51 protein-coding genes, 3 pseudogenes and 2 riboswitches (2 of these 56 only partly in view) are annotated in these 57,671 nt (G+C 41.1%); of the genes and pseudogenes, 12 read left to right on the top strand and 42 right to left on the bottom strand.

The window, feature by feature from the left end; translation table 11 throughout:
* The 4 genes and pseudogenes from QUF73_20130 to QUF73_20115 all read right to left on the bottom strand — a co-directional run.
* A protein-coding gene (locus tag QUF73_20130; GenBank protein ID MDM5228438.1) for a DUF839 domain-containing protein crosses the window boundary here: on the bottom strand, positions 1–727 show its 5' portion. 707 nt of this gene lie to the left of the window's left edge; 727 of the gene's 1,434 nt are visible here — the first part of the coding sequence; its start codon is at positions 725–727; the stop codon falls past the left edge of the window.
* Positions 728–1,221: 494 nt separating this feature from the next.
* Positions 1,222–1,518, bottom strand: a complete 297-nt coding sequence (locus QUF73_20125; protein ID MDM5228437.1) for a YrrS family protein — start codon at positions 1,516–1,518, stop codon at positions 1,222–1,224.
* A 312-nt stretch (positions 1,519–1,830) separates the two neighbouring features.
* Positions 1,831–2,721, bottom strand: a pseudogene (locus QUF73_20120) (LCP family protein).
* A 69-nt stretch (positions 2,722–2,790) separates the two neighbouring features.
* A complete protein-coding gene (locus QUF73_20115) occupies positions 2,791–4,173 on the bottom strand; it encodes a glycosyltransferase family 2 protein (GenBank protein ID MDM5228436.1) in 1,383 nt (460 codons plus the stop codon).
* A gap of 1,469 nt (positions 4,174–5,642) precedes the next feature.
* Here QUF73_20115 and QUF73_20110 point away from each other — a divergent pair.
* The 3 genes from QUF73_20110 to QUF73_20100 all read left to right on the top strand — a co-directional run bounded on the left by QUF73_20110 (position 5,643) and on the right by QUF73_20100 (position 8,217).
* Entirely contained in the window at positions 5,643–5,822 is a 180-nt protein-coding gene (locus QUF73_20110) for a small acid-soluble spore protein H (protein ID MDM5228435.1), read from the top strand.
* Between the two features lie 151 nt (positions 5,823–5,973).
* Positions 5,974–6,088: riboswitch (TPP riboswitch) on the top strand.
* A gap of 152 nt (positions 6,089–6,240) precedes the next feature.
* Positions 6,241–8,025, top strand: a complete 1,785-nt coding sequence (gene thiC, locus QUF73_20105; GenBank protein ID MDM5228434.1) for a phosphomethylpyrimidine synthase ThiC — start codon at positions 6,241–6,243, stop codon at positions 8,023–8,025.
* 21 nt (positions 8,026–8,046) lie between these two features.
* Positions 8,047–8,217 carry a serine protease gene (locus QUF73_20100; protein ID MDM5228433.1) on the top strand — a complete coding sequence of 57 codons (171 nt, stop codon included), beginning with the start codon at positions 8,047–8,049 and terminating at the stop codon, positions 8,215–8,217.
* A 646-nt stretch (positions 8,218–8,863) separates the two neighbouring features.
* Here the strand turns inward: QUF73_20100 and QUF73_20095 are convergent.
* From QUF73_20095 to QUF73_20065, 7 genes are all read right to left on the bottom strand, one after another.
* Positions 8,864–10,057 (bottom strand): PDZ domain-containing protein, encoded by a 1,194-nt coding sequence (locus QUF73_20095; GenBank protein ID MDM5228432.1) that lies wholly within the window; start codon positions 10,055–10,057, stop codon positions 8,864–8,866.
* Between the two features lie 176 nt (positions 10,058–10,233).
* Positions 10,234–11,685, bottom strand: a complete 1,452-nt coding sequence (locus QUF73_20090) for a S41 family peptidase (protein MDM5228431.1) — start codon at positions 11,683–11,685, stop codon at positions 10,234–10,236.
* 266 nt (positions 11,686–11,951) lie between these two features.
* Positions 11,952–13,292, bottom strand: a complete 1,341-nt coding sequence (locus QUF73_20085) for a peptidoglycan DD-metalloendopeptidase family protein (protein MDM5228430.1) — start codon at positions 13,290–13,292, stop codon at positions 11,952–11,954.
* Between the two features lie 157 nt (positions 13,293–13,449).
* Entirely contained in the window at positions 13,450–14,343 is an 894-nt protein-coding gene (gene ftsX, locus QUF73_20080; protein ID MDM5228429.1) for a permease-like cell division protein FtsX, read from the bottom strand.
* Positions 14,333–15,019, bottom strand: coding sequence for a cell division ATP-binding protein FtsE (gene ftsE, locus QUF73_20075; GenBank protein MDM5228428.1), 687 nt, complete (start codon positions 15,017–15,019; stop codon positions 14,333–14,335). The genes ftsX and ftsE overlap by 11 nt, the downstream gene beginning before the upstream one ends.
* A gap of 377 nt (positions 15,020–15,396) precedes the next feature.
* Entirely contained in the window at positions 15,397–15,750 is a 354-nt protein-coding gene (locus tag QUF73_20070; protein MDM5228427.1) for a c-type cytochrome, read from the bottom strand.
* A gap of 52 nt (positions 15,751–15,802) precedes the next feature.
* On the bottom strand, positions 15,803–16,669 hold the full coding sequence (locus QUF73_20065; GenBank protein MDM5228426.1) for a YitT family protein: 867 nt from the start codon (positions 16,667–16,669) through the stop codon (positions 15,803–15,805).
* Positions 16,670–16,955: 286 nt separating this feature from the next.
* Here QUF73_20065 and QUF73_20060 point away from each other — a divergent pair, with 286 nt between their 5' ends.
* Complete coding sequence (locus tag QUF73_20060) at positions 16,956–17,285, top strand: hypothetical protein (protein ID MDM5228425.1); 330 nt, start codon at positions 16,956–16,958, stop codon at positions 17,283–17,285.
* A 93-nt stretch (positions 17,286–17,378) separates the two neighbouring features.
* Here QUF73_20060 and prfB read toward each other — a convergent pair.
* From prfB to QUF73_20030, 6 genes are all read right to left on the bottom strand, one after another.
* Positions 17,379–18,492 (bottom strand): peptide chain release factor 2 gene (gene prfB / locus QUF73_20055; protein ID MDM5228424.1). Its coding sequence is split into 2 segments (ribosomal slippage): positions 17,379–18,419 and positions 18,421–18,492, totalling 1,113 coding nucleotides; the frame shifts between segments, so codons are not numbered across the junction.
* Between the two features lie 128 nt (positions 18,493–18,620).
* Positions 18,621–21,134 carry a preprotein translocase subunit SecA gene (gene secA / locus QUF73_20050; GenBank protein MDM5228423.1) on the bottom strand — a complete coding sequence of 838 codons (2,514 nt, stop codon included), beginning with the start codon at positions 21,132–21,134 and terminating at the stop codon, positions 18,621–18,623.
* A 358-nt stretch (positions 21,135–21,492) separates the two neighbouring features.
* Entirely contained in the window at positions 21,493–22,548 is a 1,056-nt protein-coding gene (locus tag QUF73_20045; protein MDM5228422.1) for an SEC-C domain-containing protein, read from the bottom strand.
* Positions 22,549–22,748: 200 nt separating this feature from the next.
* Complete coding sequence (locus QUF73_20040; protein ID MDM5228421.1) at positions 22,749–23,279, bottom strand: chromate transporter; 531 nt, start codon at positions 23,277–23,279, stop codon at positions 22,749–22,751.
* The gene (locus tag QUF73_20035; GenBank protein ID MDM5228420.1) at positions 23,276–23,851 is read right to left on the bottom strand and encodes a chromate transporter; all 576 of its coding nucleotides are present in this window, start codon (positions 23,849–23,851) and stop codon (positions 23,276–23,278) included. Before QUF73_20035 ends, QUF73_20040 begins: the two co-directional genes overlap by 4 nt.
* 148 nt (positions 23,852–23,999) lie before the next feature.
* On the bottom strand, positions 24,000–25,610 hold the full coding sequence (locus QUF73_20030; GenBank protein MDM5228419.1) for a gamma-glutamyltransferase family protein: 1,611 nt from the start codon (positions 25,608–25,610) through the stop codon (positions 24,000–24,002).
* Positions 25,611–26,098: 488 nt separating this feature from the next.
* Here QUF73_20030 and QUF73_20025 point away from each other — a divergent pair, with 488 nt between their 5' ends.
* The 4 genes from QUF73_20025 to QUF73_20010 all read left to right on the top strand — a co-directional run bounded on the left by QUF73_20025 (position 26,099) and on the right by QUF73_20010 (position 29,784).
* Complete coding sequence (locus QUF73_20025; protein MDM5228418.1) at positions 26,099–26,488, top strand: sporulation protein; 390 nt, start codon at positions 26,099–26,101, stop codon at positions 26,486–26,488.
* Positions 26,489–26,723: 235 nt separating this feature from the next.
* A complete protein-coding gene (locus QUF73_20020) occupies positions 26,724–27,002 on the top strand; it encodes a DUF1232 domain-containing protein (GenBank protein ID MDM5228417.1) in 279 nt (92 codons plus the stop codon).
* 129 nt (positions 27,003–27,131) lie between these two features.
* Positions 27,132–28,109, top strand: coding sequence for a BMP family ABC transporter substrate-binding protein (locus tag QUF73_20015; GenBank protein MDM5228416.1), 978 nt, complete (start codon positions 27,132–27,134; stop codon positions 28,107–28,109).
* A gap of 13 nt (positions 28,110–28,122) precedes the next feature.
* Entirely contained in the window at positions 28,123–29,784 is a 1,662-nt protein-coding gene (locus tag QUF73_20010) for a methyl-accepting chemotaxis protein (GenBank protein MDM5228415.1), read from the top strand.
* Between the two features lie 59 nt (positions 29,785–29,843).
* Here QUF73_20010 and raiA read toward each other — a convergent pair whose 3' ends face one another.
* From raiA to QUF73_19895, 23 genes and pseudogenes are all read right to left on the bottom strand, one after another.
* Positions 29,844–30,401, bottom strand: a complete 558-nt coding sequence (raiA, locus tag QUF73_20005) for a ribosome-associated translation inhibitor RaiA (GenBank protein ID MDM5228414.1) — start codon at positions 30,399–30,401, stop codon at positions 29,844–29,846.
* A 229-nt stretch (positions 30,402–30,630) separates the two neighbouring features.
* A complete protein-coding gene (locus QUF73_20000) occupies positions 30,631–30,831 on the bottom strand; it encodes a YjfB family protein (GenBank protein ID MDM5228413.1) in 201 nt (66 codons plus the stop codon).
* 35 nt (positions 30,832–30,866) lie between these two features.
* A complete protein-coding gene (locus QUF73_19995) occupies positions 30,867–31,256 on the bottom strand; it encodes a hypothetical protein (protein MDM5228412.1) in 390 nt (129 codons plus the stop codon).
* A 7-nt stretch (positions 31,257–31,263) separates the two neighbouring features.
* Positions 31,264–31,608: a flagellar protein FliT gene (locus QUF73_19990; GenBank protein ID MDM5228411.1), complete on the bottom strand. Its 345-nt coding sequence runs from the start codon at positions 31,606–31,608 to the stop codon at positions 31,264–31,266.
* A complete protein-coding gene (fliS, locus tag QUF73_19985; GenBank protein MDM5228410.1) occupies positions 31,608–32,009 on the bottom strand; it encodes a flagellar export chaperone FliS in 402 nt (133 codons plus the stop codon). The genes QUF73_19990 and fliS overlap by 1 nt, the downstream gene beginning before the upstream one ends.
* Before the next feature lie 18 nt (positions 32,010–32,027).
* Positions 32,028–34,148, bottom strand: a complete 2,121-nt coding sequence (gene fliD, locus QUF73_19980) for a flagellar filament capping protein FliD (protein MDM5228409.1) — start codon at positions 34,146–34,148, stop codon at positions 32,028–32,030.
* A gap of 13 nt (positions 34,149–34,161) precedes the next feature.
* Positions 34,162–34,521 (bottom strand): flagellar protein FlaG, encoded by a 360-nt coding sequence (gene flaG / locus QUF73_19975; protein ID MDM5228408.1) that lies wholly within the window; start codon positions 34,519–34,521, stop codon positions 34,162–34,164.
* Between the two features lie 654 nt (positions 34,522–35,175).
* A pseudogene (locus tag QUF73_19970) lies at positions 35,176–35,620 on the bottom strand (flagellin).
* A gap of 368 nt (positions 35,621–35,988) precedes the next feature.
* Positions 35,989–36,894 carry a flagellin gene (locus QUF73_19965; protein MDM5228407.1) on the bottom strand — a complete coding sequence of 302 codons (906 nt, stop codon included), beginning with the start codon at positions 36,892–36,894 and terminating at the stop codon, positions 35,989–35,991.
* 136 nt (positions 36,895–37,030) lie between these two features.
* Positions 37,031–37,144: pseudogene (locus QUF73_19960) on the bottom strand (flagellin).
* Between the two features lie 345 nt (positions 37,145–37,489).
* The gene (locus QUF73_19955) at positions 37,490–38,593 is read right to left on the bottom strand and encodes a flagellin (GenBank protein ID MDM5228406.1); all 1,104 of its coding nucleotides are present in this window, start codon (positions 38,591–38,593) and stop codon (positions 37,490–37,492) included.
* 133 nt (positions 38,594–38,726) lie between these two features.
* Entirely contained in the window at positions 38,727–38,969 is a 243-nt protein-coding gene (gene csrA / locus QUF73_19950) for a carbon storage regulator CsrA (GenBank protein MDM5228405.1), read from the bottom strand.
* Positions 38,969–39,409 (bottom strand): flagellar assembly protein FliW, encoded by a 441-nt coding sequence (gene fliW, locus QUF73_19945; GenBank protein ID MDM5228404.1) that lies wholly within the window; start codon positions 39,407–39,409, stop codon positions 38,969–38,971. Before fliW ends, csrA begins: the two co-directional genes overlap by 1 nt.
* Before the next feature lie 15 nt (positions 39,410–39,424).
* Entirely contained in the window at positions 39,425–39,988 is a 564-nt protein-coding gene (locus tag QUF73_19940) for a DUF6470 family protein (protein ID MDM5228403.1), read from the bottom strand.
* A gap of 55 nt (positions 39,989–40,043) precedes the next feature.
* On the bottom strand, positions 40,044–40,904 hold the full coding sequence (flgL, locus tag QUF73_19935; protein MDM5228402.1) for a flagellar hook-associated protein FlgL: 861 nt from the start codon (positions 40,902–40,904) through the stop codon (positions 40,044–40,046).
* 13 nt (positions 40,905–40,917) lie between these two features.
* A complete protein-coding gene (flgK, locus tag QUF73_19930; protein ID MDM5228401.1) occupies positions 40,918–42,480 on the bottom strand; it encodes a flagellar hook-associated protein FlgK in 1,563 nt (520 codons plus the stop codon).
* Positions 42,481–42,498: 18 nt separating this feature from the next.
* Positions 42,499–42,978 (bottom strand): flagellar protein FlgN, encoded by a 480-nt coding sequence (locus QUF73_19925; GenBank protein MDM5228400.1) that lies wholly within the window; start codon positions 42,976–42,978, stop codon positions 42,499–42,501.
* Positions 42,979–42,993: 15 nt separating this feature from the next.
* Positions 42,994–43,260: a flagellar biosynthesis anti-sigma factor FlgM gene (flgM, locus tag QUF73_19920; protein MDM5228399.1), complete on the bottom strand. Its 267-nt coding sequence runs from the start codon at positions 43,258–43,260 to the stop codon at positions 42,994–42,996.
* Between the two features lie 143 nt (positions 43,261–43,403).
* The gene (locus QUF73_19915) at positions 43,404–43,835 is read right to left on the bottom strand and encodes a hypothetical protein (protein ID MDM5228398.1); all 432 of its coding nucleotides are present in this window, start codon (positions 43,833–43,835) and stop codon (positions 43,404–43,406) included.
* A 68-nt stretch (positions 43,836–43,903) separates the two neighbouring features.
* Positions 43,904–46,489, bottom strand: coding sequence for an EAL domain-containing protein (locus QUF73_19910; GenBank protein MDM5228397.1), 2,586 nt, complete (start codon positions 46,487–46,489; stop codon positions 43,904–43,906).
* A gap of 47 nt (positions 46,490–46,536) precedes the next feature.
* Positions 46,537–46,623, bottom strand: a riboswitch (cyclic di-GMP riboswitch).
* A 73-nt stretch (positions 46,624–46,696) separates the two neighbouring features.
* Positions 46,697–47,368 carry a ComF family protein gene (locus tag QUF73_19905; protein ID MDM5228396.1) on the bottom strand — a complete coding sequence of 224 codons (672 nt, stop codon included), beginning with the start codon at positions 47,366–47,368 and terminating at the stop codon, positions 46,697–46,699.
* Positions 47,369–47,372: 4 nt separating this feature from the next.
* Positions 47,373–48,860 (bottom strand): DEAD/DEAH box helicase, encoded by a 1,488-nt coding sequence (locus QUF73_19900; protein MDM5228395.1) that lies wholly within the window; start codon positions 48,858–48,860, stop codon positions 47,373–47,375.
* A gap of 223 nt (positions 48,861–49,083) precedes the next feature.
* On the bottom strand, positions 49,084–49,923 hold the full coding sequence (locus QUF73_19895; protein MDM5228394.1) for a DegV family protein: 840 nt from the start codon (positions 49,921–49,923) through the stop codon (positions 49,084–49,086).
* 222 nt (positions 49,924–50,145) lie between these two features.
* Between QUF73_19895 and QUF73_19890 the strand changes: the two genes are divergently transcribed.
* Positions 50,146–50,424 carry a hypothetical protein gene (locus QUF73_19890; GenBank protein MDM5228393.1) on the top strand — a complete coding sequence of 93 codons (279 nt, stop codon included), beginning with the start codon at positions 50,146–50,148 and terminating at the stop codon, positions 50,422–50,424.
* A gap of 299 nt (positions 50,425–50,723) precedes the next feature.
* On the opposite strand, the gene QUF73_19885 is transcribed toward QUF73_19890, so the two are convergent.
* Positions 50,724–51,404, bottom strand: coding sequence for a response regulator transcription factor (locus tag QUF73_19885; GenBank protein MDM5228392.1), 681 nt, complete (start codon positions 51,402–51,404; stop codon positions 50,724–50,726).
* A gap of 56 nt (positions 51,405–51,460) precedes the next feature.
* The gene (locus tag QUF73_19880) at positions 51,461–52,600 is read right to left on the bottom strand and encodes a sensor histidine kinase (protein MDM5228391.1); all 1,140 of its coding nucleotides are present in this window, start codon (positions 52,598–52,600) and stop codon (positions 51,461–51,463) included.
* Between the two features lie 417 nt (positions 52,601–53,017).
* Between QUF73_19880 and QUF73_19875 the strand changes: the two genes are divergently transcribed.
* From QUF73_19875 to QUF73_19865, 3 genes are all read left to right on the top strand, one after another.
* On the top strand, positions 53,018–53,650 hold the full coding sequence (locus QUF73_19875) for a YigZ family protein (GenBank protein ID MDM5228390.1): 633 nt from the start codon (positions 53,018–53,020) through the stop codon (positions 53,648–53,650).
* Between the two features lie 77 nt (positions 53,651–53,727).
* Positions 53,728–54,867, top strand: coding sequence for an LCP family protein (locus QUF73_19870; GenBank protein ID MDM5228389.1), 1,140 nt, complete (start codon positions 53,728–53,730; stop codon positions 54,865–54,867).
* 152 nt (positions 54,868–55,019) lie between these two features.
* Positions 55,020–57,671 carry the 5' portion of an SH3 domain-containing protein gene (locus QUF73_19865; protein ID MDM5228388.1) on the top strand. 204 nt of this gene lie beyond the right edge of the window, so 2,652 of the gene's 2,856 nt are visible here — the first part of the coding sequence; the start codon lies at positions 55,020–55,022; the stop codon falls past the right edge of the window.

Raw genomic sequence — 57,671 nt, 5'->3', positions numbered from 1 at the left:
GCTTTTGGCTTAAGTCATTTGGGATAAAACGGTATAGGTAGCTTGGGCTTGAATCTTCGGTTAAGTATACATATCCTGTTGCAGGGTCAATTGCACAGGCTTCATGTGCAAAACGGCCCATTTCCTTGATTGGAGTTTTGGACATTTCGTTCTCTGGCTGTGTCGGGTCCACTTCAAATACATATCCGTGTGTTGCGGAACGGTTTTCTTCACAAGTCAGCCAAGTGTCCCAAGGTGTCGCTCCACCAGCACAATTTCGAATGGTACCTGAAGAAGTTACGTATTCTTTCATAACTTCGCGATTTGGACCTACAACTAGAGCAGTTGTACCACCTTGAGCAGCCGCATCATAAGGATTGCTTCCAAATGCTGGACCTGCCCCTAACTCATGATTACGAACAAGAATGGTTGTATTATTTGATCCTTCAAAAGCCGCCATTCCATCAAATGCTCCTGGGATTTTTCGCCCATCAGTCATTAGGTCGCCTTCTTTGGATATAATTTTGTAGTGGAAGCCTTCTGGAAGATCTAAAATTCCATTCGGATCTGGAACTAGAGGACCATACCCGCCAAATCCGCTTGTTGGATTATCAGTAGCATCAGCTAAGGCTTTTGAACCGAGTGATAGTACCCCAGTGGATCCAAGAGTAAGGGCAAGTGTACTCATTCCTCCCGCTTTTATGAAATCTCTTCTGTTCATACCGTTTTTAGAATTTTGGCTAGTCATTAACTTCATCTCTCCTAAACTTTGCATTTTAAATCTATCAATAGATTAAATGGAAATTGTTAAGGTAGATTTTAAGTTTTGTAAAAATTCAGTATTAAATTATTTAGGACATTTGCAGAAATGGCTTCTCAGTTATTCAACTCCCCCTTATATACAGTATGATTTTCCACCGTATTCCAATCCTTCTTTCACTAACCTGCCCCGTTTATTAAAAAAGAAAAAGCCACCTGATTTGGCAGCTGATCTTGAATATAAGGACCCTTTAGTTGAGTGTAATCTTTCACATTCTCTGCAAAGGTTTTTAATATAAAGATAAATTTATCCCTTTTTTAAATAGTTTGGTTGTTTAATCCTTTAAGCTCTTCTTCAATTCTTACTGGGTCTATTCGTTCAAACAATGGTTCTACTTTTGACAAATGCTGCGATTTTACAACAAACGCTCTCATTCGTTTCTTTCGCTTTTCTCATTACCTTTACGCAAGGTCAATGTATTATTACTGTTTTTTATCATTTTCATAAAGTACTTCAACTTTGGTAGGTTTGTAACCTGCACCGTCCACCCATGAGACGTAGACTCGATAGTTATCGGTTTGTGCTTTATTAGTCACTGTAGCAATGACACTATTTGTGCCATTACCACCCACCCACCATAGGATCATATCATTTTTTGATAAGCCAGCCCCTTTTGAAATTGCTGTAGTCATTTCTTCCCAATCCTGTGATCCTTCATCAAAAGTCACTCTAGTATGGTTTTCCTGACTGGTAGGGACTGATGGCCAATTTTCAGTAATTACTTTATTAACATTTGACTTGTCGCTATTCTTGACGGTTTCTTCTTCTGAATATTTATCCCCATTTTCTTTTTGTTTATCTGACCCTTCTTTTTCTTTAGCGGAATCAACTGTTTTGTTATCCTCCGATTCCTTAGAGCTTTCTTCCTTTAATTCGTTTGTCCGCGTATCTTTTTGTTTAACCGGCTTTTCTTTTTCTTTAGTGGAATCATCTGGTCTATTTTCACCCGATTCCTTGGAGCCTTTTTCCTCTAACTCATTTGTCTCATTAACTTCTTGTGATGGCTCTTTACCAGGATCATTATTATAGACCTCCAGATGTTTTTTCAGGTTATCAGAAATTTCATGTAGTTTTTTCTTATCGGGCATATAATAGTAAGTACCCTTTATTGTTTTATCTGTTCCTTCAATTTTGTGCTGCTCTATGTTTTCTCGAGCACCCTTATAATTTGATTGAATTTTTAACATCTCATTTAAATTCATGTTTGTTTTTACATTATCTTTAAGAACTTTGACGATTTCGCCAAAGTTCGTGATAGAGGATAAACTTTCCCCTTTTTGCATTAAAGCTTCAATTACTTGGCGTTGGCGTTTTTGCCGGCCGAAATCTCCTCTTGGGTCTTCCTTTCTCATTCGGGCATATAATAAAGCTTCATTCCCATCCAATTTAAGCTGGCCTTTTGGAAAGTGCACATTCCCATAGGTAAAATCTAAATCATTATATACCTCTACCCCTCCGACTGCATCAACAATACCTTCAAAACCCTTCATATTAACTTTGACAAAATAATCAACGGGGACATCTAAGAGGTTTTCAACAGAATTAAGGGTCATCTCTGCCCCTCCTACTTGATAAGAACTGTTGATTTTGTTTAGACCTCCTTTTATGTTTGTATATGTATCACGGGGAATACTGACCATATGCATTGATTCGGAATGAGGATTAATGGTTAATAGAACCATTGTATCGGCTCGGCCGCCTATTTCACCTGGTCGAGAATCAAGTCCCATTAACAGGATGGTTATTGGATCACCATCCTTAAAGTTGATATTTTCCAGACGTCCTTCAAATTTTTCATTCCTGTCGACCTCTTCGTGAATACTTGCTCGAGTTGACGTAACAAACTGAAATGCAAAACTGACGACTCCTAAGATTAATACTGTAAAAGAGGTTAAAACTAATAGCAGAATTTTTTTACCCATTATCCAATCCTCCACAATAAAACCTAATCACCTTTTTTGCTGCAATTAGTTTTTAAAATTAGCCTGTGACTATGCGGCAGGTTTAGAGCCCTCCTGGTGATAATTTCGTCCTGTCCGAGTGACTTTGTTCCATTTTTTGTTGAAGAAATAAGAAATACTTCCATACATGACAAAACAAATCGTTACAAATCGATAAATAAAAATATCAAAAAGGATGGCAGAAAATATTCGGAAACCATCTCTTTTACGAAATGTAAACCCGTAAAATTTTCCTTGGCGGATCGCTACCAGGTCGTACAAAAACCCAACTAAAAAAACCCAAAACATATAGAAAAACATTAAATAGGTATTTTGAGGGTCTTTTATTATGTTTACAATCACTATCCCTGTCATTAAATAAGAAGCAAGGGTACCTACTAGAAACGACTCAAATATATAAAAAAAGGAAACAGGTCTAGTAAATAAAGTTTTTAAAAAGAAGGACCAGAAATGAATGATGCAATCTATATATGCTTTTTGCCATCGTAAACGTTGTTTGGTTAAATCCTTCCATGTTTCAGGTAATTCTGTATAGCCCACTGCATCTGATATAAAACTAATTCTCAAATTTTTATTTTTTGCTATAAGTCTATGAATACGCAGCGTGATATCAATATCTTCTCCTATGGTTTTCCGGTAACCGCCTACATCCAGAAGGGACTGTTTTCTGAAAATACCAAATGCTCCTGATATGACAGCTAAAGCTTTAAAGCGTACAAGAGATAATTTTGAAATATAGAATGCTTTTAGGAAATCCAAAACTTGAACTCGAATTATCATGTTTGTAAAACGCAGGGATAGTCGATTTTTATGTTCATTTATCCTTGTTTGCAAAACATGCACCATCCCGCCAGCAGCAACAACATTCCTATCTTTAAAGGTATCGTTAACAGCAAATAATGCATTATCTTCCAAAATAGTATCAGCATCTAGGGTGACAATAAGATCATGGTTTGAATAATCAATCCCTGCATTTAAAGCATCGGCTTTTCCGCCATTCATCTTATCTATGACATAGAAGTTAGGGTAGAGTTCAGATTGGTACAAGCCCTTAACTTTTTCATAAGATAGCTTACAGTTCTGAGACATGGAACATGCTTTCAATTGCAGCGATTTAGTCAAATAGTTCATTGTATCATCTGTAGAACCATCATTGATATAAATGACCTCCAATTGAGAATAAGGTAATAATCTCATACTCTTAATTGAAGTTTCCAGAATACCTGTTTCGTTGTAACATGGAATTATAATGCTTATTCCTTCTTCTTCTTCATTCCCGAGCATCCTTTTTTTCAGCTTGGGGTAACGATTGGACCTTTCTTCAGGTTCACGGAACCATGGTAAACAATGGTATAAATGTAACACCGAGAACGTAACACTTAAATAGAAAAAAACTGTGATTAATATATTCAAATAAAGACACTCCTTTACTAAATAAAAAACCTAACCGCATTCTTTAGCACTAAAATAAATTGACATAACGAAATTTTTAAAATGGGTGCTTATAAGGAGAATATAGTGGAAAGTATGTAAGGTACAAAAATATAAAAGTTCTTAGGTACCAAACTTTCGCACCTGAAAATGTTTATATTTGACCGTTGTAACACTCGGAGCCGGTGAAGTCACGAAGCCGCACAGATAGATAGATAGATAGATAGATAGATAGATAGATAGTTACTTTTAACATATCGCTTAATGCCAAGGGTGCTCCCCTCTTGTATCAGGTTTATTTTTATTCTCAGTTCATCTTTATCTAAAAGTGTTTAAACAGCAACAAACTCATAATCCTCTGTAGTAAGCCGTCACTGATTGGCGGAAGGCCATAACTGTTTCAAACTTCCTTGCTGCATGGCAGCTATGTTATGGGCAGATTCAGGATAATAGCAATCCTTTTACAAAAAAGAAAACGCCCTCCATATATGGAGGACGAAAAATCATCGTTAATGAAATGATAGCATACCATTCAGACATAACAACACTGTCTTAATCTCTATAAAATAACTTACTTTGTTTAGGGCAAACTATTTACCTTAGGGAATACTTTTCCTTTTTTGTCTTAACTCTAGGCATTTTAAAATATCACTATTTTACCTGTAAAAATAAATAATCCTTTAGAAACTTGTAAAAATTATGCAATATTTTTTTCAATGCAATCAATTAATAACTATAATAATGGACAGATTGCATTTTCCTGTAATACCCAAACGGAAACTGATATGAAAAAATAACATTCTATCAGTTATTAAACAACGAACAATAAGAAAAGAGTGTCTCTATTAGAGAAGAAGGGCTTAGGGCGAAGCTAAGAACTTTTATCCATATATGACAGCTAATATGAAAGAAAAGACCTACCTTTCTACTTTCAACGGCTTCCATTTTGGGGTGTATAGCTATAAAACGCAAAAAACTCATCAGAAATTAGCAAGTTTTTGCTTCTTTTTGAAAAAAGAAACTGACATCAAATGTAATTTTTCATAATCTTTCGGAATGGAACATTGTGATATGGGTAATTTTCCCTTTTCACAATTCCCCGGAATGACTTGAAAAAATCATCAATTTTTCCACTTTTATTCATAAACTTGCGGAAAAAAATATTTTCCCATTTTTAGTACACATTAAATTAAATGTAAAATATTTAAGACCATTTTCTTCTTGTTACACAATCGCGCCCGATTGCGGAATATTAAAAAATGTGAAGGAGATGCAAAAATGGCTCCTCAGTTCTTTTACTAAAGAACCCTTGCCTTATTTAAATCTATTGTTTAATAGTTATGGCGAAAATCAACTTGAACTTGGAAGCAAGCATTTTCAATTACAACAAGTATATCTAAGTTATTTGGAACAAATATTATAACTATTAAAGTCAAAAGGAGGTGGCTACAATGAACGTACAACGAGCACAAGAAATTGCTTCTTCGCCAATTATGGCTAATGTAACCTATAATGGAGAAGGCATTTACATTGAGAACGTGGATGAACAAAATGGAACAGCTACAATCCATTCCCTTGATGAACCAAATAATAAACAAAGTGTTTCTGTAACAAGCTTGAATGAACAGTAATTTATCAAGTAATTCCCCATAATAAACCTCCACCTTCGGGTGGTGGTTTCAGTCTACTCTAATGTGCATCTTTTCCCAGCCTCATCCCCTTAGCCTCTAAATTTTCCTTTTATTTTAAAGAAGTCTCATGTATACTAAAATCAAATTGAATAGAAATAACTAGGGGAGTCCAATAAGTTGGGCTGAGAAAGAAACACGTTGAAGTTTCTTGACTCTTGGGACCTGATCTGGTTCATACCAGCGTGGGGAAGTTAGAATAATTATTGTAGCAATACTACTTCTGCATACATATTAGCCGGGTCCAACCATTTATTGGATACCGGCTTTTTTATGTACTTCATAAGCTTTATAAGCTTTCCACTTGTTGTGTTCTATATCTTGTCCTTTATATTCAAAAAAGGAGAGATTTATTATGTCAATGTCAACAAATTCATCAAATGAACAAAGTATTTCCATCATGTCTAATTTTCCGGGAAGCAAAAAAGTATATGTAACGGGCTCTAGATCTGATATTAAAGTTCCAATGCGTGAAATCGAGTTGAGCCCGACAACTGGTACGTTTGGAGAGGCGGAAAATCCTCCCGTACGTGTGTATGACACTAGTGGACCTTATACAGACCCAGATTGTTCTGTTGATATTACAAAAGGTCTCCCTGCCCTCCGCAGTTCCTGGATTCAAGCACGTGGAGATGTTGAGGAATATGATGGTCGGGATATTAAGCCTGAGGATAATGGTTATAACGATGAAAACGATCCTCGTGCCAATCATAACGTGTTTCCAGGTTTAAAGCGGAAACCGTTACGAGCAAAAAAAGGGGAAAATGTCACACAACTTCATTATGCAAGAAAGGGAATTATCACGCCTGAAATGGAATTTATTGCAATTAGAGAAAATATGAAACCCGAATTCGTGCGTGATGAAGTTGCATCGGGTAGAGCGATTATTCCTTCTAATATCAACCATCCAGAAGCAGAGCCTATGATTATAGGCCGTAACTTTCACGTTAAAATTAATGCAAATATTGGAAACTCCGCTGTTTCATCTTCTATCGAAGAAGAGGTTGAAAAAATGACCTGGGCCACACGTTGGGGTGCTGATAATATTATGGATTTATCAACAGGGAAAAACATTCATACAACACGGGAATGGATTATTCGTAACTCATCGGTTCCTGTAGGCACTGTCCCAATTTATCAAGCACTTGAAAAAGTAAATGGAGTTGCTGAAGATCTTACCTGGGAGGTTTACCGAGATACCTTAATTGAACAAGCAGAGCAAGGTGTTGATTACTTCACAATTCATGCTGGAGTTCTTTTACGATATGTCCCGTTAACAGCAAAACGTTTAACAGGTATTGTATCCCGCGGCGGGTCTATTATGGCACAATGGTGTCTACACCACCATAAAGAAAGCTTTTTATATAGTCACTTTGAAGAAATTTGCGAAATTATGAAATCGTATGATATTGCATTTTCTTTAGGGGATGGTTTACGTCCTGGATCTATTGCAGATGCAAACGATGAAGCACAGTTTGCAGAGTTAGAAACTCTTGGGGAGTTAACAAAAATTGCTTGGGAGCATGATGTACAGGTCATGGTTGAAGGACCAGGACATGTACCAATGCACCTGATTAAAGAAAATATGGATAAACAACTAGAAGTGTGTCAAGAAGCACCATTTTATACACTTGGTCCTCTTACAACAGATATAGCTCCTGGTTATGATCACATTACATCTGCTATTGGAGCTGCAATGATTGGTTGGTATGGTACAGCCATGCTATGTTATGTGACACCAAAAGAACATTTAGGGTTACCGAATAAGGATGATGTTCGTGAAGGGGTTATAACTTATAAAATCGCAGCACATGCTGCTGATTTAGCAAAAGGACATCCTGGAGCACGAATAAGAGATGATGCCTTATCAAAAGCTCGTTTTGAATTCCGTTGGAGGGATCAGTTTAATTTATCTTTAGACCCTGAACGCGCAATAGAATATCATGATGAAGCTTTACCTGCGGAAGGTGCAAAAACGGCACACTTCTGTTCAATGTGTGGACCTAAATTTTGTAGTATGAGAATTTCTCAAGATATTCGTAATTATGCAAAAGAAAATAAACTTGATACGAAGGAAGCTATTGAAATTGGTATGAAGGCAAAGGCTGAAGAGTTTAAGCAATCTGGCGGTAACATATATCAGTAACATTCTTAGGGGGTTATTAGGGTGAAGGTAGATAAAATTGAAGAGGAGATTAATCAATTTAAAACTCACCTTGCTTTTTTGGAGAAACGTTTAAAAGAGATCCAGCAAAATTGTGATCATCATTTTTGTAAAGGAAATCAATATTATGAAAAATGTATCAAATGCAATAAAGTAAATGTTTTATATTATTAGTAATAAAAAGCCTCATAAGAGACAAAACTTAGAGATTCCTCAAGAAACCTTGCCTTAATTATTTAGTTGAGGCAAGGTTGTTTAACATTCTATATAAAAGACATTCTTATTGAATTAAGGGTACTTCGTTCAATAAAATTATTTTTACAAAGGAAACATTTATAATAACCCTTTTTCAATCTGATCCAATACAAAAAGAGAAACATCATCATCCATAAAAATTTAAGCTGATTCAAAAGGTCATTTTTATCTTTTATACAGAATTTTATACATCTCATACATTTCATACATCAACGTTTTCGGCTTCTTCAGAATCCTGTTAGCTACATAAAAAAGTGAGTTTTATGAAACCTCTTAATCAATATAATGGCCCGATAGTTGGAGATATCCATGTATTTTTTTATCATACCTATTTTCTATAGGTAATCTATTAATAAAATGATAAATATTTTCGTCATTTCTTGTTTTACTGAAGGAAAGTAACTTAACCATCACCCCCATATATAAAGATAGAGAAACGACTAAATCGTCTCTCTTAAAATTACTCAGTTAAACTTTATCTTCATATTATTTACCATTCCGAAGGATTATGAAAATTAATTCCAGAAGATTATGAATGTATTCCGGGAGATTTTGAAAATTCACATCAAACCGCTTCACTATCCCATTTCTTCTCTTCCTGCACAAACAGCAGCCCAAGTTCGTGATGATCCCCTTCATAAAGGGCACGCTGGACGAACCGGACTTGGCCGTTCACGTCAAAAACCTCGAGTTTGCAGTGAGCCCCGTTCTTTTGCAGCGCTTCATAGAAGCCTTTTTCATCATGGATCTTCACACCATTGACTTTTGTAACAACCTCTCCCACTTGAAGGGACATTTTATCAGCTGGTGAATCCGGAACTACTCCAAGAACCATGATTCCCTGATTGCGCTTGGAAAAGTAAAACGGTGCCTGGTCCTCTGCCATTCTCTGGCGGAGAGAGATGAATTCACGCCCGATGATAGCAAGTGCAGCTGCACCCACAGCTGCAAGCGGATACCAGTAGCCTGCAGTTGAAATCAGCAAAAGAAGTACGCCAAACACGCTGATTCTTTGTCCAAGCAGTGCTGTTGCCTCTTTGGGAAGCGTGCCTTGGATTCGCTGGTAAAAACCTATCGAAAAAGGGACCAGAATGAGCGAATACGTTTCCCCGCCAATCGGGATCGCTGGCCACCAATCAAATGGCAGCTGCAGTGCCTGACCCGGAATAAGCAGAAACACAGGCACCATCCAGAGTCTTTTTGATTCATGAATGCCGATTGTCTGGCCCCGTTTACTCTTTACAAGCCTGGGAGATGTGCCTTTCCGTCCGTTTCTTATAATCAGGAAGCCTTCTGCTATAACAAGAAGAGCAAGGAGAACAGCGATGGATGGAAAGATGGAAGAGTCAAGATCTGCTGCCGTCTGGGCGAATGATGGCAATGGCCATTTCTGTTCAGCAGCAAACATTGTTGCGAAAAATGCAAAGCCCAGCGTATAGACAGGCGCCATCCATCTCACTTTTGCCGTAAAGCTCCACAGGAACGTAAGAGCAGCAGTAAAAACAATCGTTTCCACTGGTACGGCAAGTCCTGCTCCAACCATCACAACACTCACTATTAGACCTGCCAAGATACCCAGAGGAAGAAGCTGCCTAAGCTCAAAATAAGCATTTTTCACACGAACTGAAAAGTCTTTGCGCTCACGCTTTACACGGGAAACCCCCAAAAATGCAGCCGCAAAAAACAGGTAATAAAATACCGGGTTCAGCAACAGCTTTCCCGTTCCTTTTAAAAACTCAAAAATCCACTCCTCTATCAAACTTGCCACCAGCCTCTATTAATAAATTCTCATGAATTATGTAACAAACTGAAAACTCTATTACTCTATATTCTACCAAAAGCGCCTTCCAAAACCTATCACAATCTGGCTCAAATACAAAAATAGCAGAAGGAAAATCCCTCCTGCTAATGAAAGTTTGCTATCGACAAAATTTTCTATTTTGCAATATATCTCAGAGCCGTTTGCAGTTGAAGGTCATTCTGCTCTTTTTTCATTTCTTCAATGGCGGCTTGTTCGAGCGCTGCTGCTGTTTTCTTGTCTATCCGGCCGGTTGTTTCAAGCTCTTTTTGCTTCTGAAATGCTTTTACAGCTGCTGCAGTGGAATCATTGAAGTAGCCATCTTTCCGTCCTGGAGCATATCCAAGACCTGCCAGAATTTCTTGTGCATTCTTCACCATTTCATTATTCATATCGATTGCCAAAGGCTTCTCCACCTGTAAAGGATGTGTTTGGTAGATGTCTGGCTGTTTGACCTCGAGGGTTGGCTTTATTCCCTTGTTATGAATCCAGTTTCCGTCTGGTGTCAGCCATTTAAACAAAGTAAGCTTGATATTGCTGCCATCTCCAATTGGAACTGGCTGCTGAACAGTGCCTTTTCCAAATGAATTTTCACCGATTATAGAATAACCCTGCGCTTCCTTTAAAGCGCCGGCAAGAATCTCCGATGCAGAGGCACTCCCTTTATCTACAAGAACAGCAATCGGATAGCTTTTAGGCTTTTCAAGTGTGGAGAAATACCTCATTTTTTCTCCATCACGTTTCTCTATCTGCAAATATGGCTTATCACCCGTAACCAATTCTTTCAGGATTTCCTGTACTGATGTCAGGAGACCTCCGGGATTTCCGCGCACATCAATTACAAGCCCTTCGATTCCTTCTTTCTCCATTTCACTCAGCTGTTTTGCAAATTCCTTCGATGTATCTTCGGAAAATGAGGTGATTTCCAAATACCCTACATTTTTTCCTCTTTGCTTCTTGATTTCTGAGTAAACTGTAATCTGCGGGATTTCATCTCTTTTTACTTTTACCTTTAAAGGTTCCTTTAATCCCTGGCGCGCAATTTCAAGTTCTACTTTTGTTCCTTTTTTGCCGCGGATCTTCATGGTAGCTTTATATAAATCAAGACCCTTCACACTTTCCCCATCCACTTTTAAAATTTCATCCTTCGGCTTCAGCCCTGCTTTTTCAGCTGGTGAATCTTTAAATGGTGCAACAATGATTATTTTACCTTCCACCATGCTGACTTCTGCCCCGATTCCTTCAAAAGAAGATTCCAGTGTATCACTGAATTGTTTTGCTGTTTTTTCGTCCATATAAACAGAGTAAGGGTCTCCAAGGGTTGCAAGCATGCCCTGGATTGCTCCCTCCACGAGCTGCTTTTCCTCTACTTTTTCCACATAGCTATTTAAAATTAGCTGATAGGCTGTTTCCATTTTTTCGATTTTCTCTTTTTCAATTTGTGTTCCGTTCTCCTTAAAATCTATTAATTGATTTCCCGTTCCTGTCTGCGGAGTTTCCTTTGCCAGCCACTGCATGCCTGCATATGTACCGCCAGCTCCTGTCAGCAATGATCCCGTCATCAGCACGGCGATCCACTTTCTGCTCATCTTCATCTCCCTTTCTATTTTGCCGGGATTCCTGTTATTTCGGAGTACTGTTTTATCAGCTGCCTAACTCGATTTTAAGTAAATAAAACAACCCGCCAAGGGAAGCGGGTGTCTTCGCATATTTCATCCTATGTGGGGAATGGACGAGTTATGATTTCTTTTGCTTGAGACGATTTAAAAAACAAATTGTTTTATAGGATTAAAGACCCTCTTCAAGGGTAAAAGAAAAGTGGAAGAAGCTGAGCTCCTTCCACTTTCACTATTTTTTATAGAGGCACAATGCCTACTGGATTAATCGCATTTGATTTTGCAGCATTCCAAGAACCTCTGTGAAGTTCAAAGTGCAGATGCTGGCCATAAGATTGTCCAGTATTACCCATGATACCGATTTGCTGTCCTTTAGAAACAGTCTGGCCAGAGCCTACAGAACGGCTTCTCATATGAGCGTATACGGTTGTGTAAGTTTGTCCGCCTACAGAATGGGCAATGAAAATGGCATTTCCGTAGCTGCTTGAATAGTATGAACGGATAACGACACCATCTGCTGCTGCCACGATCGGCACTGTACCGCCTGATGCTATATCAACACCATAGTGCTCGCCTAATGAACGGCCGCCAAAACCTGAAGAAAGTCTTCCTGCAGCTGGTTTTGTCCAGGCACCGCTTGATACTGAAGGTGCAGAAACCTGCGGGCTGCTTGATGATCCGCTATCAGATGATGAGCTGTTGCCTGCTGATGAAGAGCTGCTCTTTTGAGCTGCTTTCTGTTTTGCCAATTCAGCTTGTCTTGCTGCCTCAGCTTGTCTTGCTGCCTCAGCCTGTCTTTCCTGCTCAAGCTTGATCGCTTTTTGAAGCGCCACTTCCTGGGCTGCAAGGATTTCATTTTCTTCAGCTAATTCAAGCTTATGAGCATGCATTTCCTCTTCTTCATGCTTTAGGGATGCAAGTAATTTATCTTTCTCTGCCTTTTGGGCATTTAAGCTCTTTTTCATGCTCTCAAGCTCGGCAAGCATTTTTTCTAAAGATGCAAGCTCTTCTTTTACCTGAGCCTGTTTCTTTTCCAGCTCGTCTTTATCCGCCTGATGTGCTTTTAGAATGTCCTGGTCAGCTTCTACGATCGTAGCAACTGCTCCAACGCGTTCAACAAAGTCTCCAAAGCTTTGCGCACCCATTAAAACATCAATATAGCTCACCATTCCGCCAGTTTCCTGGTAGTTGCGCGCACGGTCCTTTAATAGTTCGTTGCGCTTTTTGATGCGCTCTACTAATACTTTAATTTCGCCTTCAAGTTTTTCTATTTCCTTTTTAGTACCAGAAATTTCGTTGTTCTTTTCTTCAATTTTCGCTAAAGCATCACTGATCGCTTTATCCAGGCGCTCAATCTCACTTTGAACGGACTGCTGCTCGCCCTGGTTTTCGGTAAGCTTCTTATCTGTATCGTTAATCTTTGATTCTACTCCAGAACGCTGTTCATTAATCTTATCTTTTTGGCTGTTTAAGTCATTTAATTTATTTGCCGCAGACGCCTTTTCTAGGGGCAGTCCAACTGTTAGGCTGCCAAAACCTAAAACAGCAGCTAATGATAATGTGATGATGGATTTCTTCAATTTTCCGATTTCTCCTTTCAATGAACACCATATGTACAGGTCAATCGTTCTTTTTTTCATCTATGTCTGAAACATTTAACTCTGCTTAATCGTCTATTATTATGAGGCTTGAAGGCCCCTGGACAGGTTCCCCCCCGCAGGGCCTTCTAAGCTGGTTTTATACTTTCAGGAACTTTCTGACTGACATCAAGCTTCCCCATACACCAATGAGTGCACCCATCAGGATAATAAGTCCGGAAATCTGATAGACAAACGGACTAAATTCCAGCAGCTTGATAAAGTGTCCTTCAAGCTTTGGCGCCAAATAATCATAGGCATAATAGTAGGCTGTTGAAACAAGTGCAATCGGGATAATCGATCCAAGCAATCCAAGCCATAAACCTTCCAGGAAGAATGGCCACCTGATGAAGGCGTTGGTTGCTCCTACCAATCTCATAATCTCGATTTCTTTTCTTCGTGACATGATCGTAATTTTAATTGTATTGGAGATCAGGAACATGGCTGTAAATAATAGGCCGATAATCAAAACAAGGCCAACATTTCGGCCGGCATTGATAAAGTTGAATAGCTTTTCAACCTGCCCCTGCCCATATTTTACTTTTGCAGCATATTCCATTTTTTCAATCTGCTTCGCAGCTTTCATTGTATCTGCCGGGTTTTTCGTCTTTACGATAAATACATCGTTCAGCGGATTATCCTGTTCGAACAGTTTGAAGGCTTCTCCTTCTTCACCAAGGCTATCTATTAAACTATCAAGCTCTTTTTCCTTAGTTGAATATTCGACTGTTTTGACTTCGGGTATTCCTTCGATTTTTTGCTGTAAAACTTCCTGATCCTGCTCATTTGCAGCAACATCGATGTGAACGCGGATTTCCACGTCCTCTTCAATGGTTGTAGCCACCTTGTTGAGATTCATCATAATGACGAAAAATACGCCAACCAAAATGAGTGTTACTGTCACCGCACTTGCCGAAGCAAACGTCATCCATCCGTTTCGTCCGAGGCTCTTAAAGCTTTCACGGAAGTGCCGGCCCAATGTTCTAGCTTTCATAGCCGTAATCACCTCTTTGCTCGTCACGCACTATCCTTCCGCCTTCTATGGCAATTACGCGGTGCTTAATCGTGTTAACAATTTCTTTATTATGAGTTGCCATGACCACAGTCGTTCCTCTCGTGTTGATTTCGTCGAAGATGTTCATGATTTCCCATGAAGTATCCGGGTCAAGGTTTCCTGTAGGCTCGTCCGCTATCACGACTTTAGGAGAATTTACGATTGATCTGGCGATGGAAACACGCTGCTGCTCCCCGCCTGATAATTCGGTCGGAAGCATCCTAGCCTTATGCTTTAAACCTACAAGGTCCAAAGTTTCCATAACTTGTTTTTTAATATTCTTCGGATGCTCTTCAATGACCTCAAGAGCAAAAGCCACATTCTCATAGACAGTCAGTGTCTGAAGGAGCTTAAAGTCCTGGAAAACGACACCGATTTTACGGCGCATAAGCGGCACCTTTGCATTCTTTAATGAGGCCAGATTCACTCCGTCAATGGTTATCGTTCCGCTCGAAGGCTTTTCTTCCCGGTACATCATTTTGATAAAAGTGGATTTACCGGCCCCACTCGGTCCTACTACATAAACAAACTCACCTTGTTTAATATGGACATCAATCCCGCTGGCAGCTGTAACGCCATTGGGGTATCTCTTATATACGTCTTTCATATCGATCATATATATCACCTAGCATCTAGTGTGTATTAAGAATTAAAAAAGCGACGGCCTTTTTCGCTAAAAAACGACATCCTTTCGACATAGAGGATGACAAAATACTTGTAAATACTGCCTATTTAGCCATCTGAAATTCTCACACAACCCATTATAACATCATAAGTTGTCAAAATAACGGAAAAAATTATTACAGTTTCTTTTCAATCCGTTAACTATTGTTACTTTTTTCCTGAGTTTCATTAATATTCTAGGTATAATCTGCGGATTTTTCCTTCTTTTTGCATATTGCATTCACTCGATATTTGTCACTTATTGTCCTAACCAGCACGACAAAAAAATAAAAACGTCCTGATGAACAGAACGTTTTTATTTTGATCCTATTATTTCTTGCCTGCTAGCCAGGATGCTACAGCAGAAGCTTCTTCTCCCTGAAGCAAGCCTTTAGGCATAGCTCCTTTACCGTTAGCAATGGTGTTTTCAATATCTTCCTGCGATAGGCTGGCACCAATTTTATCTAGTGCAGGCCCTACACCGCCTTCAAGGTTTGCACCGTGGCAGCTTGAACATTTCTGTTCATAAAGCTTTTGTGCATCACCAGCGTCAGCAGTATCAGTCGTTGTTTCACCGCCGCCGTTTGTAGCAGTGTCCTTGTCTTCAGCAGCATCGTCTCCGCCGCCGCAGGCTGCAAGAACTAAAGATGTACCCATCAGTAATGCCAGTAGCTTCTTTTTCACCTATAATTCCCCCTCAGGAAAAAATACTAAGTACAGCTATATTATACCAACACTATGCTCGTTTGAAACCCTCGCCCAACACCTCGGAAGCATCCGTAACAATGATAAATGCAGTAGGATCAATGGTTTGAACCAGTTGTTTCAATTTTGTGAACTCCGTCTGGTCCACCACACACATGAGGACTGGACGTTCATGGTCGGTATAACCACCGTATGCTGATAGTTTTGTCACACCGCGGTCAATTTTATTCAAAATTCCTTCACGAACTTCACTTTGTTTTTCAGTAATGATTAAAGCCATCTTTGTCCGGCTGAATCCAAGCTGTATGAGATCGATTGTTTTGCTTGTCACATATAAGGCAATTAAGGCATACAGACCCTGTTCTATGTCAAAAATAATCGCAGCGGATAGTACGATCAATCCATCGATTATCGCTACACAAGTTCCAAGAGACAAACCTGTATACCTGTTAATTATCTGTGCTGCAAGGTCTGTCCCTCCTGTTGATGCTTTACCCCGGAAAACAATACCTAAACCCAGTCCAACGCCAATTCCGCCAAACAGAGAAGCCAGCAGCGGATCTGATGTCCAAGGCTCATAATCTTTTGTAAGAAAAACAACAAACGGGAGAAATATTGTACCAGCCAGAGTTTTCACCCCAAATTGTTTGCCGAGCAAAAGCACACCTGCAATAAAAAGCGGTATATTAAATGCCCACTGTACATATGCCGGCTCCCATCCAGCAACCGCATCCAGAATAGTACTGATCCCGCTTACTCCTCCTGACGCAATTCGGTTTGGAAGCAAAAACATATTAAACGCAATCGCCACAATTCCTGAACCTATTAAAACATATAAGTACTCCAGCAATCTCTCCGCTTTTGCACTATAAGTATATCCTCTTCTATTCTTGCCCATTTCTTCTCCCTCCGGTGTCCCGATCTATGCAGAATTAAGTTCATATTCCATTTTTACCGTCAGTGAGTATAGCATGGTGTCTGAGGCCTGTAAATGCCATTGAACTGCCGTATTAAAGGACTCTGCTCTGCCTTTCCATTATGTTGCGATAAAAGCGTTCAATTTATCATGCGATTTTAATGTGCGAAATGTTTATGAACATTGGTCCAGAAAGCTCTTAAGCAGTATTATCTTCAGCATGAAATTATGCTGCATGTGGTATAATGTCGAAAAGGAGGTGAGAAAAATGGAGAAGATTCTTAATGAAATTTTAAGTACACTGAAAGAACATTCAAAGAGATTTGATTCGATTGATCATGAATTTGCTGATGTTAAAAACAGGCTCGGGAATGTTGAGAACAGAATTGGAAGACTTTCTGAACAAATTGAAAATAATGCTACCGAATTCCGAAGCCATTTTAAGCATATTGAAACGAAGTTAGATCAGCACGAAGAGACTTTCCATGTAATTTCGGATGCTTTGAAGGGTACAAAAATAGATATTGAACACCTTAGTAAAAAAAGCGGAGTCCACGAAACCGAAATTAATCAACTCAAGAAACGTATCCACTCCTAAAGCAAACCCCATTCACCGGCTAGCTCAGTTAAAATTCCATAAATAAAAAATAAGCCTATGCCGGTTATATGAAAGCATAGGCTAATTTGCATATTAATCCTGAGGCAAAATCAATTTTGAACGCAAATATGCATTAATAAACAAATCCAGGTCACCATCCATCACTCCCTGGACGTTACCGACTTCCGTGTTGGTGCGGTGGTCTTTTACCATGGAATACGGATGGAAGACATAGGAGCGGATTTGGCTACCCCAGCCGATGTCTTTTTGCTCGCCGCGGATTTCGGCTAATTCTGCTTCCTGCTCTTCGATTTTCTTTTGATAGAGCTTAGCTTGCAGCATTTTCATGGCACGTTCGCGGTTTTTGATCTGTGAACGCTCTGTCTGGCATGTTACCACGACATTTGTCGGCAAGTGTGTGATACGGACAGCAGAGTCAGTCGTGTTGATATGCTGACCGCCTGCACCGCTTGCACGGTATGTGTCGATTTTCAGATCTTCTGTACGGATGTCGATTTCAATTTCATCATTGAATTCCGGCATCACTTCGCAGGATACGAATGAAGTATGACGGCGGCCCGAAGAGTCGAATGGAGAAATCCTTACTAGACGGTGCACGCCTTTTTCAGCCTTCAAGTAGCCGTAAGCGTTATGACCCTTAATGCTAAGGGTAACACTCTTGATGCCCGCTTCATCTCCAGGCAGGTAATCAAGTGTTTCAACCTTGAAGCCTTTCTTTTCCGCCCAGCGTGTATACATGCGAAGCAGCATGCTGCCCCAGTCCTGTGACTCGGTTCCGCCTGCACCCGGATGCAGTTCAAGAATGGCATTGTTCTTATCATACTCTTCACTTAAGAGAAGCTGCAGTTCGAAATCGTTCAGGCGCTTCACTAAGTCCTTGAGCTCTTCCTCAAGCTCGGCCTGCAATTCTGCGTCGCTCTCTTCTTTTACTAACTCATAAGTTAATTCCAGATTCTCAAACGTTTCGTATAAATCGTGGAATTCAACTACCTGATCTTTTAGTGAGTTTGATTCGCTGATAACAACCTGTGCCGCCTGCTGGTCATCCCAAAATCCAGGCTGCAGCATGACATCATCAAGCTCAGCGATGCGCGCCTCTTTGTTTTCTAAGTCAAAGAGACCCCCTAAAGTCCGCTAAAATCTTAGCTGTTTTTTCAAGTTCATTGCGAATATCTGCTAATTCCATTTCGGTCACCTCAAAAATTATTTATTTCATATTATAGCTTGATTATCCGTAAAAGCATATTTCCTATTAGGTTTTTCACAACCTATCCCAAAGAGAGAAGCCGGCAAAGCTGTTGCCGGCTCAATTGTTTATTTTTCTGCACCACAGCAGTTTTTATATTTCTTGCCGCTGCCGCAGATGCATGGGTCGTTGCGTCCGACATCCATCTGCTTGACGACAGGCTTTTTCTTAACCTTTTCACCGTCTTCTTTCGGGTTGACGGCCTGGCCTTTGGCCACTTCCTGGCGCTCAAGGTTGTTGCGGATTTCGGCTTTCATGATGTACTTGGCAACATCTTCTTCGATGGAAGCGATCATGTTTTCAAACATCGCAAAGCCTTCTCCCTGGTACTCGCGAAGCGGATCTGTCTGGCCATACGCACGCAGGTGGATTCCCTGGCGAAGCTGATCCATCGCGTCGATGTGATCCATCCATTTGGAGTCAACGGCACGAAGCACGATAACTTTCTCAAATTCACGCATCTGCTCAGGGCTAAGCATTTCCTCTTTTTCATTGTAGCGTTCTTTGACCTTGGCAAAAATGGTTTCGGTGATTTCCTCCGTATCCTTGCCGCGGATATCATTTACGGTTAGGTCGCCTTCATTCAGAAGGTTTCCATTTACATAGTCAATGATGCCCTGCAGGTTCCAGTTTTCCTCATCTTCATGACCAGGTGCATATCCTTCTACATTGCGCTGGATGCTGGTCATGATCATCTTTTCAACAATCTCTCTCAAGTTCTCAGACTCCAGAACTTCGTTACGCTGACCGTAAAGAATCTCACGCTGCTGACGGAGAACATCATCATAAGAAAGAAGCTGCTTACGTGCATCAAAGTTATTGCCTTCAACGCGCTTCTGAGCAGATTCAACAGCTCTTGAAACCATTTTACTTTGGATTGGCTGAGTGTCATCCATTCCAAGGCGCTCCATCATCGACTTCATATTGTCAGAACCGAAACGGCGCATCAATTCATCTTCCATGGAAAGATAGAATTGCGTGACACCCGGGTCACCCTGACGTCCGGAACGTCCGCGGAGCTGGTTATCGATACGTCTGCTTTCATGACGCTCTGTACCAACAACGCATAACCCGCCAAGCTCCTTTACGCCTTCTCCAAGCTTGATATCCGTACCGCGTCCTGCCATGTTAGTGGCAATTGTTACAGCACCCTGCTTACCGGCATCCAGGATAATTTCCGCTTCACGGCCATGATTCTTTGCGTTTAGAACGTTATGCGGAACGCCTTTTTTGCTAAGGTATTTAGAGATAATTTCTGATGTTTCGATTGCAACAGTACCGACAAGAACTGGCTGTCCTTTTTTGTGGCGATCAGCGATATCTTCTACAACCGCACGGAATTTCCCATCCATTGTTGCATAAATTAAATCCGGACGGTCATCACGGGCGATCGGACGGTTTGTCGGAATCACAATAACGTTCATATTGTAGATATTGCGGAATTCCTCTTCTTCCGTTTTCGCCGTACCAGTCATACCGGCAAGCTTTTCATACATACGGAAATAGTTCTGGAATGTGATCGTTGCCAGAGTCATGCTTTCGTTCTGGATTTCCAGGCCTTCCTTAGCTTCAATAGCCTGGTGAAGTCCATCACTGTAGCGGCGGCCCTTCATCAGACGGCCGGTAAATTGGTCAACAATGACGATTTCGCCTTCCTGAACAACATAATCGACATCCAGATGCATGCTGGAATGTGCTTTTAATGCCTGTGTAATATGGTGGTTAAGTGCAACATGAGAAATGTCGAAAAGGTTATCGATTCCAAAAGCCTTCTCTGCTTTGGTCATCCCCTCTTCTGTCAGCTGCACACCTTTTGTTTTTTCATCATATGTGAAGTCTTCATCTTTTTTCAGGCGGCTGACAAAGGCATTCGCCTGGATATAAAGCTGAGTGGACTTTTGTGCAGATCCGGAAATGATCAGCGGTGTACGTGCTTCGTCAATGAGGATGGAGTCCACTTCATCAATTACTGCATAATGAAGCGGTCGCTGAACCTTCTGCTCTTTGTAAAGAACCATGTTATCGCGAAGGTAATCGAACCCAAGCTCGTTGTTTGTGCTGTATGTGATATCGGCAGCATATGCTGCCTGCTTTTCTTCTTTGGAAAGCCCATTTAAGTTCAAGCCGACAGTCAGGCCAAGGAATTCGTAAAGCTGGCCCATTTCAGTGGCGTCACGGCTCGCAAGGTATTCGTTGACTGTAACTACGTGGACACCTTTGCCTGTAAGGGCATTTAGATATACTGGCATCGTTGCAGTCAGGGTTTTACCTTCACCGGTTTTCATCTCAGAAATATTTCCGTCATGAAGGGAAATACCCCCCATTAACTGAACCGGATAAGGATATAAGCCAAGAACGCGCTTTGCTGCTTCGCGGACAACCGCAAAAGCTTCAGTCAGCATATCATCGACGGTTTCACCCTTTTGGTAGCGGGCTTTGAATTCTTCCGTTTTCTCGCGCAGCTGCTCGTCCGATAATTTTTCCATATCAGATGCAAGTGCTTCAATTTGTTCTGCCATTTTGGTGAGACGTTTTATTTCACGTTTATTTTGATCAAACACTTTATTTAAAATCCCAAGCATAAAAACGCTCCTTTATGTTGGATATGACAGCACAAGTGCCTTGCTGATAATCAAGGCGCAGGTACTATGCATATCTAAATTCAAAGTCTATTTAAGCATAGGTATTTAAAGATTCGCTTCTTTTCGGCGGAATCCTCCCATGAAAATTCACATTATTTCTTATTAATATTACCACTTTGGGAGGGGGGTGACAACTTATGCCACATGCGAGCTATTCCAGATCTTTAACTTGCTGATAGTCTGGTTTCGGTAAATACACTCTTCTCTTTTTTGAATATTGCTCAGATTTTCGCTTTATCGGTCAGTCCACGCCAGACCACATTCCCTCAAAAAAAAGAGAGCAAAAATGCTCTCAGTTTTATGAATTCGACGATTCTATCAGTTCAATAATAGTTTTCTCAACTGCATCATAAATTTCACCATAATAAGTGGAAACACGGTTCGCATTGATGCCGTATATCTCTCCGAATTCCTTCTGAGTGAGATTTTCCTTTGTTGGCGCTATCGTGCTCACAAGGTATCGAAGACCCGCAACATAGTTGTCAGGCTTTTTGACCTGTTTGCCGGTTTTCGTCAGATACTCCATCCAAAGTGAAATCCCCATGCCGATGAGCCATGGTTCTTCGCCGGCTTCTGTCATGTCGTCCCGGAACATGTCGGCTACCTGCTCTGCACCCTTGGTTGGCCAGTCGAAATTGTCCATAGATGGAACTGCCAATGATTTTGGCGTGTCATTCATGAGGTCAACGAAGTATTCAGCCAGGTATTCTTCTGGATCATCGTATTTTGCATCTTCAAATGAATACTCAATATAGTCTGCAAACTGTGCAGCATTTTCCCCTGGCAGATCGAAAATGGCCGGAAACGCTACATACTCTTCTCCATATGGAAGAAGCATGGCAAAGGCAAAGTTTCCTTCATTAACGTCCATATCACCAAATAGGGAGATATTGTAAACCTTCCCTGTCAGGCAATCTTTAATGACTGCTTTATCCTCAGTTACTTCGGTCAGTATTCCAGCTGCCGCTTTGCTGTCTCCCCACGATTTTAAAATGCTTTTTAAGCGCGGACGAGCAACAGCCGGTAATTTCGCATGAATGAACTCATCCATAATGGAGTCCACATCTTCCAGAGTTCCAAAGAGAATGTACCAAAAGGAGTGTGCAAATTCATAGAACTCTTTTTCCTCTGGTTCTATACCTTCAAGGATATCCAGAAGATCCATGAAATCCTCTTTCATGTCATCTGCAAAATGAGTAAGCGCATAGGCCCTTACTTCCTTTTGAAGCTCAAGAACTTCGTGATTTAAAACATCTTTTATTGAAACAGCATCTTTACTGCCGCAGCACTTTTTATATTTTTTTCCGCTCCCGCACGGGCACGGTTCGTTTCTGCTTACTTTTACTGTTGACATTTTATAAATCTCTCCTACCAAATTCGTTTAACTTTATTATCCTAACATTTATCAGCCGTTTAGGCATTAATCAAGCGGATTTATACATTTGGCAGGTTAAGGAAGCTTATTATTCGAGTATGAATTCTCGCTATTCCATTTCTCTTTCATAACAGAAAGAAAAAAAGGAGAGCTCAATCGCCTCTCCGATTTTCGTTCATTTATGCCAAAATAAATCCCCCATAAACGAGTGCCCCTGCAATAACAAAAGCGGGATGCACTTTAAGTTTTTCCAAAAGGAAAAAACTAAGCAGCCCAATGAAAAGCGTCTGCCAGATCCCAATTCCATCATAAGATGAGAATAGGAAATCATAAGTCATAACGCCAAGCAGAACAGCGATAATCGGCCGAATATAATTGGTCATCCGTTTAACACGGGGGGATTCTTTATATTTCATCAGCAGCCCAAGCAAGGCTAGCATTAAGATCATGGAAGGTGCTACTGTTGCAAATACACCAATTATAGATCCAAGAACCCCTCCCTGCTCATAGCCAATATAACCTGCCATTTTTGTTGCAATCGGACCTGGCAGGGCATTGCCCATTGCCAGCATTTCACTGAATTCATTCGTTGTCATCCACTCATAATTGTCTACCACTTCATGTTCAATCAAGGGAATGGATGAAGGTCCCCCACCGTATCCAAGGATCCCGGGGATGAAAAATGCCAGAAAAATCTGTACATATATCATGCCGGATTCCTCTCCTTTTTAGCTTCATTTTTTTCTGCAGCATCCTTTTTCAGGAGGGCAGTCACCAGTGCAATAAATATAATAATTCCAGGATGAATATTCACAAATTCGATAAGAACCAAGCTGGCCGCTACAAAAAGAAGTGTCCATACCCAGCCGAGTGATGATTTGGTAGATTTTTTGATAAAGTCCCATGTTAAAGTAGCAAGCATAACAGCCACAACGGGAACAACTGCCTTCGTCATGCCATCAACCCATGGCTGATCTTTAAAGTTATTTAATGCTGTTAAAAGTACAATCATAAGAACGATGGTTGGTACCATTGTAGCGATTAGTGCGTTCAGCATTCCCGTAAATCCGCCGACCCGAAAGCCGATATATCCCGCCATTTTTGTATTTATGGGGCCTGGCAGGGCATTTGCCAAAGCTAATATATCCCCAAACTCATCTGAATCCATAAATTTAAAGGTATCCACAACCTCTTTGTGGACCAGCGGAATGGAGGATGGGCCACCGCCAAATCCTAAAAGCCCGGAGCGAAAAAACGCTATGAAGATCTCCTTTTGTTTCATGTGTTCACTTCCTCTTTGCCCGATACTGGTACAAGCCTTTCTTGCATCCCGTTAAAGCAGGTGAAGGAGCGGCTATTTTCTTTCCGTTCCTCAGTACCTTTTATATGGTTATTTTACTCTTATATGCGTCTTGCTTCCTCATTTTTTATTACCAGGCTGCGATTGATCCGTCTGTGCGTGCTTCTGTTCCACCCATAAGCACGCCTGTTTTTGGGTCACGCCAGATAATCTGGCCGCGGCCGAATCCGCCGGTATCAACGGTTACTTCAATTTGATGGCCTTTACGCACCAAAGCCTGTGCAATATGATTAGGGAAGTGCGGTTCCACCTGGACCTTTTTCCCTTCAATCCATTGCCATCTTGGCGCATCAAGGGCTGCCTGCGGATTCAAATGAAAATCCACTGTATTCATGACCACCTGCATATGCCCCTGCGGCTGCATATAGCCTCCCATCACACCGAACGGTCCAACTGCTTCTCCGTCTTTTGTCAGGAATCCAGGGATAATCGTGTGGTATGTTTTCTTGCCGGGCTTCAGTGCATTATGATGCTCCGGATCAAGAGAGAAGTCGTGCCCGCGATTCTGTAGGGCAATTCCTGTTCCAGGGACGACAAGCCCGGACCCAAAGCCCATATAGTTGCTTTGGATAAAGGAAACCATATTGCCTTCACTGTCTGCTGTCGCCAGATAAACAGTACCTCCGCGCGGCGGCTTGTAAGGCTCAGGTGTCAGAGCTTCGCCCGCAATCTCGCTGCGGCGGGATTCGCCGTACTCCTCTGAGAGCAATTCTTCAACTGTCACTCTCATTTCTGCAGGATCCGTAATAAATGCCTTGCCATCAGTAAAAGCTAACTTCATCGCTTCTATTTGTTTGTGATATGTATCAACCGTGTCTTTATCGCGGAATTCAAAGCCTTTAGCGATATTTAAGCCCAAAAGAGCGACAAGTCCCTGCCCGTTCGGCGGGATTTCCCAGACATCATATCCGCGGTAATGAACTTTGATGGGGTCAACCCATTCCGCCTTGTAATCTGCGAGGTCTTCCTTTGATAGGAATGCATTATATTTTTTTGAAAAAGCATCAATTTTTTCAGCAATTTCTCCGCGGTAGAAGCTTTCCCCGTCTGTTTCGCCTATTGCTCTTAAAGTGGAAGCATGCCCTTCAGAGCGCCAGATCTCTCCAATATCAGGTGCCCTGCCATCTGGAGCAAAGGTTTCAAACCAATGCTGGAATTCGTCATCCGTTAGAATCTGCTTAAATTTTTTATAAGCAACCTGCCAGTACTTGCCGAGAATCGGTGTTAACGGATAGCCTTTTTCAGCATAATCGATTGCGGGCTGAAGGACATCTTTTAATGGAAGCTTGCCGAATCGCTTGGAAAGCTCTGCCCACGCGGACGGAGCACCTGGCACTGTCACCGGCATCCAGCCGTGCGTCGGCATTTTTTCGAAGCCTCTTTCCTTTATAGCTTCTATAGAAATGGACTTTGGTGCAGGGCCGCTTGCATTCAATCCATGCAGTTCCCCTTTTGTCCAGACTAGTGCAAATGCGTCGCCGCCGATTCCGTTTGATGTCGGTTCAACCACTGTAAGAGCAGCTGCTGTGGCGATTGCTGCATCTATGGCATTTCCCTCTTTTCTCATCATATCTAATCCAGCCTGTGCCGCAAGCGGCTGGGAAGTAGCCACCATGCCGTTATTCGCCATGACGGTCGTTCGCTGTGAAGTATATGGGTGGTTGTGGAAATCAAAGTTCATGGAGTTCACCTCTGTAGTAAAGTGTTAAAATAGTTAATTCTGATTATAACAAATTATTAAAATATTATGGTAGTATTTATTTCGTAAAACTAAAGGAATGCAAAAATTAATCTTATTGACAATAACTGAAACATACCATATGATTTACCTATAAATTGAATAGTTTCTCCTAAAGGGGAGTAGCTTTTACAGCAGAGTCGTCATTACGGAGCAAATGCTCTCGGCTTTGTTGGCAATCTAAACAATTGTTAGCAAGACCTTTACCAAATTCGGTAAAGGTCTTTATTTATGGGCCTTTACCACCGCGGTAAAGGCCCATTTTGTATACAGGCCCGCACCGCCACACGTTTTACTTTATAAAATGGAGGAATAGGTAGAAGGAAAATTACTTGAAACTTTATCATAAGTAGCACGTAAAGAAGGAAACAGGAAAACTATGGTGTGAGCGAGCAGCTCCCCCCTATATAAACTTAGAGGAGAGATCGTTGTTGATTTTACGAAAATACATGTCAATGCTTGGAATAGGCTCTGCGAAAATTGATCTGCAGCTGCCAAAGCTTCAGTATTCGCCGGGAGAAAATGTGAGCGGAATCTTCCTGATTGAAGGAGGAACGATTGATCAGCAGATTAAGCGGATTGAATGTGACCTGGTCATGGCTTCGCCTGACGAAGAGAAGGAGGAAGTGATCGGGACATCGACCATTCTATCCACCAAAGTCATTGAATCAGAAGAAACCAATAAATTGGACTTTAACTTCCAGCTGCCTGAAGACATTCCCTGCTCTGCACCAGATCGGATTTTTCAATTTAAAACTAGACTGATTTTTAACGAAGGCGTCAAAAGCGCCGACCTGGATAAAATCACGATTATTCGATAACCAATCCTAAGGAGGAAGAAACGAGTGTAACATATCCCCTCTTAACCTATATAAATTATAAAAAGAGGAGATTCATACCTAATTGAACACTTTGCAAAAGTGGCTAATTCTATTTACTTTTTGAAGCATACTTGAAACAAGCTATCTATCAGCTGCTACACTTGAGGTGAAAAACCCGCCGCGTATTCAGGTATCAGCTCCCATTCAGCGAATGAACTAGAAAAAGGTGAAATAAATGAAGTTTCTCAAACGCATCAAATTTGTATTAAAATTTTGGAAGTTCCTGCCCTTTCTGAGGGATTACTTTCTATCACCGGAAGTATCGGCCGGCAAAAAGCTGTTCCCTATTGCGGCCGGACTTCTTTATATCCTACTGCCGCTCGATCTTGTGCCCGACTTCCTGTCGATCTTCGGATTTACAGATGATATTGTAATTACATCATTTGTCCTTCAGCAGATGGTGAAAATGGCTCCGGAGTCGCTAAAGGAAAAATATAAGGTCCTGGAGGAATGATGTTGAAGCCTGTGAAGTGCAGGCTTTTTTATTTTGCCTTTTTTGAGAAAGGTCTGACTTCAGACTTAAAAACCTACTCCATTCTGCCGATAATAGCTAAGGCGAAATACTACAACATGGAGGTTTACTTTGAAAAAACTACTACCTATTCTGCTGATGTTCAGTTTATTTTTTTTGGCGGCCTGCTCTGCCTCTGAACAAAGCACAAATCAAAATAAAGAATATAAAATTGGCATTCTCCTATCTGACACTGGCCTGGGAGATGAGTCTTTCAACGACTCTGCCTTCCGTGGCCTGGAAAAAGCCCGGGATGAGCTGGGCATTCTGTTTGATTACCAAGAAGCTCCAGACGGAAATTTTGAAAAGCCGCTTGAAGAGCTGGTCAAAGAAGATCATGACCTGATTATCGGACTGGGTTTCACAGCACAGGAAGCACTCGAAAAGACGGCAAAGAAATATCCAGAACAGCAATTTTTGCTGATTGATGCTGTATCCGAGCTTGATAATGTGGTCTCACTTACTTTTAAGGAGCATGAAGGCAGCTTTCTAGTCGGAATGCTCGCTGCCATGACAAGCGAAACAGGCAAACTAGCTTTTATCGGAGGCATGGATGTCCCCGTTGTCCACCATTTTGAGAATGGATTTACTCAAGGAGCTAAACACTTTAATCCAAAAATAGAAATATTAACAGAATATGCCGGAACTTTTGGGGATGCAGCTATCGGTGAGAATATCGCCGAGAAGCAAATTGCTGCAGGTGCAGATTTTATCTACCCTGCTGCCGGATTCACCGGTTTTGGCGCACTGAAAAAAGCTGAAGAAAAAGGCGTGCTTGCCGGCGGTGTCGACTCCGACCAATATTTTGTTGCTGAAAAAGCCGTTGCCACATCGATGGTTAAAAACATCGACACTGCTGTTTTTAACCTGGCGAAAGAATTGACGGAAAACGGAAAAATCGAAGCTTCCTCCTATGAATGGGGACTGGCAGAAAACGGTGTCGGCCTTTCTGAAATCCGGGTCGTTTCCTTAACAGAGGAGCAGCAAGCTGCATTAAAAAAAGCAACTGAAGACATAATCAATGGAAAAATCACAGTAACCGCTGAATAAAGGAGCATCCAAGATGACATTACGAAAACGCCTCATTATTGTCACGCTGATCCCGCTCGTGCTATCGATCAGCATGATAGGCTTTATCATATACCAGACGTTAAATATTCAAAGCTCCGCTAAAGATGATGTGGAACTGCTTCTTAAAGTGAAGGACCTGGAGCAAAGCCTGGTGGTGACAAGTCAGTCGCTTGCCAATTATACCTACAATTCAAGTGACGCCAACAAGGACCAGGCACTAACCATGATGACAGAAGTTCAGGAAAACCTAGCTTCCCTCTCTTCGGTTGCCTCAGTTCCCGAGCATAAAAAAATCATTGGCAGCATTGAAGGAAAATATGCAGAGTTATCGGAAGTTTCAACTGAAGCCTTCAACAAGGGAAACAAAGCGGAAATCAAGCGTCAGAGCATAAGAATTTCCGGAATTCTAAACGATATGCACCTACTGAAGAAACGCACAAATGAATGGTATGAAGGCATTCTTAAGGAAACCAACCAGAAAATCGCCTTTATCACGAATTCCTCCCTCATAGGAAGCGTGCTGCTTATTCTGTTATCAGCTATTTTCTCATGGATCGCCGCGAGAAAGATTACAAAACCAATCAATGCGATTGTAGAAAAAGCAGAGAAAATTTCAGAGGGAGACTTAACAGCAGACTTATCACAGCTTTCTTTTAAAGCGAACAGCCGCTACGAAGTGGATAAACTAACGGAAGCTTTCTCAAAAATGGTTGTGAATCTAAAAGGAACCGTGCAATCCATTGAAGAGGTCAGCCAGAATGTAAAAGGATTTGCCGAGGATGTGGCTTCCTATATGACCAACTTAAATGAAAGCAGCAGTCAGGTGGCCGTTTCAACGGACGAATTGGCGAGAGGCAGCCAGGCCATCTCTGAAGACGTTCAGGCAACCGCCGAGTTGATGAGCGTAATGGGTGAGCAATTTTCGGCTGTCCACCATTCCAGCGAGCAAAGCGCCACACAAAGCACACAGGCATTGGAGTCTGTTGATCAAGGCAGAGTGTTTTTAGAAAAACAAATGAAACTTGCTGAAGAAATCGCAAGCTCGTCCAATCATATAAAAAGCTCAGTCAGCGAGTTTGCCCAGTTCACCAAGGAAATTGAAGGGGCAGCTAACACGGTAAAAGATATTGCAGATCAAACAAATCTGCTGGCATTAAATGCAGCCATTGAAGCAGCCCGTGCCGGTGAAGCCGGTAAAGGGTTTGCGGTTGTAGCAGAAGAAGTCCGGAAGCTCGCCGATTCCTCTTCAAAAGCAACCGATCTGATCGCCTCGATGGTCAGCAATATCCAAAATGGAATCAGCAATATTTACACAGCAACTGAACAGGGGCATATCCTTTCAAAAGAGCAATCCCAATCGATGACTGAGACGGAACATGTCTTTGAAACCATTTCCGAGCATGTATCCGGTATTCACAGCCATCTGGAAAAATTGGTTGAAGATATGAAAACCTCCAGTGATATGAGCCAGCAGGTTATTAGCGCAGTGGAAAACATTTCAGCGGTAACCGAAGAAACAGCTGCTGGGACTGAAGAAATCTCGGCATCTACCGAAGAACAACTAAGTGCATTTGAGCAGGTTATGTTTAAGGTGGAGCAGCTGAAAGAGATGACCGGTGTTTTAGAGAGGGAATTGGAGAAGTTTACGGTTTAGGCGGATGACATGTCCGAACAACGAAACCCCCGCTAATGGTCGCGGGGGTTTTCGTTTTATTATTGCGCTTCAATCAGACCATAGCGGCCATCTTTACGCTTGTACACTACATTTGTTAAATTAGATTCTGCATTCGTGAACACGTAGAAGCTGTGACCCAGCATATTCATTTGAAGAATCGCCTCTTCACTGTCCATTGGCTTTAGATCGAAGCTCTTTTGGCGGACAACTTCTAGCTCGTTATCATCCTCTTCCACTTCAGGTACCTCTGTCTCATTTTCCAATGCTGCAAACACAGCTGTCAGATTACCCTTTTCGCGGAATTTGCGGTTCACTTTTGTTTTATGTTTGCGGATTTGGCGCTCCAATTTATCTGTAATCAGATCAATCGCTGCATACATATCATCATGATCTTCCTCTGCGCGAAGAACCAGGTTCGGCATCGGAATCGTTACTTCCACTTTAGAACGGTTATTGTTATACGTTTTTAAATTAACATGTACATTTGCATCAGGAGTTTCAGTAAAATACCTTTCTAACTTAGCAATTTTCTTCTCTACGTACTCTCTAATTGCTGGAGTTACCTCAATGTTTTCACCACGAATGTTGTAATTCATACGTGAACTCCTCCTTCTCATTATACAATGACAGCCTTTTCATTAGCGTTTACTGTGAAAATCACCAGTAATGTCTGAAAAGGAAATGCCTAGTCTTAAAAGTATATTAAGACTATGTATTTATATTTCTATTTTACCCCTAAAAACTCCTGCTGAAACTGGTAAAAAGATTGAGAATATTTGTCGAATTGGTGACGTATATAAAAAAACGAGCAGCTCATTTTGCTGCTCATCCTTTTATATCAATATTGCCGCCTAAGTGAGGCTGGGCTGCGTGCTGGAGGGCCTGTATCTGAGACCCGCTCATCATTTTATGAATAAATTCTGCATTTCCCTCCGCTTGATCCATGGCTTTCTTCATGACTGAGATGGACGCCTGCTGCTGGACCTGGCCTTGGGATAAGACCATGGACATTAATGGGATATCCAAAGGAACACCTCCTGGCTATTTAAGCCTGATCCTATTTAGGATTGTATATATGGATTTAATTCCTGCTGAATATTTTTATGCCACTGCGCAAATGCAGGATAGAGCTTTTTTGAAATGATCTCCTGTCTAACAAGAAGATCGTCAAAGTTCTGAATAAGCAGTTCAGCCTGATCGGCTACTGCACTAATATCAGCAATAGCTTTCAGCATGGGCTGATTGCCTTGAACAAGATAGCTAAGCTGTTCATGAGCTGAAGCGACTTGAGGGAATGCCTGAAAAACATCACCAAGAAGCCGATCTCCCTCTGTTTTGCTGAAATCGCTAAAGCTTTTTACGATATAATCAAAAGCCTCATCAATGGTATATAATAGATCACTGTATTCCTTCATAAAAAGGTACTGCTCTTCGGTCAGAGTCAACAACATTAGTCACCTATTTTCTTTTATCATAAAACATGCCGTCCGTTGCCATGGATTGATAGGGATTAGCATATTTTCCGGTTGATTCCTTTTTAACGTTTAAGTCTTTGATGTCTTTTTGAATAAATAGCTTTTCCCTTGTCATCAGCTGGGTGACTTTGGCATTGAGGCTGGTCAGCCTGGCTCCCAGATCCTTTTCGGTGTCTGAAAATGGAGGAGCCATGCCAGCCATTGCCCGCTGGCGTTTTTCAAGAAGAATGTCTACCTCATTCATTTTCGCATCACGGTCAAGCTTTGGATGTTCCAGAGTTTTGATTAGCTCGAGTGTTAAATCATAAAACCTTTGAACCGAACTCACTACACAGTGCCGCCTTGGGAGAATTGCTTCTGACGATTGACCTGGATGACTTCCTTCCATGTGTCGCGGAATTCGGTTACAAGACCCTCTACTTCATCAAGAATAGCTGTCTCATTCTTGACATTCGCCTCCATCAGCCTCCGGTTCATATAATCATATAAAGACATCATGTTTTGAGATACCTCTACATCCATATTCAACGTCACCATCAGCTCTTGAATAATATTTTGCGCCTTTTGGATATTGGTGTTTTTCGCCTCAATGTTTTTGTCCATGATGGCTTTTTTCGCCTGATGGATGAACTTCAGGCAGCCGTTATATAGCATTAGTGTCAGCTCTCCCGGAGATGCTGTATTCACTGAGTTTTGCTGATAAGATTGGTATGGATTGCTTACTGCCATTTGTAACACTCCTTTTTATTACATGCCGCCAAACTGGTTCATGAGGAACATGGACTGCTCATTGGACCGCTGAATCGCTTTTTCCATGGCGGTGAACTGGCGCCAGTAGCGGTCTTCAACCTGCTTTAATTTATCTTCAAAGCTATCAATCCGCTTGCCTACATCATTCAGTTCCCTGCCAATGGTAAACTGCTGATTGGTTGAGAAGCTGTTTCCGGCTTTTGTCTTCAATTTATCCATAGCAGCGTTTACTGTATCATAAAGCCTGTGGGCAATCCCTCTTTGCCCGTCTGTCTGTCCTTCCCCTCTAAAAAGATTCTCAACAGACACAGGATCATCTTCGATTGCCTTTTTCAGGGCGGCTTCATCAATTTCCAGCTTACCGCCTTCTAAATAATTGCTGGTCGTTTTAATGCCGATACTGGCCAGCTGATTAGAAAGCGGAGAAACAAGATCATTCGATACGGGCTGGTAAAAGTTCATTCGCATCCCGGATAAAACAGACTGAAGCGTAGAATCCTTGCGCAAGAGACCGCTTTTCGCTCTTTCTTCCCATTGCTCCTGCTGCTTGTCTGATAGCTGCTCACGCTGTTCATCTGTTAACGGGGTGTAGCTTCTATAACGTTCTTCACCAGTTTTTTTCTGGATTTTATCAATCATTTCATTGTATTTATCCACAAATGCCTTAATATTATCAAAAACCTTTGTGGAATCATTGCTGACATTGATGCTGACCGGCTGATCTTCAAATGTCTGCTTAAGAGTAAAGGTGACGCCGTTCACTTCAAATGTATTTGAGCTCCGATTAGTAGCCAATCCGTTAATCACGAATTCAGCGTTTCTTCCTTCTTCTTTGACCGCAGCTCCTTTAAAGCGCAGAACATCATTTAGAAAGCTTCCGCTTGTCGTGATCTCAGCCCCAATCTTATTAAAATCACCCGTCTCTGTGCGGGTCATCGTCATTTGGCCAGTAGCACTATCAAAGAACATATTGACACCAGCACTTGAAGCATTGACTTTACTGATGACATTATTCAGAGACTCACTGCCTGAAATAAGGAAGGAATCATGACGCTCTCCTTTAGAAGTTGAGGTATCGACTGAAAAAGCAGTGTATTTGTGGTCATACGCAATCTCCAGGGTCATCGTTGTACCAGATCCCTCTGCGGGCTTTTTCATATCAGAATTAAACGTGATTTTTCCTGTTTCATAGTTAAGGGTGCCTACCACTTTATTGGCATCATCGAGTATTTCTCTTTCCCCATTCTCGATATTGCCCATTGAAAAAGTTTTCTCAGTGGTCGTTCCGGACGATGTTTCCTTTATCTTAATGCTTTTCACTTCGTTCAGGGCACCTTGAGCCAATTGAATAGAGGAAGTGCTGCTTGAAATAGCGTGTGAACCTGTGCGTTCAGTAGCTACGTAATCAATCTTAATGACACTTCCCTTTGCAGGTTCCTTACCGAATTGCAGTGTTCCATCTTCTTTTACCAGCACTTCATTCTCTTTTAAGGGACGGTTCGCCGCACTCAGTTCTGCCTCACTCAGCGCATTAAATCCTACTCCATTAACTTTTACACTCCAGGAGCTAATTTCATTAAGGTCCACTTTGGACATATCTCCGAAACTAATAGCAGCTGGATCGGTCACATTAATACTTTTACTTAAAACTGCACCATTTTTCCAAGCACTCGCGACAGTGTTTCCATTTGAATCTGTATGATTACCTTTATACAGAAAACTGCTTTCCTGTGAATAAAAGCTTTTGCTTGGGTCTATTGACTTCCCATCCGCAGAAATGCTGCCGCCGTTCACCCGAGTCTCAGCACTTGCCAGCTGTGTTACTTTTGAAATGGAGTAAGAAGACTGGCTGGCTGCACCGCTCGCAGTGGCAGTTACCATTGCTTCATTTGAAGAAGTTGTCAGACGTGAGCGATAACGTGTAGTTAGCTTCATTTGCGTCAATTCACTTCTAAAATCCAGGAGCAATGAATTCATTGCACGGTAATCGTCACGCTGCCACTCCAATACTTGTTTCTTCTGCTTTAATTTATCAAGAGGCATCCGTTCTGCCTTCATTAGATCCGATACAAGCTGGTCAATATCCATCCCGCTCGCCAGACCTCCGATTCTAACCAATGGAATTCCTCCTTTAAATCTTCTTATCTACCATTAAACCAACAAATTCCGTCATTGCTGCATACATATCCAGCATTTTCTTTGATGGAATTTCCTTTACTACTTCCTGGGTTAGGTCATCGACTAAAGTTACGTAATATTCATTTAACTCTTCGTGAAGAACAAATTTTAATGAGGTGTGAGATGCTTGTAAGAATTCGTTCATGCTATCGACTACCTCTGTTAGCTTATCTTCCTTTATTTGGCCGCTCAGTTTTGGCTGAACAGACATTTCTTTAATTAATTCTTTAGTGTGGAACTCGCTTGAATTTTCATTTGTATGTACTGATCTGGTTGTAAGAGAAATATTTTGTGATGATATACGATCTATCATTATAGTCCCCTACCTATATGAAATAAGTGCTTTAGTTTTTATATCGGAGTATTTTTAGAATTGTTAAGAAGAGAGTTAAAAGAGAAGGAAATTTCAAAAGTTTAGGAAGCTTGACGAATATTAGGGATGGTACCAAAAATTAAAACTTGCTTGAAGTTGTTAATTAAGTTGGGATAAGTGCTGATTTTCATACTGTAGCGCTTTACATATTGCGGGGTCAGGCACCTGGTTTCTAAAAATCATTTAAATATACGGAAAGTAACAGCTTTATAGTTCCCTCTACCAAAGTAAGAGATTTGCCCAAGCAAGTATTAAATCTCCATTTTCCGCTTCAGGGCAAGAGCATTCTTTCAATTTTCTCATTGAATAAGACAAGGAAACTGCCAATCCAATCTTGATATACTTATGAAATTTGCTGATTCAATTGGTTCCTATCCTAATGAATCTGACCAAAAATCGCTAGCATATTTATTGAATTCAATAATTTTATCAACGACTTCTAAATATGTTAATTAGTTTAGTTTTGAAATCAGAATATTCATAATTCTTACTTTCTACAAATTAATTAATATAATACCCTGATTGATTCACTTGTCTCAAATAGATAAAAAAGAGACCCTAGCAAAACTAGAGTCCTTTCCAAATAATCTAAAATTAACGAAGAAGTTGTAGAACTCCTTGTGGTTGTTGGTTGGCTTGAGCCAACATTGCTTGTGCTGCTTGAGCCAGAATTGACTGTTTAGATTGTTCCATTATTGCTTTAGCCATATCCACATCCCGAATACGATTCTGCAGCTGTTAGATTCACCTCATAGTTTCCGACATTTTCAAGTGCATGTTCAAGACGATTTTGCAAGCCACCGAGTTTTGTACGCTCTAAAGTAATTTTCTCAATTGCTTGGTCTATTGTCTCTATAGCAGCTTCTGCACCATTTCTAGTGAGCAGATTTACGGAATTAATACCTAAACTTTCTATTCCAACATCATTAATATCAATTTGGATTGATTGATTTGGGTTTGCTCCAACTTGCAAAGAAAATACCCTTGGTTTTAGGGAATTATCCACTTGATCAGAATTAGTATCTCCAGCCCATACCATTGCTTGGATAGGAGCATAAGTTCCCGACATGCCTGTAATCCAAGAAATACCGTCTGTCGAAGATAAAATCATCTCTTTGGCATTTGATGTCCCACCTGTAATAACAAACTGACTCCCACTCCATGAAATATCAAATAACCAATCTCCGGAGGACGATCCCTGAGTAGTCCAACTTAGTCCATCTGGTGAGGATAAGATACTGCCATCATCGGTAATAGCTACAAATTGATGACCACTCCATGCAACATCAGTGAAATTCCCTGAAATTCCAGTATTTCTAGATACCCAGCTCATTCCGTCAGATGAAGTAAGAAATCTCCCATTGTCCCCCATTACTACATATTGACTTCCGTTCCATTCTACCGCTCTTAACGTATTGGAAACTCCTGTATATCGAGTTGTCCAACTTGTCCCATCATTAGAGGTAAGAACAGTTGAATTTGCCCTACGGCAACATATTGATTACCATCCCACAGCACATTAAGAATATTTTGGGAGGTACCTGATGTTTCGGTTCTCCATAAACTACCATCCGAGGATGTGAGGATGGTACCATTTGAACCTACTGCCATATATTGATCATGTCCATATATTACATTGTGTAAAAGATTTGTCGTCCCCGAAGGATGGTTAACCCATGATCCCCCATCTACTGAAGTTCGGATTAGACCACTATCTCCAACAACTACAAACAGATTGCCTCCCCACGTCAATCCATTTGTATTAATCCCAGCTCCTGTTGTTGCTTCCACAGTCCAGTTAATTCCGTCAGATGAAGTAAATTGGGTTCCTGAACGATCAATACCAAGGAATAGATCAAGGTTTTGTGGTATCACTTGAAACTCTGAGGCATTTATCCCTTTTAACAAAGGTATACCGTTGAAATTCGTGTTTTGAACAATTTGCCCGATTGCTAGTTTTGTTTGTTCTATTTCATCTTGAATTGCCGCTCGGTCCTCATCAGATAAGGTATCATTTGCTGCTTGCACTGCTAACTCTCTCATCCTCTCTAGAGGAGGTGACAGTATATCAGATAGTCCCCCTTCAGCAGTTTGAATAAGGGAGACTCCATCTTTGATATTATGTTGAACTTGATTCAACCCTCGAATTTGTGCACGCATTTTTTCAGAAATAGCAAGCCCTGCCGCATTATCACCAGCACGATTAATTCGAAGACCCGAAGATAATTTCTCCATTGTTTTAGATGAATTTATCGAAGTTCTTTTTAATTGATTAAAAGTAGACAGAGAAACAATATTATGGTTAATAATCATCTAACTTCTCTCCCGCTATCTTACTTCTTCTATTTATAAAATGATGAATTATTTATCTAAACACAAGAAGAAAGATAGTCAACTGATTAGAATAGAGACTCTAGCAAAACTAGAGTCTCCTGAATATAACTTAAAATTAACGAAGAAGTTGTAGAACTCCTTGTGGTTGTTGGTTAGCTTGAGCAAGCATAGCTTGAGCAGCTTGAGAAAGAATAGAATTCTTTGTTTGGTTCATCATTTCTTTCGCCATCGTGCGAACATTTGCTTTCACAAATGACCAGACTATATCTTCACCCTCTATCAATCTAGTAGGGGCCGGGCACTTCGGATTCACAATGCTGATGAACATTGTTTCACCTATGGATTTCATCATCATAGCTTTCGCTTTAGATGGTCTATCCTAGTCGTTGAACCTTCTCCACTCTTTCGAGACAGGAGCTTGGCTGCTGATTGCCCATATCTTTTCTTTTTTCCAACCGTCACGCCTGTCGTTTCCAACTACGTTGTGGTAAGAAAAGCTCTAAGGGTTTTCCAGCAATTCACCCGATAATAATCGCTAGCCGTTACCAGCTAGGACGACTGTGCTTGTCACTGCTTATGCAGCTAAAGCATAATCTACGTCACGGATACGAGATTCCGCAGCAGTTAGGTTTTCTGAAGATGTGTTTAGGTTGTTGATTGTGTGCTCTAAACGGTTTTGGTTTGCACCAAGTTTTGAACGCTCAGCTGAAACTGTATCAATTGCCTTTTGAATAGTTGTCACAGCTGCAGATGCAGATGCATGAGTAGACACATCTAACGCTTGTTCCTTTGTTTCGTTGCTAGTTCCGTCTGTTACAGCAAGTTTGTCGCCAGTACCCGCTGTTGTAAGACCTAAAGCAGATGCTCTCATATCAGCTATATCAAGAGTTAGGCTTTGACTTTCATTAGCACCAATTTGGAATTTCAGACTCTTACTTTCATCAGCTGCAACTGCTGCTTTTGCTACCACCCCAGCTGTCTGTGTTGTGATATTACCGCCTGCAACAGTTGGTTCACTAGCAGATTCTTGACCAGCCTTTTGAGTAAGAATTATTTTACCAGCATCTGCCCCAGTTCCTACAGCAGCAGTAAATTTCGCACCTAATGTTGGATCAGCACCAATGGCTGTTGCTAATGCAGTTAAATCCGCACCCTTTACATTAGTACCATCAATTGTAATACCTGCTGTTACAGGATCAGTAACTCCAACGGAAAATTTACCTTGCACTGCTGCTACTGCAGCAGAACCAGCACCATCTTTTTCCCCGTTAAGTAATTTCTGAGTATTAAATTCGGTAGTGTTCCCAATACGATTAATTTCTGATGTTAAAGAGTTGATCTCTTTTTGGATTTCTCCACGGTCACTTGTTGTATTTGTATCATTTGCTGCCTGGTTTGCAAGTTCACGCATACGTTGTAGAATATCGTGTGTCTCGTTTAATGCTCCTTCAGCAGTTTGAATTAATGAAATTGCATCTTGAGAGTTTTTACCTGCTTGATCTAATCCACGAATTTGCCCACGCATTTTTTCAGATATTGCTAGTCCTGCAGCATCATCTCCAGCACGGTTAATACGAAGACCTGAAGATAGTTTTTCCATTGATTTTGATTGTGCACCATTGGCACTATTCAACTGACGATAAGTATTCAACGCAGCAATATTATGATTAATTCTCATTTTTAATTTCCTCCTTGAGTATGTGTTCCACATCCATGTGGTTATTTTACCAATCAGCAGAAAAGTCGGCCGCCTTCTCGCTGTTCAGCTTTACAATGGTTATATCGACTTATTTTGATAGGTGTTTAACAGTTTAGAAGAATTTTTTATTTTTTTTAAAAAAGCTGCTTAGACCTTCTATTGCACTAGCTTCTGTTTTAGTTGCTGTGTTGTTCTCCTGCTGAATGGATAGGTATATTTCTTTCCTGTGTATGTCGATATTTTTGGGTGCGCTGATGCCTAGCTTTACCTGTTCGCCTTCGATAGAGAGGATTGAGATTTCAATATCGTCACCAACTATGATCGATTCTTTAAGTCTCCTTGTAAGTACAAGCATTATCTCTCCCCCTGTTCTGGAGGTGCCATAATCTTATGCTTGGTATTGTAAGGTGTTTGATTAAATATGACTTGTTTACCAAGTTTTTTTGTTTGGTTAATGACTATCGGTGCCTGCAGGTTTGCGGTTGTTTCCTGGAATGGCTCTCTTACAGTCAAAATCGCAAAGGTTGCCACATCTTTAGCTGATTGAATCCCTAACTTTTCTATTGCCTCTTTCGGCAAATCAAACTCATACTGCGGAAAAAGAGCAAACGGATCTGTAACAATAAAAGCTACCTCAGGAGTTTTTACTGATTGCAGCATAAATAAGTCTGTCCCTTCAAGAGGGAAAATATAAAACTCTTTCTCCTCTAAAAAACCCGGAATTCCAGAAGGAAAAATAATAATATCCTCCTTATTTATCTCCTGATCACCATGAAACTTTGTTTGGATATTCATCTTTTCACCTCATTACTATATTGTTAGATTGATAAAATCAATGCTTAGGCTGTTTTTGTCAAGAATTTCTGTACTGACTTTTCCAGGTGTATAGGTGTGAACCGGTTTTCTGATTTCAACATCGATCTTAGGCTTTTGCGGCTGGGCCTCAATGTTTACTTTTGCTGGCTCGTATTGAATTTTTACACTGTTATGAGACGGTACCCAGCCAATATTAAACTGCTTGGGAGGGCCTTCGCTATTTTCCTTAGCCTGATAGGCGATGGGAGTGCCGCCGTTTTCAATTTTCATGAGTTCTGTTCCCTGTGCAGCTCTTCTCCCCATCCCTTTTAGCCAATCCTGGTAACCGTTTTGTGCAAATTCCGCCACTCTTCTGCCGATGCTTTTCAGGTCGACGTCTTCGCGTGCTTTGGTCTGGTCGATCGTCAGCTTTCCTGGGATTGTTTCGATTTCCAGGATGGCTTTAGGCTGCTGGATGGATTGGACGGCAGGGGGCTGTTCGATTTCCTGCACCGGTTTTTCTATCTTTAATCCCATTTTGATAAAGTTGGATTCCATCCTAATCTGCGGCACGTTCATGTTAGACACCTCTTTTATGAAAAAAAGCTATCTCTTATGGATAGCTTTTCATTGATTATCTTAAAAAGTCGGTTAAGCTCGGCTGGATGATCCTCGCCCCAACGCTTAGTGCTGCACGATGGATGCTTTCCTGGGTTGTAAGCTCGATGATGGCTTTTTCCATATCAATGTCTTCATTATCGGATAGGATTCTTGTTGAGAAGACCTCCTGCTGGGAAAGGCGGTCCTCCATCAGCTCGACACGATTTTGTTTGGCACCTATTAGTGCACGTGCAGACAAGAAATTGTCTATGTTTTTATCAACAGTATCAAGCATATCCCCAACGGCTGGATCATTCGTTTCAAGCGCTGTGATTAGCTTTTGGATACCGCCTTCGTCACTGAGCATGTCTCCAAACAAAGCTTTTCCTTCCGTGTTGACAGGAATTTTGATGCCTGAAAAAACCTCAAGCTCGATGGTTCCGCTTTGAAAACCTGATTCAGATGGCCGTACATTTGTCTGGTTGCCATTGAAAATATACTTTCCGCCAACTTGTGTATCGCCAAGATTCCGCAAATGCTCTTTAAGCTGTTTAACCTCTTCAGCAACCGCTTTACGCTGATCTTCTTCCAGCGTGCCATTGCTTGCTTGAAGAGTCAATTCCCTAATTCGCTGCAGGGCAAGGACACCCTTATCCAGGGCATCATCCGTACTGTCGACCCAGTTTCTCACTTCTCCAATATTGCGGGTAAACTGCTGAATGCGGTTTAAATCCGAACGATAGTTCATCCCCATCATCGCAGCAACTGGATCGTCAGAGGGCTTGGTAAATTTCTTTTGGGTAGAAATTTGATCCTGCAGCTTGTCCAGCCTGCTGTAGCTGTTGCTTAAATTGCGAAGCATGTTATTTGATAGCATTGATTGTGTTACGCGCACTTTATTTCACCCTTTATCTGCCTACAACACCCATGCCGTTGATGATTTTGTCGAGCATTTCATCAACCACAGTTATGTTTCTTGCTGAAGCGTTGTATGCATGTTGGAATTTAATCATATTGGTCATTTCTTCGTCTAATGACACGGCACTCACGGATTGCCTGTTCCGGTCTACTGAATCTGCCAGCACAAGAGAGTTTTTCAGGTCCTTTTTGGCACTCTGAGAGTCTACTCCTAACCGTCCGATAATTCCTGAATAATAAGAATCAAGGCTTCCGTTCAGCTGTGATTTTTCATCATCAGACAATGAAGTATAGTCACTAAAGCTTTTCTTTCTTAAATCAGCCAGCAGCTGAGCATTGTGGTTATCTCCAGAAGCGCCGCCTTTTTCGGCTGCTGCGGCTATTTTAGAAGAGTCATCCAGCAGCTCTTGATTCACTTTAATGGTTTGTGCTGGATTATCCTCATCAAACTGAAAAAAGTCCAGACCTGAGATTGTATCAGCACCCAGGGCATATCCGTTTTTATGAATTTCATTGAATTCCTTGGCAAAAGCAACTGTCATTCTATTCAGCTTCTCCAGCATTTCAGGATAAGCACCATTAGCAGAACCGCCTGCTTCATAACCATAGCTGTTAATTAGACCTGATAGTTCACCGGATAAAGTCTCAAACTGTGTAAATGAAGATGATCCAATCTTTAATCCTGTTACAAGTCCGCTCTCTTCGCTTTTTTCAAGTTCCACCTTATTTGTACCAACAATACCGCTCTCTTTTGTAGCAGATATGAGGTTAATAGGCGGATTATAGGACTTTCCGTCCTTTTGGACAATCTCGATATTATAAAGGCCCGCTGCCATCGGTTTGGCATCTCCATATGTATTCGGGACTACACTGGTCACTTTCACGTTAACCAATTGCGAAAGGCTATCTACCAATAAATCTCTCTCGTCATAAAGGTCATTGGGGAGGTATCCGTGCGGCTCAACAGAGGCAATCTGCTTATTCAGATGATCAATCTGCGCAACGATCGCGTTAATTTCATCCACCTTCACATCAACCTGACTCCCAATATCCTCTTGAACCCGTGATAGGGAATTATGATAATAATTCAGTGTATCCGCAACCATCTGCCCTGTAGCCGCCACAACATCCCGTGCACCGGTATTTTCAGTATGGCTTGATAGATCCTGAAGAGCGTTCCAGAACTTTTCAAGGGTACTATGCAATCCATTCTCAGATGGCTCATTCATGATTTCTTCCATCTTAGTCAGAGACTCGCTCATGGCACCATAATAGCCCATTTTTGTGTTTTCGGTTCTAAACTGCAGGTCTAAAAATGACTCTCTTATTCTCTGGACAGTTCCCGCTTCAACACCTGTTCCCATTTGTCCGGGTATCTGCGGACGATTCATCCCAACGCCTGGATAAGGCTCGGTTTGCGCGAAATTAATCCGCTGCCTGGTGTATCCTGGCGTATTCGCATTTGAAATATTATGCCCGGTTGTATATAAAGCACTTTGCTGGGTGAACATGCCGCGGCGGGCCGTTTCGAGTCCCATGAAAGTTGAACGCATGTTTGTTCCTCCGTTCTGCTACACTTTCGAGTTGAAAATTCCTGGATTCATCTTTTCAGATTTCTTTTTGGCAGGCGGGCCGTAGTTCATCGTTTCAGGCTGCGGCCTTAATAGATTCATAGTTACATTTACAAACTGAAGAGATTGATGAACAAGCTGCTGGTTTAGGAAATTCTGCTCCTTCAGTTCATATACCAGCTCAGCAAGCTCCTTCGTAATGGCCTCGAGCCTAAGGCGATCAGGCTGCGTGAGGATATTTAAACAATCTGATACTGTAGGGCTTTCCAGCATAGGCGCGATTGAATTTGCTGCCTTTTCCCGCTCGTTTTCCAATCGGCCAATAGCCGCAATATGAGCCTGCTCATCCTTCAGCATCTGATTCAGGCCATCTATGTCGCCGGTCTTAATAATGTCTGTCTTTTTAACTGCGAGTTCATATAGGCTTTTATGAAGCTTTATCAGTTTTTCCATCACTGCAGTAAGTGCCTCGGCTGACATGCCAATCCCTCCTCATTATTTTTTCGTATAAAAATTAGCGATGCTTTTCGCCACTTCTTTTGGATTAATTTTATAAGTACCGTTCTCTACCTGAATTTTAAGCTCTTCTACTTTTGCTTTGCGATTTTCACTGAGCTGTGATACCTGCTGCATTTCCTTGGCAGTGGAGCTGATTTCAATTTTATCTGATGCCGTTCTGGCTGGTTTTCCTGCATTTTCAAGCTTATTCATTTGGCGTTTGTATGGGTTCACGCCTGAAGGACCAAAGTTATTGATTTTCATGTGTACCCCTCACTTTCTTTCCGGTCGATTTAACCTAATTCTATTATCGGCTATTGTGACGGTTTGTTTAAATGTTAATTAAAGTTTGGCAAAAAATACATCGATAAGCTTATAGAAAAAGCTATGTGAATGGGACACATAGCTTAAAAACGCCTATTGATTTTTTCATTAACGGCAAAATATGTACCGTGTTTTTCTCTTTGGACTGCTTCTTTTCTTCGTTCTTCCTCAGCGGTAAACTGCTGAAGATCTTTCCTCAGATCACCCGCACAGCTGCCGCATAGCTTGCCTTCCCGGATGCTTGTCCCGCATTTCTCGCAAGGATACCCCAAATTAGGAAATTGCGCCAGCTTTAAACGGCCGGTCTTAATAAACTTTATGATGAGATCTTCCTCGACTCCGGTCGCCTCGACAACCTCCATCATTTTCGCTGTCCTGTTTTCCCTCTTTCGGATAAACTGATAAACCGTCTCATAGGCCTTCTCTTCTTCTTTCCAGCAGTCCTGGCAAACGTCACGGAATTGATTTTTCACATAAATCGCATCACATTTCGGGCAGTTTGATAACTCAGCCATATGATTCTTCCTCTCTCAATTTATATGACATTATTATAGCTCTAAGGATAGGATACTTATAGAAAAATTTATTCGAAATACAGCTGGCTGCTGGCTGCTTCTATAAATCGGGATTTAGGAACAGAAGGGTTTAGTTCAAGCTGGATTTGCAGTTGATCAAGAGTCTTTGCCAATCCTGCCCTTTGTCCTTCTTCTAAAATAAACTGAAAGCCATAATTAGTCAGAGTATCGGAAATTCCATCTTTTCGGACGATCGTTCCTTTAAAAGCAAGGTTCTCTCCTAACAGCATTGTTTCAATTAATAGAATGATATCCTTCCTCACAGGAAGTTTGATTTTGGAAACAAACTTTACTCCGCCTGCACTAATGTCTTCTATCAATATTTTGGTGCTGCCCATTTTGACAGACTTGTGATTAAGTTCGAGGATCGTCATATCTGCTTCCAGCGGATAGGGAAACTCAACTCGAGCATACTTGCGCAAACCTTTAAACACGTTTTCTTCTTTAATGTTTTGCGGTTTTAGAGTGCCAATTAGCAATTTCTGTTCAAATACTGAATTTGGAACCGGTTTGCTGAAAAGATATCCCTGTATTTGGTCGCATCCATTTTTTCTTAAGGAATAGAACTGTTCAAAGGTCTCCACGCCTTCTGCTACAACCTTCATATTCAGCCCATGTGCAAGCTGAACTAAATTGGCTGTAATGATTGCATCTTCCGCGTTTTTATCCATTGCCTGAATAAACGTTTTATCAATTTTCAAGACATCAAATTTATATTTTTTCAATTGTGTGATAGAGGAATAGCCGGTCCCAAAGTCATCCAGTGCAATTTTCACTCCCATCGAACCCAGTTCTTTTAGAACAGAGATTACGTTCTCGGAATAGTTGATTAGGGAAGATTCCGTCAATTCTATTTCTATAAGTGCCGCATCAAGGTGATTCTCTTCCAATGCTTCTTCTATTGTAGAAACAAGACTATTTTTCAAAAAACTTAGCGGAGAGATATTGACAGATATCGGAACAATATTCAAGCCTTTTTCTTTCCAGGAATAAAGTTGCCTTGATACCTTCCTTATCACATATTCGCCTATATCGATAATTAAGCCGGATTCCTCAGCAACGGGTATGAACTCCAACGGGGATACCCTGCCCCATTCTGGATGATTCCACCTCAATAGAGCCTCTGCGCTTAAGATTTTGCCGGTCTTCGTATCGACTCTTGGCTGGTATTCCAGGAAAAATTCATCATTCTGCAGCGCTTTCCGCATATCCTGTTCAAGTGTGAATAGCTTATACGACTCAATATCCATGGAAGGATGATAAACCTGGAATCGGTTCTTTCCTTTCTGTTTAGCATGGTAAAGGGAAGTTTCGGTATTTCTGATCAATTCATCAGCTGTTTTCCCATTATTCGGATAAACACTAATACCTATGGACGGGGAGATTTTAAGCTCAAAGCTATCGATATGAAAGGTTTCAGAAAAAATTTCATTAATAGAATCCGCTAAAAAAGAAGGATTCTCTACCTTCTGAAGATGTTCCATAATCATCGCAAATTGGTCACCCGAAATCCTTGCTGAAAAATGGGCTGAATTCAATCTCTCCTTAATTCTTTTCGAAACAAGCCTGAGGAGTTCATCACCAGCTGAATGCCCGAATGTATCATTAATCTGTTTTAAACGCTGCAAATCAAAAAACAAAACGGCAAAGTGCTGTTGGGGAGTGTCTTCTACCAAACTCTGAAGCTTTTGATCAAAGTATCGGCGATTTGGGAGATCTGTCAAATGATCATAAAATGCCATATGCCTCATTTTCTTTTCAAGCCATTTTTGCTCTGTTATATCCGTTACAAATCCATCAACCCGGATAAGCTCGCCTCTTTCATTCAGATACGGGATACTGTGGTCATGAACCCATCTAACCTCACCGGATTTATGAATAATTCGATATTGATAGCGGATGCTATTCCCATTCAAAATTTTTGCCCGCTCTGTTTCAACCCTCTCCATATCATCGGGATGGATCACATTGTTCCACAAATCGAAATCGGCAATAAACTCCTCGGCAGTATAACCAAAAATCCCTTCCACGCCCCTGGAAAAATGAAGAACTTTTCTTTCTGCCAAATCTGCGGAATAGATTCCTACATCAAGATTTTCATATATCTGCCCAATTTTCCGCTCATTTTCATAAAGCTGTTCTTCCATGCGCCGCTTTTCAGTTATATCCTGAATTGTTGCGATGATTTTAGCTGATCCATTTTCATCTGCAAAATAATCTGCCCGATGATGAATATACCGTTCTTCCCCATCCTGCCTGGTTATCCGGCATACCAGATCAACACTGTCCTTTTCCTTCAGAAGCTTTTTAAACTGCCCTTCAAAAGCCGGGCGGTCGTCTGGATGAAGATAACTCAAATACATTCTGTAATCTGGAAAAAAGCCTTTTTGAGGTTTTAGGCCAAAAATCCGAAACAGCTGATCTGACCAAAACCCTTTATCGTTTTCCACATCGTACTCCAGGCTTCCAATATTGGCGATCATCTGAGCCTGGTTGAGGTTATTCTTAATCTTAGTCAATTCCAATTGCTGACTGCTAGAATCAGCAATATCTTTAGTGGTTTTTTCACCATCCTGTGTATTAAATTCGTTCACTTCAAGACATCCTTTCCAATAAAAAAGGCAAACGAAAAAAGTTTTTTATATGAAGCCCGGCTGCCATGACAGAATCCTGCTTTAGGCACGCAGCTTTGCGTCTTTTACTTTCGTAAAATTTACCCTGGTTTAGGATATTTTAACATAGTATTATTTTCCTAATAACTGCCCACGTCAAAAACACCGAATTGAAATTTATTCCATTCATTAACCTCTCGCCAATGTAATCGAAGATATTGATTCGGCTCCTCCTGCCTTCAATACTTTCGCTGCATGGTATAGAGTAGATCCTGTTGTATAGATATCGTCTATTAAGAGAATTATTTTATCTTCTATATCTACATTGAGCGGCTGGAAGACTTGATGAAGATGAATTCGCTCTTGTCGAGATTTCTTGGATTGCTTTTCGGAATGAATTCGGCGAAGCAGTTCTGTGACTGTAAAGCCAGCTTCACGGATGAGTGCCGATGACTGATTAAATCCTCTTTCATAAAGTCTTTCAGAACTTAGAGGAATAGGGACAAGGAAGTCGAAGTCCCTATTCTTCAGCCTCTCTCTTAAAAAGGGAGAGAAAGCTCTCGACAAAACATAGTCACCCCGAAATTTATAGCGGGCTATTGTTTCTTTAAGAAAGTCATTGTATATGAAAAGAGAGTCATTTTTCTTTAGAAGCCCCGACCATTCTGGATCCTGGTTCCACCTTACACAGTCATTGCAGAGATTGCCTGTTTGATAGCGAACATCTAATTGTTCAAACGGGCGGCTGCACTTTTCACATGTCTCACCTGAGATAAATGTGAGTTTATCGGCACAGCCCTGACATAAATGATTTTCTTTTGGCTTCGACCAGAGAGTCGACCAGCTAACAGCAGTATGGATTTCTTCACGGCATATTAAACAGGTAATTGTCGATCAGTCCTTTCTTCTTGGCTTCAGTGTTCATTTTGAGGATTTGTTTTTGCGCTTTGACCATGCTTTCGGTTTTGCCGTAGTGAAAAAAGGTGATTTCTCCTTTCGGGTATTCAGAGCTTCTTCCTACACGGCCGGCGATCTGGACAAGAGCACTTTCTGTAAAAATGCGGTCTTCTGCTCCTAATACTGCTACATCAATATTAGGGAAGGTAACTCCTCTTTCCAGGATGGTCGTTGTTAAAAGCAGGGGGATCTCTTTATTTCGCATCATTTGGACTTTGTCTTTTCGATCCGGGTCTTCTGCGTGGACAGATTGGACTTTAGGACAGGTTTTACGAAGGATGGTGAGGACTTTTTCCATTTTATCGATTTTCGGAAGGAAGAGCAGGCACTGCTTCTGGTTATCGAGTCTCTTCTTGATCCATTGGGTAACTGCAGACGGGAGTTTGTCCTTTTTAAGAGATTTCTCCCAGTTGCCGCACCATTTGAAAGCCGGTACAGGCAATGGATGACGATGATACCTTGCCGGGATAGTGACAAAATCTCTTTTCCCGCTCCGACATTCATTCTGCCATTTTTGGCTGGGGGTAGCGGTTAAATAGATCATAGAGGATAATTCTTTGCGGGATTGTCGGACAGCATACTGAAGGCATTCGTCTGCTGTATATGGAAAGGCATCTACTTCATCAAGAATGACTGTGTCAAAAGCATTGTAAAATCGAAGCAGCTGATGGGTGGTAGCGATGGTTAAGGGCGCTTGGAGATGGCGGTCTTCACTGCCGCCGTAAAGGACAGCCACCTGAATACCGGGGAAGACTGCTTTAAGACGCGGACCAAGCTCTAGTACAACATCTGTTCGAGGAGTGGCAATGCACACTCTTTTTCCCGAGGCTAGGGCAGCATTGATTCCTTCAAACAGAACTTCCGTTTTTCCTGCACCGCAGACAGCCCAGACGAGGAATTCCTTATTTTCGATTACAGCCTGCTTTACCCGGTCGGAGGCAATCTGCTGGCCGGGTGATAGGGTGCCTGACCATTCCAAGGGATTCTCGGTTAAATCCCAAACGGGCTCAGGACCGCACCAGCCAATCAGGGGCGTGCACTCACTGATTCTCCCCATCATGATGCATTTCCGGCAGTAAGCACATTCTTTCTCACCGCATCGGGCACAGGGAAAACTTGCGAACAGTGAACGATCTTTATTGCCGCACCTGGCACAAGCAGCCTTGCTTTTGGTCTTAATGATCCCTTTCCGGTAAGTAATATAGCCATTTTCATAGTGCTGATGGATTTCTTCAATTGAATGCGGAAGGTTTTCGAATAAAAGCTGTTTTCCGCAGAGGATTTGCTGGAGTTCTTTGTTATATGAATAGTTTTCGTTGAGTGTCGGCTCTGGAATGGTGTCAATGGAGGATATCGGGAGGCTTTCTGGAGGAAAATCATTTATATATGGGGTCATTTTTCTATTAAATCTCAAAGGAATCACCTCAATGCTAATTTCTTTGCAAGTTTTGCGGTTTTATTTGCAAATTCACGAATTTATTTGCAGATTTGGACAAGTTATTTGCAAAATCAAACCTTCTTTTTGCAAGATTCCTGAATCTATTTGCAAAATCCCTACATCTACATCACTCCTTTCAAAAAATCAGCGCCATTCCAAGAATGGCGCGCTCGAACAAAACTTACTTCTTCACCCAGCCAAACCCCATCGCCCCTTCACCCAAATGGGTTCCAATGACCGGACCAAAGTAGCTGATCATAAACTCAACATTTGGATACTCCGCTTCAAGCTCAGCTTTCCACTCGCGCGCTTCTTCTTCACGATTGGCATGGATAATAACCGCCTGATAAGGCTCCCCGCTTTTTACATCTTCCCAGAAAAGATCAACCATCCGCTTCATCGCTTTTTTGCGCGTGCGAATCTTTTCAAACGGAACAATTTTCTTATCCTCAAAATGAAGCAGCGGCTTCACCTGCAGCAGGCTGCCGATCAATGCCTGCGCACTGGATAAACGCCCTCCACGCTGAAGATGCGATAAATCATCCACCATGAAATAAGCCCGAATGCTCTTCTTCATTTCCTCCAGGCGCTCAACGATTTCCTGTGGACCCTTGCCGGCAGCAGCAAGCTCTGCAGCTTCCATCACATAAAATCCCTGCACCATACAGCTGATTTCCGAGTCAAACGGGAAAACCTGAATATCCTCCACCATGCTCCCAGCAGTAACTGCTCCCTGGAACGTCCCGCTGATGCCGCTCGACAAATGAATCGAAATCACTGCATCATATCCTTTCGATAGTTTCTCAAACAGCTCGGCAAACTCCCCCACCGGCGGCTGTGAAGTAGTCGGCAGATCTTTACGCTTCACTTCTTCATAAAAGTCTGCAGCTGTAATTTCTACTTCTTCCTGGTAAGTCTCACTGCCAAAAATAACACTCAGAGGTATCATATGTATATTTAACTTTTCTCTTATATCCTTAGGAATGTATGCTGTACTATCCGTTACAACAGCCGTTTTCATAAATAGAGTTACCGTCCTTATCTTTTTTCTCTACTGTATTTTCATGTTTCATTTTATATGATAGCGAGGAAAATTGCATTAAGTTATAGAGCAAGGGAGTAAATAAACCTATGCCCCATTATACCTACTTTTAAGACCTGGTATTTTTTTACCTTCAAAACTTTCCCAACCATATGATAAAATGCTTTTTGTGTCTTTATTATGTAAAGGAGCTGTAATACATTGATTAAAAGCACTTCTTCCACAAATAGACTCATATCAAATAGATACAGCTTAGATACTCTTCATCAGATGCTTAATAATGAATTAAGTAAATATAAGCACATCAAGGTTCCTAATATCAACCATTCTGTCAGCGGGACAGAACTTGCTACATGGCTGATAGACAGTGCATCCCCTAAAGAAATCGAAGAGCTTGTTTACATGGTGAATCAAGCTAAAAAGAGATCTTCCAATACAAAAGCTATTTTTCAAACAGCTGCAGCCGCGCTTGTAAAATAACACGCAAAATGATTACTTTTGCGTGTTATTAGTTTGGTTAATATTTCAATAAAAGTGTATAAATACCTTTTATTCACAAGGTTTTTCCGTTATCATTAATTAGAAGATGGATTTTCTCTTAAGAAAATAAAAAAGATAGGGTAAAGCATATGAAAAAAATCTTCGCATAATTGAGGAAGTTTTCCACCTTGTTTTCAAAAAGATACATTGATGGTCCATTTATTTTTGAAGTTTTAAAGAGTTTATGGAGAAAAAAAAGAAAAAGCCCCTATTAAAAAGGACTTTTTCTCTCAATAAAATTATCGCACCTCAACCCAGCCATTTTTAATCGCTACAACGACTGCTTGAGTACGGTCATTCACATTCATTTTTTGCAGGATATTGCTCACGTGGTTCTTTACTGTTTTTTCACTTATGTATAAAGCTTCCCCAATTCCGCGGTTGCTTTTGCCATCAGCAAGGAGCTGAAGCACTTCGCATTCACGGCGTGTCAGCAAGTGAAGAGGACGGCGGATTTCCACCTGGGAATAAGATGTGGTTCCAGTACCTTCTGCTGCAAGTCTGCGGTATTCATTTACCAGGTTGTGTGTCACCTTCGGATGTAAGTAAGATCCACCATCAGCAACAACCTTTACAGCTTCGACTAATGCATCTGCATCCATTTCTTTTAAAAGGTATCCGCTTGCCCCTGTCTTAAGTGCGTGCGTTACATAATTCTCATCATCATGGATGGAAAGAATGATCACCTTGGATTCAGGATATTTATTAATCAGCTGGCGGGTCGCTTCCACACCGTTTGTATTCGGCATATTGATGTCCATGATGATTACATCTGGATCATTCTCTTCCACAATAGCCATGGCTTCACTGCCATCATCGCCTTCTGCCACTACATTAAAGCTCTTTTCGAAATCTAAAATGCGTTTTACCCCTTCTCTGAATAATTGATGGTCATCAATTATGACGATCTTTGTATTCAAATGCTTCGCCTCCCAAATCTCCAGTTAGTTTTCTATCTCTATTCTTAAGGTGTTTCTTAATTCAATGGCACTTGGATAATGACAATAGTTCCTTTGCCTATTTTAGAATCTATGGACATCTGGCCATCCAAAAGTTCAAGCCTTTCACCCATTCCCATAATTCCAAAAGAGCCCGGACGCTTCTCACGAAGATTGAAGCCTTTCCCATCGTCTTTGATGACTACTGCTACCCTAGTGCTGTTTATTTCTATTTTCACATGGATTTCTTTAGCTTCCGCATGCTTGAGAGCATTTGTCACAGACTCCTGAATCAAACGGAACAATGCGACTTCATATTGTGGCGGCAATCGCCTTTCTTCGCCAACATTCGCGAAATATATCTTGGTACTCCTGTGATACTCTTCGATGGTTGTTAAGTATTTTTTGAGGGTAGGTATTAAACCCAAATCATCAAGAGCCATTGGACGCAAGTCATAAATAATCCTTCGAACTTCATATAAAGCATTGCGGACCATTTTTTTCAGGTCTTTTATTTCAGTAATGGCTTCATCAGCACCGCGCTCTTTGTATACCCGTTCAATTAAATCGGATCTCATCATGACATTCGCCATCATCTGGGCCGGTCCGTCATGGATCTCGCGGGACACTCTTTTCCGCTCTTCTTCCTGTGCTTCGATGATCTTCAGACCGAAATCCTGTTTGAGCTTCGCGTCTTCAATGATTTCTCCCATTTGTTTTAAGTCACTTGTCAGATAGTTCATCACGACCGTGATTTGAGAAATAAGGACTTCAGCTCTATCAATAGTATCGTTAACACCTATAAGCCTTCTTTCAATATCATCACGGCGATCCCTCAGCTGTTTTTCAAGCTGGCGATTCATGGATAAATCCATTTGAAGCTGATGGGCCTTCTCATATGCTTCACGCACTTCTGACTCTGAATAATCCTTAAAGTGCATGCTTACTTCAGAAAGGCGCTTTCTTGCAAACCGGGTTTGCACCTCCAGCTTATCCCCTTCTTCAATTACCTTAAGAACCATTTGTTTAACTTCCATAAGTTCATCCGTTAAAGTCTTATGGTCTTTACGGCATTGCTCACCTATACGGAAAATTTCATCTTTACTGGTGCCTACTGTTTGAACCATTTTTTCAAGAATAAGATCCAGAGTCTTGGAATCGAATTTCTTAATACTCATTTACACTCCTCCAAGGGCGTAACCCTTCCGCTATGTACCTTATATTTTAGCGCTAAATGAGCTAAGATACTATCTTTCCACCCTGAAAATTATACCAAGTTACCTAAAATTCGGTAAAAAGGCTTAGACTTGTGATTTCACCCTATGTCTTATATCCTATATGAAAGCAGGGTAAACATGACTACCAAGCAAAATAATATGTATATTTATACCACTTAAAGATTAAAATCGGCACATTTTTTATTATATAGCAGCATAAACATCAGAATTGTTCTCATTATAACATGGGAAAAAATGTTCTATATTAAAGTTTTATTACATTCTGTTGAAAATTATGTGTTTCAAACTTTGTCGATTTATAATGAAATAGGTCAATTTTTAATTTTGAATTAAGAGAAACAGGAAGGAGCGGTTTACATGCTGCCCCATTACTACACAGTAAAGGGATATGGAGAAAATGAAATAATAATAGATAAATCCCGATTTATTGCACATGTATCCCGAGCAAAATCAGAAGAGGAAGCACAGGAATTCATCCTATCTATAAAGAAAAGACATTATAATGCAACACATAATTGTTCTGCCTATTTAATCGGGGAAAATGATCAAATCCAAAAGGCGAATGATGACGGAGAGCCGAGCGGTACGGCTGGCGTTCCAATATTGGAGGTCTTGAAGAAAAAAAAGCTAAAGGATTCCGTTGTAGTCGTAACCCGATACTTTGGCGGTATAAAGTTAGGCGCAGGCGGCCTAATTCGCGCCTATGGGAAAGCAACTTCGGAAGGATTGCAGACAACCGGGATTGTCGAAAGAGAACTTGTGACTATCATGCATACCAAAATTGACTATACCTGGCTTGGAAAAATAGAGAACGAACTCCGGTCCTCCCTATATCCAATTAAGGAAATCCACTACCTTGAATCAGTTGAGATAGAAACTTATGTTAAGGACGAACACATTGACTCTTTCACCAGTTGGATGACGGAATTAACGAATGGCCAAAGCCAAACGTTCGCTGGAAATAAACTATACTTGGAAACACAGATTTAGTCGTTTACTATATCGTGAAAATTCGATAAAATTAACTATTGCTAACGATAAATTTTTAAATAAAGTAGGGATAATATATGTCTGGTACTAGAATTGTCAGGCGGAAGAAGAAAAAGCTCAGAATTTGGCGGGTACTCCTGCTGTTCACACTTATTATGGTTATTGGCGGCGGAACATACTTCGCCTACAACCTTTATTCTCATGCTAAAGGTGCGTCCAGTAAAATTTTCCAGGAATTGGATAGAAGTAAAATTCCGAATCACAGAACAGAGGAAGTCGAAATTACCAAGGATCCGTTCACGGTTCTTGTTGTTGGAATAGAAGACCAAGAAGGCGGAGAACGTTCAGATGTAATGATGCTGGCAACAGTCAATCCAAAAACAGAAGAAGTTTTCCTGCTGAGCATTCCTCGTGACACAAGAACATATATAAAAGAACTCGGCTATAAGACAAAACTAAATCATTCCTATGGCGCCGGCGGTATTGAGACAACCATTGCAACGATCAATGATATGATTGATATTCCAATTGATTATTATATAACCACTAACTTTGAAGGTTTTGAGGATATTGTCGATACATTTGACGGTGTATCCGTAGATGTACCATTTACCTTCGACGCCCAGCTGACTGGCAGCTTAAAATGGAAGACCTATTATGAAGGTAAAATGAACCTAAATGGGAATGAAGCCCTTGCTTATGTGAGAATGAGAAAAGCGGATCCACGCGGTGACCATGGAAGAAACGAGCGGCAGCAGCAAGTCATAAAAGCGATCATTGATAAAGGCACTTCTTTCTCTTCCATTACAAAAATTGATGATGTAATGGATGACTTAGGAAAGAATGTAAAAACGAATATCCCGCCATCCAAATTTGCAAGTTTTGTAAAATTATATTCTAAAATCAAAGACACCAAAATCCAGAACCTTACTCTAAATGGTACGGATGAATATATAGACGGTGTATATTATTATATTCCTGATGAAGATTCTCTATTAGAAATTAATAGTACCCTTGAAACAGCACTTTCCACTTCAAAAGGCACATCAATATCCGACTCTGAGTTTGGGAACGACTCTAATTCAGAATATGATTCAAACCCTGAATCCGGATATGATTCCAATGAACCGGAAACAGAATATGATTCTGAGGAAAACTCTGAGTATCAATCTGAAAGTGAAACAGATACTGACTATAATTCTGACTCAAATTATTGATAATATTTATTTCTTCGGAAGCTTTCCAAATGGAAAGCTTCCTTTTTGTTATATATTTCCTGTGTTTCTATCAAAAACATAGATTGGAACATTTGACATTTTTTGATAGAATATGACATAGGTCGAAAAAACTATTAAAATGGAGGGTTATCGTGAAGAAAATTATTGCTTCTTCTGTTTTGGCTACTGCAGCGCTGCTTCCCAACTTTACATACGCAGAAGAAACAACATATCCTGCCAGTATGACAACGGATTCCGCTGTAGAAATCAGAAAAGGAACAACGCCTGATGATCAGGTTGTTACTACCTTGCCTGATGGAGAAAGTGTAGTAGTAGTTGATGAATTTACAAATTCATCAGGTGAACTTTGGTACAAGGTTGAAAGTGATGGCATTTCAGGTTGGGGACTCTCTACAGGATTCCAAGAGGCAAACTCTTCTCTTGTTGGCCAAGATGCAGTTTCTACTGGTTCGAATGTTAATGTCAGAAGAGGAGCATCAACCTCTTATGAAGTAATTGGCAAGCTAACACTTGGTCAGAAAGTAAAAGTGATTGATCAGCATAATAACAGCCAAGGTGAGTTATGGTATAGGATATCTTTTAATGGACAGCTAGGCTGGGTACTAGCAGATTTCATTAAGGCTGACCCAGGATCAACGGAACCACCTCCCTCTGAACCTGCGATTATCCAAAAAACAGTGCAGGTTGACAGCACTGCAGTACGCAGAGGCGCTTCTTCTGATTATCAAGTGGTTGTCACTCTAAGCAAAAATAAGGAAGTTTCGATTATTGCTGAATATAAGAATTCCAAAGGTGAACTTTGGTACCGGGTAGACCTAGGCGATGTCATCGGCTGGGTAATTAGCTCTGCTTTTGTAAAACCAGCTTATACAGTCACCACTAAGACAGTGCAAGTTGAAAAGGCTGACGTCCGCAGGGGCGCTTCCTCTGATTATGAATCAGTGGCAACTTTGAGCAAAAATCAAGGAGTGAAAGTCATCGGGGAACATAAAAACTCCAAAGGTGAGCTCTGGTACCGCGTGGACCTTGGCAACAGTATCATCGGCTGGGTGATCAGCTCCGCTTTTGAAGCACCACCTTATACTGTGACGACTAAAGTAGTACAAATCGATAAGACTGCCGTACGCAGAGGCGCTTCTTCTGATTATGAATCAGTGGCAACATTGAGCAAAAATCAATCGGTGAAAGTCATCGGGGAACATAAAAACTCCAAGGGCGAGCTCTGGTATCGCGTAGACCTTGGCAGCAATATCATCGGCTGGGTGATCAGCTCCGCTTTTGAAGCACCCCCTTATACTGTGACGACTAAAGTAGTCCAAGTTGATAAGACTGCAGTCAACAGAGGAGCTTCTTCTGATTACGAGTCAGTAGCTACATTAAGCAAAAATCAATCGGTGAAAGTCATCGGGGAACATAAAAACTCTAAAGGCGAGCTTTGGTATCGGGTGGACCTTGGCAGCAATATCATCGGCTGGGTAATCAGTTCCGCTTTTGAAACACCACAATATTCAATCACGACTAAAGTGGTACAAGTTGAAAGTGCTGCTGTACGCAGAGGTGCATCTTCTAATTATGAAGCTGTAGCAACCTTAAGCAGAAATCAAGAGATTAAAATTATTGACGAATTTACAAATTCAAGCGGTGAGCTCTGGTATAGAGCAGACCTTGGTGATGTCATCGGCTGGGTAAACAGCACTGCTTTTGAAAAGCCTGAACCAGGCCCTATTTCGTTAAGTGGAACTTATTATGTTGGCAATCGAAATACAAATCTATATTCCGGAGCTACATATGATTATAGAGTGGTAGAAAAGCTAAACTTTACAAGAAAAGTGACCGTTTTAAGCGGTTTTATAAACGACTCTTTGCAAACATGGGCTAGAGTAAGCACCTCCACTGGAAATATTGGATGGGTTCCTTTGAAAGACTTAGTCAAATCAACATCAGAACTAGAATATGTATATGCATTGAGTAACGCAGCATTAAGAAGAGGTGCATCAACCTCATACGGTATAGCAGCTGCACTAAAAGCAGATGAACCTTTGCTGGTTCTCAGCAAATTGAATGGATGGTTAAACGTTGAAACTGCTGCAGGGATACGCGGATGGATTCTAGAGTCCCAAACTTCCGAGGTTTCGCTGAAACGGCTAGCTTCCCCTTCTACTTACACAGAGGGCAATGCAAGCTATCTGGTATGGAAAAAACCAACAAATTTTGACTTTACATATTCAAAATTATCGGATTATCGCTTAAAGCTGACGCAAGGCATAACAGATGCAGAATTGCCTAATTTTAAAGTAAAGGGAATCAAAACAGTTGAAACTGTACAATCAACATCCACCGAAAAGTCGGTCATTTTAACTTTTGAACCTGGCTATACCTTCACTATTCGAAATTACAGCGATAAAGTTACCATTAAAGTCATCCCTACAGGTTTATTAGGAAAGCAAATCGTCGTCGATGCCGGTCATGGCGGAAAAGATACAGGTGCTATTGGCCCAACTGGTCTATTGGAGAAAGATGTAAATTTAGCGACTGCTTTATTATTAAAATCGGAGCTTGAAAGAAACGGTGCATCTGTTTTATTAACACGAAGCAGAGACATTTTCCTCGAGCTTGCCGAAAGAACAGCTATTGCTAATTCCAGCACCTATGATGCCTTTATCAGTATTCATGCCGATTCTTTCTCAAGCACATCCAGAGGATCAACAACGTTTTTTAACTCAACGGTAAACTTTAATGGCCCAATTAGCGAGGAATTAGCCGATTCTGTTCAAAAGTATATG

Source organism: Cytobacillus sp. NJ13 (genome assembly GCA_030348385.1).
Lineage (GTDB): Bacteria > Bacillota > Bacilli > Bacillales > Cytobacillaceae > Cytobacillus.
This window is presented reverse-complemented; position numbering and strand designations above follow the sequence as displayed.

Excerpts from the sequence above, each read along its gene's own strand:
- QUF73_20110 (MDM5228435.1), top strand. The coding sequence starts at position 5,643 with ATGAACGTACAACGAGCACAAGAAATTGCTTCTTCGCCAATTATGGCT.
- thiC (MDM5228434.1), top strand. The coding sequence starts at position 6,241 with ATGTCAACAAATTCATCAAATGAACAAAGTATTTCCATCATGTCTAAT.
- QUF73_20090 (MDM5228431.1), bottom strand. The coding sequence starts at position 11,685 with ATGAGCAGAAAGTGGATCGCCGTGCTGATGACGGGATCATTGCTGACA.
- ftsX (MDM5228429.1), bottom strand. The coding sequence starts at position 14,343 with ATGAAAGCTAGAACATTGGGCCGGCACTTCCGTGAAAGCTTTAAGAGC.
- ftsE (MDM5228428.1), bottom strand. The coding sequence starts at position 15,019 with ATGATCGATATGAAAGACGTATATAAGAGATACCCCAATGGCGTTACA.
- QUF73_20065 (MDM5228426.1), bottom strand. The coding sequence starts at position 16,669 with ATGGGCAAGAATAGAAGAGGATATACTTATAGTGCAAAAGCGGAGAGA.
- QUF73_20060 (MDM5228425.1), top strand. The coding sequence starts at position 16,956 with ATGGAGAAGATTCTTAATGAAATTTTAAGTACACTGAAAGAACATTCA.
- secA (MDM5228423.1), bottom strand. The coding sequence starts at position 21,134 with ATGCTTGGGATTTTAAATAAAGTGTTTGATCAAAATAAACGTGAAATA.
- QUF73_20045 (MDM5228422.1), bottom strand. The coding sequence starts at position 22,548 with ATGTCAACAGTAAAAGTAAGCAGAAACGAACCGTGCCCGTGCGGGAGC.
- QUF73_20040 (MDM5228421.1), bottom strand. The coding sequence starts at position 23,279 with ATGATATATGTACAGATTTTTCTGGCATTTTTCATCCCCGGGATCCTT.
- QUF73_20035 (MDM5228420.1), bottom strand. The coding sequence starts at position 23,851 with ATGAAACAAAAGGAGATCTTCATAGCGTTTTTTCGCTCCGGGCTTTTA.
- QUF73_20030 (MDM5228419.1), bottom strand. The coding sequence starts at position 25,610 with ATGAACTTTGATTTCCACAACCACCCATATACTTCACAGCGAACGACC.
- QUF73_20020 (MDM5228417.1), top strand. The coding sequence starts at position 26,724 with ATGAAGTTTCTCAAACGCATCAAATTTGTATTAAAATTTTGGAAGTTC.
- QUF73_20010 (MDM5228415.1), top strand. The coding sequence starts at position 28,123 with ATGACATTACGAAAACGCCTCATTATTGTCACGCTGATCCCGCTCGTG.
- raiA (MDM5228414.1), bottom strand. The coding sequence starts at position 30,401 with ATGAATTACAACATTCGTGGTGAAAACATTGAGGTAACTCCAGCAATT.
- QUF73_19995 (MDM5228412.1), bottom strand. The coding sequence starts at position 31,256 with ATGTTGTTGACTCTGACCGAAGAGCAGTACCTTTTTATGAAGGAATAC.
- fliS (MDM5228410.1), bottom strand. The coding sequence starts at position 32,009 with ATGGCAGTAAGCAATCCATACCAATCTTATCAGCAAAACTCAGTGAAT.
- flaG (MDM5228408.1), bottom strand. The coding sequence starts at position 34,521 with ATGATAGATCGTATATCATCACAAAATATTTCTCTTACAACCAGATCA.
- QUF73_19965 (MDM5228407.1), bottom strand. The coding sequence starts at position 36,894 with ATGATTATTAACCATAATATTGTTTCTCTGTCTACTTTTAATCAATTA.
- QUF73_19955 (MDM5228406.1), bottom strand. The coding sequence starts at position 38,593 with ATGAGAATTAATCATAATATTGCTGCGTTGAATACTTATCGTCAGTTG.
- csrA (MDM5228405.1), bottom strand. The coding sequence starts at position 38,969 with ATGCTTGTACTTACAAGGAGACTTAAAGAATCGATCATAGTTGGTGAC.
- fliW (MDM5228404.1), bottom strand. The coding sequence starts at position 39,409 with ATGAATATCCAAACAAAGTTTCATGGTGATCAGGAGATAAATAAGGAG.
- QUF73_19940 (MDM5228403.1), bottom strand. The coding sequence starts at position 39,988 with ATGAACGTGCCGCAGATTAGGATGGAATCCAACTTTATCAAAATGGGA.
- flgK (MDM5228401.1), bottom strand. The coding sequence starts at position 42,480 with ATGCGTTCAACTTTCATGGGACTCGAAACGGCCCGCCGCGGCATGTTC.
- QUF73_19925 (MDM5228400.1), bottom strand. The coding sequence starts at position 42,978 with ATGTCAGCCGAGGCACTTACTGCAGTGATGGAAAAACTGATAAAGCTT.
- flgM (MDM5228399.1), bottom strand. The coding sequence starts at position 43,260 with ATGAAAATCAATAACTTTGGTCCTTCAGGCGTGAACCCATACAAACGC.
- QUF73_19915 (MDM5228398.1), bottom strand. The coding sequence starts at position 43,835 with ATGGCTGAGTTATCAAACTGCCCGAAATGTGATGCGATTTATGTGAAA.
- QUF73_19900 (MDM5228395.1), bottom strand. The coding sequence starts at position 48,860 with ATGACCCCATATATAAATGATTTTCCTCCAGAAAGCCTCCCGATATCC.
- QUF73_19895 (MDM5228394.1), bottom strand. The coding sequence starts at position 49,923 with ATGAAAACGGCTGTTGTAACGGATAGTACAGCATACATTCCTAAGGAT.
- QUF73_19880 (MDM5228391.1), bottom strand. The coding sequence starts at position 52,600 with ATGAGTATTAAGAAATTCGATTCCAAGACTCTGGATCTTATTCTTGAA.
- QUF73_19875 (MDM5228390.1), top strand. The coding sequence starts at position 53,018 with ATGCTGCCCCATTACTACACAGTAAAGGGATATGGAGAAAATGAAATA.
- QUF73_19870 (MDM5228389.1), top strand. The coding sequence starts at position 53,728 with ATGTCTGGTACTAGAATTGTCAGGCGGAAGAAGAAAAAGCTCAGAATT.